At 69.0% G+C, this 56825-nt stretch carries 50 protein-coding genes and 1 pseudogene (2 of these 51 running past the window's edge); 37 read left to right on the top strand and 14 right to left on the bottom strand.

The window, feature by feature from the left end; genetic code table 11:
* Positions 1 to 774: the 3' portion of an alpha/beta hydrolase family protein gene (locus tag AB0L60_RS01765; RefSeq protein ID WP_364606708.1), read on the top strand. It extends 219 nt beyond the left edge of the window; only the last 774 of its 993 coding nucleotides appear in the window; the start codon falls outside the window, past its left edge; it ends in the stop codon at positions 772 to 774.
* Between the two features lie 131 nt (positions 775 to 905).
* Entirely contained in the window at positions 906 to 2156 is a 1251-nt protein-coding gene (locus AB0L60_RS01760; RefSeq protein WP_364605704.1) for an Nramp family divalent metal transporter, read from the top strand.
* A gap of 9 nt (positions 2157 to 2165) precedes the next feature.
* On the opposite strand, the gene AB0L60_RS01755 is transcribed toward AB0L60_RS01760, so the two are convergent.
* Complete coding sequence (locus tag AB0L60_RS01755) at positions 2166 to 2960, bottom strand: enoyl-CoA hydratase-related protein (RefSeq protein WP_364605702.1); 795 nt, start codon at positions 2958 to 2960, stop codon at positions 2166 to 2168.
* 129 nt (positions 2961 to 3089) lie between these two features.
* On the opposite strand from AB0L60_RS01755, the gene AB0L60_RS01750 reads away from it, so the two are divergent.
* Positions 3090 to 4340: a TetR/AcrR family transcriptional regulator gene (locus AB0L60_RS01750; protein WP_364605700.1), complete on the top strand. Its 1251-nt coding sequence runs from the start codon at positions 3090 to 3092 to the stop codon at positions 4338 to 4340.
* A 25-nt stretch (positions 4341 to 4365) separates the two neighbouring features.
* On the opposite strand, the gene AB0L60_RS01745 is transcribed toward AB0L60_RS01750, so the two are convergent.
* Entirely contained in the window at positions 4366 to 5847 is a 1482-nt protein-coding gene (locus AB0L60_RS01745) for an aldehyde dehydrogenase family protein (RefSeq protein ID WP_364605698.1), read from the bottom strand.
* Between the two features lie 332 nt (positions 5848 to 6179).
* On the opposite strand from AB0L60_RS01745, the gene AB0L60_RS01740 reads away from it, so the two are divergent.
* From AB0L60_RS01740 to AB0L60_RS01725, 4 genes are all read left to right on the top strand, one after another.
* The gene (locus AB0L60_RS01740) at positions 6180 to 7178 is read left to right on the top strand and encodes an ATP-binding cassette domain-containing protein (protein ID WP_364605696.1); all 999 of its coding nucleotides are present in this window, start codon (positions 6180 to 6182) and stop codon (positions 7176 to 7178) included.
* On the top strand, positions 7175 to 7987 hold the full coding sequence (locus AB0L60_RS01735; RefSeq protein ID WP_364605694.1) for an ABC transporter permease: 813 nt from the start codon (positions 7175 to 7177) through the stop codon (positions 7985 to 7987). Before AB0L60_RS01740 ends, AB0L60_RS01735 begins: the two co-directional genes overlap by 4 nt.
* On the top strand, positions 7984 to 8847 hold the full coding sequence (locus AB0L60_RS01730) for an ABC transporter permease (protein ID WP_364605692.1): 864 nt from the start codon (positions 7984 to 7986) through the stop codon (positions 8845 to 8847). The genes AB0L60_RS01735 and AB0L60_RS01730 overlap by 4 nt, the downstream gene beginning before the upstream one ends.
* Positions 8848 to 8916: 69 nt before the next feature.
* Positions 8917 to 9945 (top strand): SDR family oxidoreductase, encoded by a 1029-nt coding sequence (locus AB0L60_RS01725; RefSeq protein ID WP_364605690.1) that lies wholly within the window; start codon positions 8917 to 8919, stop codon positions 9943 to 9945.
* Between the two features lie 21 nt (positions 9946 to 9966).
* Here the strand turns inward: AB0L60_RS01725 and AB0L60_RS01720 are convergent, their stop codons facing one another.
* The gene (locus tag AB0L60_RS01720) at positions 9967 to 11220 is read right to left on the bottom strand and encodes a lycopene cyclase family protein (RefSeq protein WP_364605688.1); all 1254 of its coding nucleotides are present in this window, start codon (positions 11218 to 11220) and stop codon (positions 9967 to 9969) included.
* A 171-nt stretch (positions 11221 to 11391) separates the two neighbouring features.
* On the opposite strand from AB0L60_RS01720, the gene AB0L60_RS01715 reads away from it, so the two are divergent.
* Positions 11392 to 11715 carry a hypothetical protein gene (locus AB0L60_RS01715; protein WP_364605686.1) on the top strand — a complete coding sequence of 108 codons (324 nt, stop codon included), beginning with the start codon at positions 11392 to 11394 and terminating at the stop codon, positions 11713 to 11715.
* Between the two features lie 61 nt (positions 11716 to 11776).
* Here AB0L60_RS01715 and AB0L60_RS01710 read toward each other — a convergent pair whose 3' ends face one another.
* Positions 11777 to 12253, bottom strand: coding sequence for a hotdog fold domain-containing protein (locus AB0L60_RS01710; RefSeq protein WP_364605684.1), 477 nt, complete (start codon positions 12251 to 12253; stop codon positions 11777 to 11779).
* 212 nt (positions 12254 to 12465) lie between these two features.
* On the opposite strand from AB0L60_RS01710, the gene AB0L60_RS01705 reads away from it, so the two are divergent.
* From AB0L60_RS01705 to AB0L60_RS01645, 13 genes are all read left to right on the top strand, one after another.
* Positions 12466 to 12897, top strand: coding sequence for a hypothetical protein (locus AB0L60_RS01705; protein WP_364605682.1), 432 nt, complete (start codon positions 12466 to 12468; stop codon positions 12895 to 12897).
* Positions 12898 to 13391: 494 nt separating this feature from the next.
* Positions 13392 to 13697, top strand: coding sequence for a 30S ribosomal protein S10 (rpsJ, locus tag AB0L60_RS01700; protein ID WP_003938093.1), 306 nt, complete (start codon positions 13392 to 13394; stop codon positions 13695 to 13697).
* A gap of 14 nt (positions 13698 to 13711) precedes the next feature.
* Positions 13712 to 14377: a 50S ribosomal protein L3 gene (gene rplC, locus AB0L60_RS01695; protein ID WP_354830589.1), complete on the top strand. Its 666-nt coding sequence runs from the start codon at positions 13712 to 13714 to the stop codon at positions 14375 to 14377.
* Positions 14374 to 15045, top strand: a complete 672-nt coding sequence (gene rplD, locus AB0L60_RS01690; protein WP_354830586.1) for a 50S ribosomal protein L4 — start codon at positions 14374 to 14376, stop codon at positions 15043 to 15045. The genes rplC and rplD overlap by 4 nt, the downstream gene beginning before the upstream one ends.
* Positions 15042 to 15347, top strand: a complete 306-nt coding sequence (gene rplW / locus AB0L60_RS01685; RefSeq protein ID WP_014981657.1) for a 50S ribosomal protein L23 — start codon at positions 15042 to 15044, stop codon at positions 15345 to 15347. Before rplD ends, rplW begins: the two co-directional genes overlap by 4 nt.
* Positions 15348 to 15380: 33 nt before the next feature.
* Entirely contained in the window at positions 15381 to 16211 is an 831-nt protein-coding gene (rplB, locus tag AB0L60_RS01680; protein WP_354830583.1) for a 50S ribosomal protein L2, read from the top strand.
* Positions 16212 to 16225: 14 nt separating this feature from the next.
* Positions 16226 to 16507 (top strand): 30S ribosomal protein S19, encoded by a 282-nt coding sequence (gene rpsS / locus AB0L60_RS01675; protein WP_019931198.1) that lies wholly within the window; start codon positions 16226 to 16228, stop codon positions 16505 to 16507.
* Positions 16504 to 16905 carry a 50S ribosomal protein L22 gene (gene rplV / locus AB0L60_RS01670; protein ID WP_040855202.1) on the top strand — a complete coding sequence of 134 codons (402 nt, stop codon included), beginning with the start codon at positions 16504 to 16506 and terminating at the stop codon, positions 16903 to 16905. The genes rpsS and rplV overlap by 4 nt, the downstream gene beginning before the upstream one ends.
* The gene (gene rpsC, locus AB0L60_RS01665) at positions 16906 to 17712 is read left to right on the top strand and encodes a 30S ribosomal protein S3 (RefSeq protein WP_354830580.1); all 807 of its coding nucleotides are present in this window, start codon (positions 16906 to 16908) and stop codon (positions 17710 to 17712) included.
* A gap of 3 nt (positions 17713 to 17715) precedes the next feature.
* A complete protein-coding gene (gene rplP, locus AB0L60_RS01660) occupies positions 17716 to 18132 on the top strand; it encodes a 50S ribosomal protein L16 (RefSeq protein ID WP_040804212.1) in 417 nt (138 codons plus the stop codon).
* A complete protein-coding gene (gene rpmC / locus AB0L60_RS01655; protein ID WP_040855205.1) occupies positions 18132 to 18371 on the top strand; it encodes a 50S ribosomal protein L29 in 240 nt (79 codons plus the stop codon). Before rplP ends, rpmC begins: the two co-directional genes overlap by 1 nt.
* The gene (gene rpsQ / locus AB0L60_RS01650) at positions 18368 to 18664 is read left to right on the top strand and encodes a 30S ribosomal protein S17 (protein ID WP_364605676.1); all 297 of its coding nucleotides are present in this window, start codon (positions 18368 to 18370) and stop codon (positions 18662 to 18664) included. Before rpmC ends, rpsQ begins: the two co-directional genes overlap by 4 nt.
* Positions 18665 to 18929: 265 nt before the next feature.
* A complete protein-coding gene (locus AB0L60_RS01645) occupies positions 18930 to 19520 on the top strand; it encodes a hypothetical protein (RefSeq protein WP_354830576.1) in 591 nt (196 codons plus the stop codon).
* 66 nt (positions 19521 to 19586) lie between these two features.
* On the opposite strand, the gene AB0L60_RS01640 is transcribed toward AB0L60_RS01645, so the two are convergent.
* From AB0L60_RS01640 to AB0L60_RS01625, 4 genes are all read right to left on the bottom strand, one after another.
* A complete protein-coding gene (locus AB0L60_RS01640; protein WP_364605673.1) occupies positions 19587 to 19982 on the bottom strand; it encodes a VOC family protein in 396 nt (131 codons plus the stop codon).
* 102 nt (positions 19983 to 20084) lie between these two features.
* Positions 20085 to 22343, bottom strand: a complete 2259-nt coding sequence (locus tag AB0L60_RS01635) for a caspase family protein (protein ID WP_364605671.1) — start codon at positions 22341 to 22343, stop codon at positions 20085 to 20087.
* 5 nt (positions 22344 to 22348) lie between these two features.
* The gene (locus tag AB0L60_RS01630; protein ID WP_364605669.1) at positions 22349 to 22765 is read right to left on the bottom strand and encodes a hypothetical protein; all 417 of its coding nucleotides are present in this window, start codon (positions 22763 to 22765) and stop codon (positions 22349 to 22351) included.
* 311 nt (positions 22766 to 23076) lie between these two features.
* Positions 23077 to 23535, bottom strand: coding sequence for a MarR family transcriptional regulator (locus AB0L60_RS01625; protein WP_364605667.1), 459 nt, complete (start codon positions 23533 to 23535; stop codon positions 23077 to 23079).
* 140 nt (positions 23536 to 23675) lie between these two features.
* Here AB0L60_RS01625 and AB0L60_RS01620 point away from each other — a divergent pair, with 140 nt between their 5' ends.
* Both AB0L60_RS01620 and AB0L60_RS01615 read left to right on the top strand, forming a co-directional pair.
* A complete protein-coding gene (locus AB0L60_RS01620; protein WP_364605664.1) occupies positions 23676 to 24875 on the top strand; it encodes an MFS transporter in 1200 nt (399 codons plus the stop codon).
* 79 nt (positions 24876 to 24954) lie between these two features.
* Complete coding sequence (locus AB0L60_RS01615; protein WP_364605659.1) at positions 24955 to 28329, top strand: 3-carboxy-cis,cis-muconate cycloisomerase family FAD/NAD(P)-binding protein; 3375 nt, start codon at positions 24955 to 24957, stop codon at positions 28327 to 28329.
* 59 nt (positions 28330 to 28388) lie between these two features.
* Here the strand turns inward: AB0L60_RS01615 and AB0L60_RS01610 are convergent, their stop codons facing one another.
* Positions 28389 to 28808 (bottom strand): DUF5997 family protein, encoded by a 420-nt coding sequence (locus tag AB0L60_RS01610; RefSeq protein ID WP_354830563.1) that lies wholly within the window; start codon positions 28806 to 28808, stop codon positions 28389 to 28391.
* Between the two features lie 60 nt (positions 28809 to 28868).
* Here AB0L60_RS01610 and AB0L60_RS01605 point away from each other — a divergent pair, with 60 nt between their 5' ends.
* The 5 genes from AB0L60_RS01605 to AB0L60_RS01585 all read left to right on the top strand — a co-directional run bounded on the left by AB0L60_RS01605 (position 28869) and on the right by AB0L60_RS01585 (position 34573).
* A complete protein-coding gene (locus tag AB0L60_RS01605) occupies positions 28869 to 29855 on the top strand; it encodes a LysR family transcriptional regulator (protein ID WP_364605656.1) in 987 nt (328 codons plus the stop codon).
* Positions 29856 to 30112: 257 nt separating this feature from the next.
* The gene (locus AB0L60_RS01600) at positions 30113 to 30676 is read left to right on the top strand and encodes an EXLDI protein (protein ID WP_364605654.1); all 564 of its coding nucleotides are present in this window, start codon (positions 30113 to 30115) and stop codon (positions 30674 to 30676) included.
* Between the two features lie 35 nt (positions 30677 to 30711).
* Positions 30712 to 32877, top strand: coding sequence for an MMPL family transporter (locus tag AB0L60_RS01595; protein ID WP_364605652.1), 2166 nt, complete (start codon positions 30712 to 30714; stop codon positions 32875 to 32877).
* A 128-nt stretch (positions 32878 to 33005) separates the two neighbouring features.
* Positions 33006 to 34001 carry a sulfotransferase domain-containing protein gene (locus AB0L60_RS01590; RefSeq protein ID WP_364605650.1) on the top strand — a complete coding sequence of 332 codons (996 nt, stop codon included), beginning with the start codon at positions 33006 to 33008 and terminating at the stop codon, positions 33999 to 34001.
* 161 nt (positions 34002 to 34162) lie between these two features.
* Positions 34163 to 34573 carry a hypothetical protein gene (locus AB0L60_RS01585; protein ID WP_364605648.1) on the top strand — a complete coding sequence of 137 codons (411 nt, stop codon included), beginning with the start codon at positions 34163 to 34165 and terminating at the stop codon, positions 34571 to 34573.
* A 132-nt stretch (positions 34574 to 34705) separates the two neighbouring features.
* On the opposite strand, the gene AB0L60_RS01580 is transcribed toward AB0L60_RS01585, so the two are convergent.
* Both AB0L60_RS01580 and AB0L60_RS01575 read right to left on the bottom strand, forming a co-directional pair.
* Positions 34706 to 35470, bottom strand: coding sequence for a CPBP family intramembrane glutamic endopeptidase (locus AB0L60_RS01580; protein ID WP_364605646.1), 765 nt, complete (start codon positions 35468 to 35470; stop codon positions 34706 to 34708).
* Between the two features lie 46 nt (positions 35471 to 35516).
* Positions 35517 to 36485: an RluA family pseudouridine synthase gene (locus AB0L60_RS01575; protein WP_364605644.1), complete on the bottom strand. Its 969-nt coding sequence runs from the start codon at positions 36483 to 36485 to the stop codon at positions 35517 to 35519.
* A gap of 94 nt (positions 36486 to 36579) precedes the next feature.
* Here AB0L60_RS01575 and AB0L60_RS01570 point away from each other — a divergent pair, with 94 nt between their 5' ends.
* The 3 genes and pseudogenes from AB0L60_RS01570 to AB0L60_RS01560 form a co-directional block, all read left to right on the top strand.
* On the top strand, positions 36580 to 37437 hold the full coding sequence (locus AB0L60_RS01570) for a DUF4190 domain-containing protein (RefSeq protein ID WP_364605642.1): 858 nt from the start codon (positions 36580 to 36582) through the stop codon (positions 37435 to 37437).
* 93 nt (positions 37438 to 37530) lie between these two features.
* The gene (locus AB0L60_RS01565) at positions 37531 to 37671 is read left to right on the top strand and encodes a hypothetical protein (RefSeq protein ID WP_364606809.1); all 141 of its coding nucleotides are present in this window, start codon (positions 37531 to 37533) and stop codon (positions 37669 to 37671) included.
* Positions 37605 to 38330 (top strand): annotated as a pseudogene (locus tag AB0L60_RS01560) (ATP-binding cassette domain-containing protein); the annotation flags it as partial. The gene AB0L60_RS01565 and the pseudogene AB0L60_RS01560, both read left to right, overlap by 67 nt.
* A gap of 81 nt (positions 38331 to 38411) precedes the next feature.
* Here the strand turns inward: AB0L60_RS01560 and AB0L60_RS01555 are convergent.
* Positions 38412 to 38876: a hypothetical protein gene (locus AB0L60_RS01555; RefSeq protein WP_364605640.1), complete on the bottom strand. Its 465-nt coding sequence runs from the start codon at positions 38874 to 38876 to the stop codon at positions 38412 to 38414.
* Between the two features lie 136 nt (positions 38877 to 39012).
* Here AB0L60_RS01555 and AB0L60_RS01550 point away from each other — a divergent pair, with 136 nt between their 5' ends.
* Positions 39013 to 40329, top strand: a complete 1317-nt coding sequence (locus AB0L60_RS01550; protein WP_364605638.1) for a SidA/IucD/PvdA family monooxygenase — start codon at positions 39013 to 39015, stop codon at positions 40327 to 40329.
* Here the strand turns inward: AB0L60_RS01550 and AB0L60_RS01545 are convergent.
* A complete protein-coding gene (locus AB0L60_RS01545) occupies positions 40284 to 40940 on the bottom strand; it encodes a GNAT family N-acetyltransferase (RefSeq protein ID WP_364605636.1) in 657 nt (218 codons plus the stop codon). The two genes, AB0L60_RS01550 and AB0L60_RS01545, sit on opposite strands and share 46 nt — an antisense overlap.
* A 158-nt stretch (positions 40941 to 41098) precedes the next feature.
* On the opposite strand from AB0L60_RS01545, the gene AB0L60_RS01540 reads away from it, so the two are divergent.
* Genes AB0L60_RS01540 through AB0L60_RS01520 form a run of 5 tightly spaced genes read left to right on the top strand, consistent with a single transcriptional unit; the run spans position 41099 to position 56130 of the window.
* Positions 41099 to 41854 (top strand): alpha/beta fold hydrolase, encoded by a 756-nt coding sequence (locus tag AB0L60_RS01540; protein WP_364605634.1) that lies wholly within the window; start codon positions 41099 to 41101, stop codon positions 41852 to 41854.
* On the top strand, positions 41851 to 43167 hold the full coding sequence (locus AB0L60_RS01535) for a polyketide synthase (protein WP_364605632.1): 1317 nt from the start codon (positions 41851 to 41853) through the stop codon (positions 43165 to 43167). Before AB0L60_RS01540 ends, AB0L60_RS01535 begins: the two co-directional genes overlap by 4 nt.
* Entirely contained in the window at positions 43160 to 46489 is a 3330-nt protein-coding gene (locus AB0L60_RS01530) for an SDR family NAD(P)-dependent oxidoreductase (RefSeq protein WP_364605630.1), read from the top strand. The genes AB0L60_RS01535 and AB0L60_RS01530 overlap by 8 nt, the downstream gene beginning before the upstream one ends.
* 18 nt (positions 46490 to 46507) lie before the next feature.
* Positions 46508 to 51568: an amino acid adenylation domain-containing protein gene (locus tag AB0L60_RS01525; protein WP_364605628.1), complete on the top strand. Its 5061-nt coding sequence runs from the start codon at positions 46508 to 46510 to the stop codon at positions 51566 to 51568.
* Positions 51569 to 51573: 5 nt separating this feature from the next.
* On the top strand, positions 51574 to 56130 hold the full coding sequence (locus AB0L60_RS01520; RefSeq protein ID WP_364605626.1) for an amino acid adenylation domain-containing protein: 4557 nt from the start codon (positions 51574 to 51576) through the stop codon (positions 56128 to 56130).
* Positions 56131 to 56230: 100 nt separating this feature from the next.
* Here the strand turns inward: AB0L60_RS01520 and AB0L60_RS01515 are convergent, their stop codons facing one another.
* Positions 56231 to 56825 carry the 3' portion of an AMP-binding protein gene (locus AB0L60_RS01515; protein WP_364605624.1) on the bottom strand. Its footprint extends 500 nt past the window's final position, so the window shows 595 of its 1095 coding nt (coding positions 501-1095); its start codon lies off the right edge, out of view; the stop codon is at positions 56231 to 56233.

Here is a 56825-nt window from a genome sequence, read left to right as displayed (position 1 = left end):
TACCTGCTCAATGGCGCGGGCGGCGGTCAGGACGACGCCTCCTGGGTCAAGAAGACCAATATCGTCAACGGCTTCCTGGGCGACAAGAACGTCAATGTCGTGCAGCCCATCGGCGGCAAGTGGTCCTACTACCAGGACTGGGACAACGACGATCCGGTCCTCGGCCGCAACAAGTGGACCACCTTCTTCAGCGAGGAACTGCCCCCGCTGATCGACGCGGCCCTCGGCACCAACGGCGTCAACGCCATCGCCGGCATCTCCACCTCCGGCACCACCGTGCTCACCCTGGCCGAGGCCAAGCCGGACCTCTACAAGTCCGTCGCCGCCTACTCCGGCTGCGCCCAGATGGCCGACCCGCAGGGCCAGGAGTTCATGCGCCTGACCGTCGAGACCTGGGGCGGCGGCAAGCTCGAGAACATGTACGGCCCGGCGGATTCGCCCGAGTGGGCGGCGCACGATCCGGTCATCAACGCCGACAAGCTGCGCGGCATCAACCTCTACATCTCCTCCGGTAGCGGTCTGCCCGGCGTGTACGACACCCTCAACGGCCCGTACGCGCTGCCCGGCGCCTACGGTCTGGCCAACCAGATCATCATCGGTGGCGTGATCGAGGCCGGCACCAACTTCTGCAGCCACAACCTGGCGAACAAGCTGAACTCGCTGGGCATCCCAGCCACCTACAACTTCCGGGCCACCGGCACCCACTCGTGGGGTTACTGGAACGACGAGTTCATCAACTCGTGGCCGGTCCTCGCCCAGGGCCTCGGTATCTGACCGAAAGTCCACGCGGACAACGCAGGACAGCCCGGCACCGGTACGGTGCCGGGCTGTTGCGCGTTATGGCTGTGGTCACAGCTTGGCAGGAGGGGCTAAACAAAAAGTTCGGGTAACCGTAAACTCGGTATGTGAGTACCAGCCTGGCCTATCAGCGCAGCCCGTTCCAACGAGCGCGGTCTGCCGTGGTGCTACTCGGCCCGGCTTTCGTCGCCGCCATCGCGTACGTCGATCCGGGCAATGTCGCCTCGAATATCAGCGCCGGTGCGCAGTACGGCTACCTGCTGGTGTGGGTGGTGGTCATGGCCAATGTGATGGCCGGGCTGGTCCAGTTCCTGTCCGCGAAACTCGGCCTGGTGACCGGCAAGTCGCTGCCGGAGGTGGTGCGGGAGAAGTCCGGCCGTCCGGTGCGGCTCGCGTACTGGGCGCAGGCCGAGACCGTGGCGGTGGCCACCGATCTCGCCGAGGTGGTGGGCGGGGCGATCGCGCTGAACCTGCTGTTCGGACTGCCGCTCATACTCGGCGGCATCATCACCGGCAGCGTGTCGATGATCCTGCTGCTGATCCAGAATCTCCGCGGGCAGCAGCCCTTCGAGCGCGTCATCATCGGCCTGCTCGGCATCATCGCGATCGGATTCCTTGCCTCCCTGGTGTTCTCGCCGCCGTCGGCCTCGGAAACCGTGGGCGGCCTGGTGCCCCGCTTCGACGGCTCCGGCAGCGTGCTGCTGGCCGCGGCCATGATCGGTGCGACCGTCATGCCGCACGTGGTCTACCTGCACTCCGGCATGGCCCGCGACCGGCACGGGCATCCGGAGGTGGGCGCCTCACGAAACCGGTTGCTGCGCGTCACCCGGTACGACGTCGGCCTGGCCATGCTGCTGGCGGGCACGGTGAACCTGGCCATGCTGCTGATGGCGGCAAGCACGCTGCGCGGCCGCGACGGGGTGGACACCATCGAGGGCGCGCACGCCGCGGTCCAGCAGGTGCTCGGCCCGGCGGCCGGGCTGTTGCTCGCGGTCGGCCTGCTCGCCTCGGGCCTGGCGTCCACGTCGGTAGGGGCCTATGCGGGGGCCATGATCATGCAGGGCCTGCTGGACCGGCACATTCCCCTGGCCGTGCGCCGCGTGATCACGCTGATTCCCGCCCTGGTGGTGCTCGCGCTGGGCGTCGATCCCACTCGCGCCCTGATCATTTCGCAGGTGGTGCTGTCGTTCGGCATCCCGTTCGCGCTCGTCCCGCTGGTGCGCTTCACCAGCGATGCCGGGCTCATGGGCGCGAACGTCAACCACCGTGTCACCACCGGCCTGGCCTGGCTGGTGGCCGCGGTCATCACCGCCCTGAACGTGGTGCTGATCTACCTGACCGTCGCCGGAAAGGGCTGACGCGCCACGCTATTCGGCGAAGACCGCCCGGCGCTTCTGCAGCATGGCGGCCGCGCCCTCGGCGAAATCGGCCGAGCCGAGCAGCTCGCACTGGCCGGCCTTCTCGGCGGCCAGCGCGGCGTCGAGCGAGGTCAGCGCCGCCGCATTGAGGGCGCGCTTGGTGAGCTCCAGGGCGCGGCGCGGGCCGTGCGCGAGCTTGGCGACGGCCGCCTCCACCTTGGCGTCGAGCTCCTCGTCGCCGTACACACCCGCGATCAGGCTGTGCTCCATGGCCTTTCGCGCCGGGAGCCGCTCGCCGAGCAGTGCCATCTCCGCGGCCAGCGGGCGGCCGGCCGCGGCCGCCACCAGGGCCGCCGCGCCGCCGTCGGGCATCAGGCCGATATTGATGAAGGCCAGCAACAGGTAGGCGTCCTCGGACGCGTAGGCCAGATCGGCGGCCAGCGCGAAGGCCACGCCCACCCCGGCCGCCGCGCCCTTGACCCGGGCGACGACCGGAACGGGGGAGTCGACGATCGCTTTGATCATCCGGTTGGCCACGTCCATGGTCATCTCGGGCGTGATGCCGCGTTCCTTCTCGCCCGGGGCGGCGGCCAGATCCGCGCCGGTGCAGAAGTCGCCGCCCGCTCCGGTCAGTACGATGACCCGCACGGCCGGATTCTGCGAAGCCGCGAGCACGGCATCGCCCAGCCCGGCCATGGTGTCGTAGCTGAGCGCGTTCTTACGCTTGGGATTGGTGATGGTGATACGCAGTACCCGCCCGTCCTGAACCGCTGTGTACCCCGGCGTGGTCGCGATGTTGGTCATCGGGCGCTCCCCAGATATATATGCGGCAGCGATGCCGCAGACTGTGTTCGGCTTTGCGAATTGTGGTTAACTTAGGGGGGTTCGTCCGGCACTGTCAACAGCCGGTGTTCGTCGAGAAGGAGAAACTGTATGGTCGCCGATCGCAGCGAGGCAACCCTCGCTTCCGCGCGACCGGACAGTAACTCCGGGCCATCCGACAGCGAACCCGGTCCCCGCCGCCGCCCCAAGAACCGCAAGGCCCAGATCGTGCGGGTAGCGGCCCGGGCGTTCGCCGAACGCGGCTACCACCCGGTCGGCGTGGACGAGATCGCGGCCGAGGTCGGCATCTCCGGTCCGGCGCTGTACCGCCACTTCACCAATAAATACGCGCTGCTGGTGGCCGCCGCGGAAATGGGCGCACAGCAATTGCTGGACGCCGCCAAGGCCGCCGACCATCCCGAGCTGGGACCGGAACCGCGACTCACCGCGCTGATCCGCGGCATCGCCGAGTACACCATCGACGTGCGCCGCGAGGGCGGGCTGTACCGGTGGGAGCGCCGCTACCTGGAACGCGCCGACCGCGACCGCATCCGCGTCGTCTACAACGAACTGCGCGCCACCCTGGCCGCCGCGATCGCCGGGCTGTACCCCGACGCGGACACCGCCGACATCGAGCTGCGCGCGGCCGCGGTACTGAGCGCCATCGGCTCCATCACCGCGCACCGCACCGCGCTGTCCACCACCCGCCTGGTCAACCTGATCACCGAGATCTGCTGGGACCTGTTGCGCTGCGACCTGCCGCCCGCGCCCGCCCCGGCCACCGGCGACCCGCTGGTGCGCGGCCTGCCCGTCATCTCCAAGCGCGAGCAGCTGCTCACCGAGGCCATCCGCATCTTCGGACGGCAGGGCTACCACGAGGCCAGCATCGAGGAGATCGGCGCCGCCGCCGGCATCAACGCCTCCAGCGTCTACCGCTACTTCGCCAGCAAGGCCGACCTGCTGGCCGCCGCCTTCCACCGCACCGGCGAACGGGTCGCCATCGGTAACAACGAGGCGCTGGCCGAGGCCACCAGCCGCGCCGACGCGGCCGTGCGGATCGCCGACCGATTCTCCCGCATGACCTTCGCCATGCCCGAGATCCTGCCGGTCTACTTCTCCGAATTCTCGAATCTGCCCGCCTCCGAACAGCATCGGCTGCGCTCGGTGCAGCGGCAGAACGTGCTCGAATGGGCCAACCTGCTCGAGGGCGACCAGGTCGAGGCGCGCTTCCGGGTGCACGCGGCCATCGCCCAGGTCATCGATGTGGGCCGGCGCATCCGCTTCGACGGGCGACCCGAGAACCTGGCCCGGGTGAGCGCGCTCATGCGCGCCGTGCTGCTGGGCGTGCCCGCCGCCGAATAGCCTCCGGCGGCAGCCACTTCCACCGTCAGACCCGGTGCCGCATCCGGAACAGCGCGCGGGCCACCCGCAGACGGCGCGGATGCTTCTCGAAGGTGCCCGAGGTGATCTGGTCCGGCGGATGCTTCTCGGTGATCGTCTGCGGCCGCGCGAATTCCCGCAGCGTGCGTGGATCGCGAATGCGGCCCGGCCCGTTGACCCCGTAGACCGGGGCCGCGTTGACCGTGATGAGTTCGCTGCGCAGCCGGGCCGCGAACTCCGGGACGCTGCGGGTGTCACGCGTGAAAACCGAGACGGCGCGCGGCCTTTCGGCGGCATTCACCCGATCGGCGGCCTCGTCCATGGTGGCCACCCGATTCACCACCAGCACCGGCCCGACCGCGTCCCCGGTGACCGCGGTGCTCACCTCGGGCACCTCGGTGAGCACGATCGGCTCGATGTACGGTTCGCGGATCGACTCCAGGCTCCCGACCACCAGCCGTGCGCCCCGGGTGACGGCGTCGCGCACCTGGCGGCGCACCACGTCGATCTGGGCGTCCAGGATCATCGGGCCGTAGGAGGCGCGCCGATCCGCGCCGGGGCGCAGCCGCCGGGCCTGATCGGCCACCAGCTCCAGGAACGGTTCGTACACCGAGTCCGCCACGTACACGCACTGCACGCCCGCGGGCTGCTGACCGGAATTGGCCATGGCGCCGTACACCGCGGCCGCGGCGGCGGTATCGAGCTTGGCGTCGACCTGGACCACCATCGACCCGCGTCCCCCCTGCTCGACGAGCAGGGGGGTGGACGCCTGCGCGGCCAGCGTGGCCACCTCCCGGGCCCCCGCGCCGGATCCGGCGTAGGCCAGCTTGTCCACGCGGGCGCGGCACAGGGCGGCGGCGGTGCCGCTGTCACCGGTGACCACCTGCAGCACAGGCTGATTCGGGGCCAGATGGTTCCAGGTGTCGGCCAGCCAGGCGCCCACGCCGGGGGTCAGCTCACTGGGTTTGAACACCACCGCATTGCCCGACGCCATCGCACCGGCGATCGAATTCATCGGTGTCAGAACGGGATTCTGCCAGGGACCGAGCACGCCGACCACGCCCAGCGGCAGGTAGCCGACGGTGCCGGCCGCCTCGCGGCGCAGTGCCGCGCCCAGCCGGGTGGTGCGGCCCAGCGTCTTCTCCGCATGCCGCGCAACCCAATCCAGATGTTCCACCGCCAGCGTCACCTCGATGGCCGCGTCGATGCGCGGCTTGCCGGTCTCGCTGCTGATCAGCTCGACCAGATCGCGGGTGCCGCGGGCCAGGCTGCGTTTCCAGTCCAGCAGCCAGCGTTTGCGCGCGTCGAATCCCAGTGCCGCCCACCATTGTTCGGCACTGCGTGCCGAGCGGACGGTCCGGGTGAGCTCGCCCGCGCCCATACTGGCGTATTCGCCGACGACCTCCCCGGTCCGTGGGTCGAAGGACGTCAGCACCTTGGATCGGCGCGCACCGGCGCGCCCTGTTGCCGGCTGCGCCGACTCGGCCATGGGTCAACCTCTCGTGGCCTGTGAATGTCTCTCCCCGCCAACGCCAGACTATGGTTCGAGTCGCAGATGCGACAAGGTAGCGAAATTGCCGCATACCGGCCGGTCTGCGCCTGGATCAGCAGCTATGCCGGAACCCTCCGGTTTGTGATCAAGCACACAGTTTGAAGAATGCTGCTTCGACAAAGAAACGGCCTTGTTTGGGATGCGCCGGTAACATCACGCCCGGCGGTGTGGATCATCCCGGCGGGCGGTAACGACCTATCCTCGCGGGATGTGGGATCCGCCGCACGGGGCGACATCGTTCAGCCCGACCAGCCGATAGTGGAGAGTTGATGCCCAGCTTGGACAGACCGCAACCCGGAGCACCCGATGATCCGGCCGTTTTCGTCGAAGACGTCCGTAAGTCCTTCGGCGAGGTGCACGCGCTGCAGGGGATCAGCTTCACCGCCGCCCGCGGACAGGTTCTCGGCATTCTCGGCCCCAACGGGGCGGGCAAGACCACCACGGTCAAGATCCTGTCGACCCTGCTGCGTCCCGACTCCGGCATCGCCCGCATCGCCGGGCACGACGTGCGCTCGGACCCCGCCGCGGTACGCCGATCGATCATGATGACCGGCCAGTACGCGGCCCTCGACGAGAACCTCTCCGGTCGCGAGAACCTCGAGCTCTTCGGCCGCCTGATGGGCCTGCCCCGCAAGGCCGCCCGGCAGCGCGCCGACAATCTGCTCGAGGAATTCGACCTCACGGGCGCGGGCCGCCGCGCGGTGCGCCACTACTCCGGCGGCATGCGCCGCCGCGTCGACATCGCCTGCGGCCTGGTGGTCCGGCCCGAGGTGGTGTTTCTCGACGAACCCACCACCGGCCTGGATCCGCGCAGCCGCCAGGGCGTCTGGGATCTCGTCACCGCCCTCAAGAACCAGGGCATCACCGTCCTGCTGACCACGCAGTACCTCGAAGAGGCCGACGTGCTCAGCGACAACATCATCGTGATCGACAAGGGCACGGTCATCGCCGAGGGCACCGCCGACGCTCTCAAGGAGAAGACCGGCGGCAGCTACTGCGAGGTCGTGCCACTGGATCCCAAACAGCTCACCACCGCCGCCGACGCGCTCGGGGACCTGGTGCCCGAGGCGGTGCGCGCGGAACTCGATGGCGGCGACCGGCTTTCGATCCCGGCCCCGGACGGCGCGGACACCCTGTCGGAGGCGCTGCGCCGGCTCGACAGCGCAGGGGTGCGACTTGCCGACATCGGGCTGCGCCGCCCCTCGCTCGACGACGTGTTCCTCACCCTCACCGGGCACTCCGGGACCAAGGAGGCGGGGGAATCGTGACGGCAGTGGAAAGCGAACGCGCCGCCGACCTCTTCGCCGGCGTACCCCCGGCCCGGCCCAACAGCTTCGCGCAGTGGCGGGCGCTGACCGGACGCATCGTGTGGGTGATGGCCACCAAGGGCGAACTGATCGTCGCGGTGATCATCCCGCTGGTCTTCACCCTCGGCTTCTACCTGCCGCTGAAATTCGTCATGCAGGTCAAGGGCATTCACTACGAGCAGTTCGTGATGCCGATCATCGTGCTGCAGACCATGTCCTTCACCATGATGTCGAACGCGCAGCTGGCCGCGTTCGAGGCCATGACCGGACTCAACACCCGCATGCAGACCATGCCCATCGGCAAGATGGTGCCGCTGGTGTCGCGGCAGTCCGCGGGCTTCGTGCGGTCGGTGGTGTCGCTCGTCGCGGCGCTGGGCTGGGGTCACATGATCGGCTTCCGGTTCGTCGCCGGGTGGGGTCAGGCCCTGCTGTTCTGCGTGTTCTCGCTCGCGGTCGGCACCGTACTGGCCATCGGCGCGGACGGGCTCGGGTCGCTGACCAAGAGTCCCGAATCCCTCAGCCAGGCGCTGACTTTGCCGACGCTCATCTTCGGCATGCTGTCCTGCGGCTTCGTGCCCGAGACCGGATTCCCGGCGTGGGTGCGGCCGTTCGTGCGCAATCAGCCCATCTCGCAGTTCTCCTTCGCCCTGCGGGACATGGCCGACCACGGGGTGACGTGGCAGGTGTTCTGGGTGCCACTGGTGTGGCTGGTCGGCGCGGCGGTCGTCTTCACGCCGTTCGCGGTCTGGGCGAGTGTGAGGCGGTCATGAGTACGACGACCACGGCAGAAGTGGCGGAACAGGATTCGTGGGCGGGGCATCAGCCGCTGCCGACGGTGGAACCGCGCTCCGAGCGCACGCTCGCGATCTGGGTGGAACAGAGCTTCATCCAGTGCAAGCGGTTGCTCATCGGCTGGATGCGTGATCCCTCCACCACCATTCAGACGCTCGTGTTCCCCGCGGCCACGCTGATCATGTTTCGGATCGTGCTGGGCGACTCCATCGAACAGGCCACCGGCATGCCCGCCATCTACGGCTTCGTGCCGATGGTCATGCTGGTGGCGGCCATGTCCGGATCCATCGTGAGCGCGCTCGGCTTCAAGGCGGAGAAGGCCACCGGACTGCTCGGGCGGTTCTACACCATGCCGGTCCACCGCGCCGCCGGACTCACCGGACGGCTGCTGGCCGAGGCCGTGCGGGTGCTGATCACCTCGCTGTTCGTGCTGGCGGTCGGCCTCGCGCTGGGCTTCCGGTTCTGGTACGGGCCCGCGGCTTCGATTGCCATGCTTGCCATTCCGATCCTGTTCGCCATCGGGTTCGCGGTCCTGGTGACGGCGCTGGCCACGCTCACCGAGGGCGTCATGCTGGTGGCGGTGGTCGGCATCGTGCAGACGCTGCTGATGTTCTTCAACTCCGGCTTCGTGCCGGTGTTCGCCTACCCGGTGTGGCTGCAGAAGACGGTCGAGAACCAGCCCATGAGCACCGCCATCGACGCCATGCGCGGACTGTCCTACGACGGTCCGATCGCGACACCGCTGTGGAAGACCGTGGCGTGGTCGGTCGGCATGATCGTGGTGTTCGCCTACCCCGCGATCCGCGGGTACCGGCGGGCGGCCGAGACCGGAGCCTAGACACGCCCGACCGTTTCCCCGGGGCTGCACCGGAGTTCGAGTGACGTACGTCACGTTAAGGTGAGCGCCATGAATTACCTGGTTACCGGGGCAACTGGGTTCATCGGTCGATTTCTGCTTCCCGAACTCCTGAAACGCGGCGCGGACGTCCACGTCCTGGTGCGCCCGGGCGAAGATTCCGTGCTGCGTTTCAATCGCTGCCTACGAGACTGGGGCGCCGCCGACCGGGTGCGCCCGGTACGCGGCGACCTCGGCGCGCCCGGGCTCGGCATCGACACGGGCTGGATTGCGGCGCACCGCGGTTCGATCGACCACGTCTTCCACCTGGCCGCCGGCTTCGACACCCGCGGTGCGGGCGGCGGCACCCGGCGGGTCGCCGAAATCGCGGCGGCGCTGGAAGCCGGACGGCTGCATCATGTTTCGACGGTGCGCGTCGCCGGGGCCTGGGAGGGCCTGTTCACCGAGGACATGACCGATGTCGGGCAGCTGCTGCCCACCCCCTCTCAGCGGGCCATGCTGCGGGCCGAACAGGACGTGCGCGAGCAGACCGCGGTGCCGTGGCGGATCTACCGGCCCGCCATCGTGATCGGCCATTCCCGCACCGGCGAGATCGACCGCATCGACGGCCCCTACTACTTCTTCCGGCTGCTGCGGATGGCCGCGCAGCTGCCCCGCATCCTGCCCGTGATCGCGCCCGAACTCGGCGAAACCAATCTGGTGCCGGTCGATTTCGTGGCCCGCGCCCTCGACCACATCGCGCACCGGCCCGGCGACACACCCGCCACCTACCACCTGGCGGATCCGCGCGAGCAGAGCGTCGCCGATGTCTTCAACCTCTTCGCCGACGAGGCCGGGGCGCCGCACCTCATCCAGGTCATGCCCAAGCAGACCCTCGACCTCACCCTGCGCGTGCCCGGTATGGGCTGGGTGTTGCGCCAGGTCGGCATCCCCATGGACGTCATCGAGGACACCGAACTGTCCTGCCGCTTCGACTCCCGCCGCACCGCGGCCGCGCTCGCCGGCACCGATATCAAGGTGCCGCCACTGGCCGCCTACGCCGCGATCGTCTGGAAGTACTGGATCGAGAACTGGGTCTGAGGCACACCTCGGTCCGGCGTGCTACTGCGCGGTGTCCCCGGGTAGCAGATCCTCCCGGGGTGGCAGCAGATCCTCCCGGGGTAGCAGCAGGTCGTCCAGGGGGCGCGGGCGGCCGTAATCCCAACCCACCCAGCGGTTCCGGTTCCGCCAGCCGACCAGGTCGTAGCGCCAGCGGAACGGCCGGGTGGTGCCGACCGTCATGAACAGCGCCGTGCCCAGCGCCGAGTAGTCGGCGTGCGCCGACAGCAGCGCGCGCTGCTGCCGGGGCGGGCGGGTGAAGAACGCGTCGAACATGGCGATGGACTGGGCGGTCGTCAGACGGCCCAGGCCGTACACGCCCCGCATGCGCATCCAATAGACCAGGCGCGCCTGCCACGGCCACAGCGCCTCGACAGGATCGTCGCCGCGGCGCACCGCGGCCAGGGCGGTGTCCACCAGCGCCAGCGAATCCGCCACGCAGTAACCGGTGATCGGATGCATCATGCCGCCGCGCGAGCCGAACGGAATCACCCGGCCGCGACCGGCTTTCGGGGGCAGCTCGTCGAGCGGATAGTGGGCGGCCTCGCTCGGCTCGTCGCCGCGCAGCCGAATCCCGTGCGCCGCCAGCCGATTCAGCGTGCGCCGCCGCAGTTCGTGCTGCGGCATGCCGCCGCGCAGACCCAGGCTGGTCTCCTCGAAGATCACCGTGCCGTCGCCGAGCGGCACCGAGTACAGGAACGACGGCGGCTCGTCCGGGCCCGCGCCGTTCTCGTCGCGCCAGTCCAGCAGCAGGCCCTCGCCGGCGGTCACCATCGGGGCCGCGGTGTCCTCGTCCACGAAGATGCCGTGCGCGCTGGCGGTGCGCCGAGCGCCCGGCGCGGCCTGGCCGCGGGTGTCGAACACGGTGGCGGCGCGCACCTCGGTACCGTCGGCCAGCTCCACCCGGTGCGCCTCCACCGTGCGCGCGCGGCCCGCGATGACCGTCGCGTCGTCCAGCGGCAGCGCGTCGAACAGGCCCTGCTTGGACAGCACGCAATAGGGCCGGGGAATCCGGTGCTCGGTGGTGGTCCATACCGCGGGCGCCTCGATGCGGCTGGCAATCGCGCCGTGCCCCAGCCACTCCGGCAGCTCGTCCACCCAGCACGAGAAGGTCGGCGCCCACAGCCGTGCCGGCCGCGGATCCACCGCGACCACCCGCATACCCGCCGCCATGGCGCGATGCGCCAGCGCCCGGCCTGTGGGACCGAGCCCCACCACGCACACGTCGGCCGCCCCGCCGACCTCACGGCCACTCATACCCGCATTCAAACAGTCGCGTACTGGCCACGTCAGGCCGACTCCGACTTCGCACCCCGCGCTGTGCGGCCGAATCCTCGCCGCGCGCGCCACCCTTCGGTGGTTATTGCCGCTTGCTATCGTGCGTGCCGTGAGCGACCGGCGGATGCGATGCGGTGAGGGAGGGGCGGAATGAACAGCGGCAAGCGGTACTGGTGGGTGCCGCCGACCGCATCGTCGGTGTTGTTCGGGTTCGGCCTGCCCGTCTACTTCGCGCTCTTCGTGCTCAGCGGGTTCGCCACCGACTCGTGCAACGGCCGCGACTCCTGCCCGAATACCTTCGGCCACCTCGACGACGCGCAGCAACTGCTGCTGTTCGGGCTGCTCGCAGTGACCGCGCAATGGGTCGTCGCCTACTGGGCGCCGTGGGCGGTGCGCATCGTGCTGGCGGTGGTGCCGATCGGGCTGGGTTTCGCGGCCCTGGTCATGCTGATGAGTATCCCGGTCGGTGAATAACTGACCGGGCAGGGGCGGCAAGTCCATTGCGGCACAACGGACTTGCCGGCGTCGGGTGTGACTACTTCGGCGTCACCCAGGTGGTGATGTCGGCGTGCACGACCTCCAGGCCCGCCCGGTCGAAGATCGACACCGGCACCACTAGATCCCGCCCCTCGGTGATCTGCGAGAAATCCGGAACCTCCGGCAACTTCGCGACCGCCCGCAGTCCCGAGTTCGCCTTCGCCAGATACCGCACGTTCATCGCCTTGGGGATCCACCGATGCGTCTCCGGCACCGTCGCCTCCGACAGCATGCCCATCGCCACCTCGGCGAGGTTGCACGCCGCGATCGCGTGGAACGTCCCCAGATGATTGTGAATCCCGAACCACTTGGGTGCGGTCACCTCGCACAGCCCCGGTTCCAGCCGCACCACGTTCGGCAGCACGGTCCCGAAATACGGCACCCGCGCCACCATCCCGAGCGAGAACAACGTGTGCCCGATCCGATTGTCGGGAAGCTTCTTCCACCCGCGATATGTAGCGGTCTCCTTGGCCATGCCCTTATCTTACTCAAAAGTAAGTTCTGTGACAGCGTCCCTCCCGTCCAGCCCTCGGACTCCTGTGGATAGGTCATCGAATCGGTAGGCGGGTTGCCTCGACGCGCGAAACCAACTGGTTGCTTGTTATCTGGATTGGCCGTGCCGGAGGTGCGGCTGGGAGCCGACGCCACACGGGTCGGCTATCGGGGAAATCAGGAGTTCTCGAAATCATGCGTATTCGCACCGCGGTGGCCACCGTTGGCATCGCACTGGCGGGGGCGGCCCTCGCCGCCACCGCATCCGCCGGTTCGGCCGCGGCCTTCACGCCGTACCTCAATCCGGGCGGCGGCATCTACGTGGCCGTGGACCTCAACCACGACGAGACCGTCGCCCTGTCCAACACCTGGATCCCGGCGGCGATCGACCAGATCAACATGACCCACAACCGGGTCGCCGTCGACCCGTACTTCTCGGATATTCCGTCCGTCGACGGGAAGGTGTACGGCAACCTGACCCAGATCGTCGGCGAGGCCGCGAACACTCCCGGCGGGCAGATCAGCGTGGCCCTGGTCGACCCCGCCGTGCATCACGGCGGCAACTTCTTCTTGGTCGAGGACCTCGGCGGCTGGGACTACTACCTCCAGAACCTCCGCGATCGCTGAGGTGTGAAATGGCCGGTGCGGGAGCCGAGTTCCGCACCGGCCATCGCGCTCTCCGGGCCGGGCGGCTCGACCCGGTGTGACCAGGGCCATCGAGTCCGGGGTGGGGGAGGGGGCGATTTGAAGTGGGCTGGGGACTCGAGGCATACTGTTCGGGTTGCCCACACCGGGTTGCGTCTTTTCCGTTGGATCGGCGCTGGTCGTGGGTGAGCAAGACCCAATTTTGCACCCCGCTGGATTGCGGCGTGGGTGCGTCCGGAACAATGTTCCGAGGCTTACAGGATTTTGATCCGGGCCGAGGAATGGGCGGCGGAGCGACACGCCCGACCGCGTGGACCGGATGAACCATGACAGATGAACAGCGGCGATGGATCGGGCCCAGGTGGCCGGTCGTGTGGTGGCTGATGCGTCTTCGTGTGTTCGGGCTGTGCAAATGAGGGTGGTGTGAGAGCGAAAGCTCTTGGACCACAACGTAAGCGGAGAAAAGGACACTCAGCGTGGCGGGACAGAAGATCCGCATCAGGCTCAAGGCCTACGACCATGAGGCGATCGACGCGTCTGCGCGCAAGATCGTCGAGACGGTGACCCGTACCGGTGCCCGCGTCGTCGGCCCGGTGCCGTTGCCCACCGAGAAGAACGTGTACTGCGTCATCCGTTCGCCGCACAAGTACAAGGACTCGCGCGAGCACTTCGAGATGCGTACGCACAAGCGGCTGATCGACATCCTCGACCCGACGCCGAAGACGGTTGACGCCCTGATGCGTATCGACCTGCCGGCCAGCGTCGACGTCAACATTCAGTGACGGGGACTTCGAATATGACTGACAACAAGAGCCGTCCGGCCGCGGGCATCCTGGGCACCAAGCTCGGCATGACCCAGGTCTTCGACGAGAAGAACCGCGTCGTTCCCGTGACCGTCGTCAAGGCGGGCCCGAACGTCGTTACCCAGATCCGCACCGTGGAGCGCGACGGCTACTCCGCCGTCCAGGTCGCCTACGGCGCGATCGACCCGCGCAAGGTGAACAAGCCGGTCTCCGGCCAGTTCTCCAAGGCCGGTGTCACCCCCCGCCGCCACATCGCCGAGCTGCGCGTCGCCGACGCGTCGGCCTTCGAGGTCGGCCAGGAGATCAACGCCGATGTCTTCGAGGCGGGCTCCTACGTCGACGTGACCGGCACCTCCAAGGGCAAGGGCTTCGCGGGCACCATGAAGCGCCACGGTTTCCGTGGCCAGGGCGCCTCGCACGGTGCGCAGGCCGTGCACCGTCGTCCGGGTTCCATCGGTGGTTGCTCCACCCCGGGCCGCGTGTTCAAGGGCATGCGCATGTCCGGCCGGATGGGTAACGACCGCGTCACCACGCAGAACCTCTCGGTCCACAAGGTGGATGCCGAGAACGGTCTGCTGCTGATCAAGGGCGCGATCCCGGGCCGCACCGGCGGCGTCGTGATCGTCAAGAGTGCAGTGAAGGGTGGTGCCCGGGCATGAGCACCGAGACCAAGACCAACCTGACGCTCACGGTCAAGGCCGCGGGCGGCAAGACCGAGGGCACCGTCGAGCTCCCCGCGGAGATCTTCGACGTGACCGCGAACATCGCGCTGATGCACCAGGTCGTCGTGGCCCAGCAGGCCGCGGCTCGCCAGGGCACGCACGCCACCAAGACCCGCGGCATGGTTCGCGGTGGTGGCAAGAAGCCGTACCGCCAGAAGGGCACCGGCCGTGCGCGCCAGGGTTCGACCCGTGCGCCGCAGTTCGCCGGCGGTGGCACCGTCCACGGCCCGCAGCCGCGTGACTACACCCAGCGCCTGCCCAAGAAGATGAAGGTCGCCGCGCTGCGTGGCGCTCTGTCGGACCGGGCTCGCAACGAGCGCATCCACGTGATCACCGAACTGGTTGCGGGACAGACCCCGTCGACCAAGTCGGCCAAGTCCTTCCTCGCCGAGCTGTCGGACCGGAAGAACATCCTGGTCGTCGTCGGCCGTGAAGATGTCACCGCGTGGAAGAGCGTGGCGAACCTGCAGGGCGTGCACCCGATCGCCCCGGACCAGCTGAACACCTACGACGTTCTCAAGAGCGACGAAATCGTGTTCTCGGTCGAGGCGCTCAACGCCTTCGTGCACGGCCCCGCCGAAGCTGCACAGGAGGAGAGCAAGTGACCACCATCGCCGATCCCCGCGACATCCTGCTCGCGCCGGTGATCTCCGAGAAGTCCTACGGACTGATCGAAGAGGGCACCTACACCTTCCTGGTGCACCCGGATTCGAACAAGACGCAGATCAAGATCGCCGTTGAGAAGGTTTTCGGTGTGAAGGTCACGAGCGTCAACACCGCCAACCGTCAGGGCAAGCGCAAGCGGACCCGCTTCGGTTACGGCAAGCGCAAGGACACCAAGCGCGCGCTCGTGACCATCTCGGCCGACAGCAAGCCCATCGAGATCTTCGGAGGCCCGGTCGCGTAAGCGGCTGGAGCTCCAGAAAGCAGAGAAGAACTCATGGCAATCCGTAAGTACAAGCCGACAACCCCGGGTCGCCGCGGTGCCTCGGTCTCGGACTTCGCCGAGATCACCCGCTCGACCCCCGAGAAGTCGCTGCTGCGTCCGCTCACCAAGACCGGTGGCCGTAACGCGCAGGGCCGCATCACCACTCGTCACAAGGGTGGCGGCCACAAGCGCGCCTACCGTCTGATCGACTTCCGTCGACTGGACAAGGACGGCATCCCGGCCAAGGTCGCGCACATCGAGTACGACCCCAACCGCACCGCCAACATCGCGCTGCTGCACTTCGCCGACGGCGAGAAGCGCTACATCATCGCGCCCAAGGGCATCGCCCAGGGTACGAAGATCGAGTCGGGTGCCGGCGCGGACATCAAGCCGGGCAACAACCTGCCGCTGCGCTCCATCCCGACCGGTACCACCGTCCACGCGGTGGAGCTGCGTCCGGGCGGCGGCGCCAAGCTGGCTCGTGCCGCGGGCATGTCCATCCAGCTGCTGGGTAAGGAAGGCGCCTACGCCGTCCTGCGTATGCCCTCCGGTGAGATCCGTCGCGTCGACGTGCGCTGCCGCGCCACCATCGGCGAGGTCGGCAACGCCGAGCAGTCGAACATCAACTGGGGTAAGGCCGGCCGTATGCGGTGGAAGGGCGTTCGCCCGACCGTCCGTGGTGTGGTCATGAACCCGGTCGACCACCCGCACGGTGGTGGTGAGGGCAAGACCTCCGGTGGTCGCCACCCGGTCTCTCCGTGGGGCAAGCCCGAGGGCCGCACCCGTAAGCCCAACCGTCCCAGCGACAAGCTCATCGTCCGCCGCCGCGGCAAGAAGCGTTAAGGAGGAGGTTAGACATGCCACGCAGCCTGAAGAAGGGCCCGTTCGTCGACGAACACCTCCTCAAGAAGGTGGACGTCCAGAACGAGAAGGGCACGAAGCAGGTCATCAAGACCTGGTCGCGTCGTTCCACCATCATCCCGGATTTCATCGGCCACACGTTCTCGGTCCACGACGGCCGCAAGCACGTGCCGGTGTTCGTGTCCGAGAACATGGTTGGACACAAGCTCGGTGAATTCGCGCCGACTCGCACGTTCAAGAGCCACGTCAAGGAAGATCGGAAGAGCAAGCGGCGATGAGCACTGAAACTCAGAACCCGACCGCGCGCGCGACCGCCAAGCACGTTCGCGTGACGCCGATGAAGGCCCGCCGAGTCGTGGACCTGGTCCGTGGCCGCCGTGTCGAGGATGCGCTGAACATCCTGAAGTTCGCGCCGCAGGCGGCGAGCGAGCCGGTCGCCAAGGTGGTGGCCTCGGCCGCCGCCAACGCGGAGAACAACCTCGGCCTGAACCCGGCCACGCTGGTCATCTCGACCGCGTACGTCGACGAGGGCGCGACCATGAAGCGTTTCCAGCCGCGTGCCCAGGGCCGCGCGTTCCGGATCCGCAAGCGCACCAGCCACATCACCATCGAGGTCGAGAGCGTGCCCACCGCCGGCGCTGCCACTCGTAGCCGCCGGAAGGGAGGGGCAAAGTAAATGGGACAGAAGATCAATCCCCATGGCTTCCGCCTCGGTATCACCACCGACTGGAAGTCGCGTTGGTACGCGGACAAGCAGTACGCGGACTACGTGAAGGAAGACGTCGCGATCCGCAAGCTCCTCGCCACCGGCATGGAGCGGGCCGGCATCTCGAAGGTCGAGATCGAGCGCACCCGTGACCGCGTGCGTGTGGACATCCACACCGCGCGTCCGGGCATCGTGATCGGCCGTCGTGGCGCCGAGGCCGACCGCATTCGCGCCGAGCTGGAGAAGCTCACCAAGAAGCAGGTTCAGCTGAACATCCTCGAGGTCAAGAACCCCGAGTCGGATGCGCAGCTGGTTGCTCAGGGTGTGGCCGAGCAGCTCTCGAACCGTGTGGCGTTCCGTCGCGCGATGCGCAAGGCCATCCAGTCGGCCATGCGTTCGCCGAACGTCAAGGGCATCCGTGTGCAGTGCTCCGGCCGTCTCGGCGGCGCGGAAATGTCGCGCTCGGAGTTCTACCGTGAGGGTCGGGTGCCGCTGCACACGCTGCGCGCCGACATCGACTACGGCCTGTACGAGGCGAAGACCACCTTCGGGCGCATCGGCGTGAAGGTCTGGATCTACAAGGGCGACATCGTCGGCGGCAAGCGTGAGGTCACCGCGGTGGCCCCGTCCGGCCGCGAGCGTGACGACCGCCCGCGTCGCGAGCGTCCGAGCCGTCCCCGTCGCAGCGGTGCCCAGGGCACCACCGCGACCAGCACTGAGGCCGGGCGTGCCGCGACTGCTGTCGCGGAGGCTCCGGCAGAGAACCAGGAGGGCTGACCTATGTTGATGCCCCGCAAGGTCAAGCACCGTAAGCAGCACCACCCGAAGCGCTCCGGTATGGCCAAGGGCGGCACCGCGGTTTCGTTCGGCGAGTTCGGCATCCAGGCTCTGGAGCCCGCCTACGTGACCAACCGTCAGATCGAGTCCGCTCGTATCGCGATGACCCGCCACATCAAGCGTGGCGGCAAGGTCTGGATCAACATCTACCCGGACCGCCCGCTCACCAAGAAGCCGGCCGAAACCCGAATGGGTTCCGGTAAGGGTTCGCCGGAGTGGTGGATCGCGAACGTGAAGCCCGGTCGGGTCATGTTCGAGCTTTCTTACCCGAACGAGGAGACCGCTCGTGAGGCCCTGCGCCGCGCGATGCACAAGCTCCCGATGAAGTGCAGGATCGTGACCCGAGAGGAGCAGTTCTGATGGCTACTGCCAATCCGGCCGCAGAGCTCCGCGAGCTCGACAATGACGCGCTCGTCGCGAAACTGCGCGAATCCAAGGAAGAGCTGTTCAACCTGCGCTTCCAGATGGCGACCGGCCAGTTGCAGAACAACCGGCGCCTGCGTGTGGTCCGCCACGAGATCGCGCGTATCTACACGGTCATGCGTGAGCGCGAGCTCGGCCTGGCCTCCGGTCCTGAAGGCAAGGGAGACGCGGCATGAGTGACGCCAAGGGCCCGGCCAAGACGCCGGCCAAGCAGGAGGAGCGGGGCCAGCGCAAGGTGCGCATCGGCTACGTCGTCTCCGACAAGATGAACAAGACCATCGTGGTCGAGCTGGAAGATCGCGTGAAGCACCCGCTTTACGGCAAGATCATCCGCACCACCTCGAAGGTGAAGGCCCACGACGAGAACGAGATCGCCGGTGTCGGCGACCGCGTGCAGCTGATGGAGACCCGTCCGCTGTCCGCCACCAAGCGGTGGCGTCTGGTCGAGGTCCTGGAGAAGGCCAAGTAAGCCTGCTCCATGACTTTGAACAAGTCATAGAACATTGGCCCGCTTCCCGAAAGGGAAGCGGGCCAATGTGTTTTTACGGGTATGGGCGGACTCCGCTGCCCTTTGGGGCCACGTGGTTCGAGCAATACGTCGCATATGTGTGGTTGTTTTTCTGTGGGTCGATAGGTTCTATGCGTGCCCCCGCTCGAGTGTGATCAAACCGAAACCCGGTATATCCGAAGGGAATTGGCGTGTCGCCCCGGTGAGGCGCTAGTTTTGTCTGGCTATGAGGGATGCTGCAACAACTTCCGGGGCTTGGCGGATCGACGACCGGACCGCGGTGACATTCCGCGATGCGGCGGTGGGCTGGGCTCTGGCCGCCCACGAGGTGCTGGCCGAATGCGCCTCCGGCTACGGCCATTTCGTGACCATCAATGAGCTGGCCGAGCGGGTGCAGGAGATGTCGGGCATCCGTACCGACGCCCCCACCCGCACCTGGATGGACGCCATCCTGCGCAAGGTCGCCCGCCGCTGCCACAATGCCGGCGAGCCGCCGCTGACGGCATTGTGCGTCAAGCAGAACCACAAGGTCAGCGACAGCTACAAGTACGTGCTGGAGCTGGCCCACCTGCCCGTCCCGGCCGACCTCGAGGTGCATGCCGCCTACGCCCGCTGGCAGTGCTACGCGGCCTACGGCGCGGACATCCCCTCCGACGGCGGCATCCCGCCCCTGATTCCGCGCAATGGCGGCGCGCCCCGCCGGGTCACGCCCGCCGGCCCGGTCTCCACCCCGAAGCCGGAACCCGAGGCCCGCAAGGCGGTCTGCAACTCCTGCTTCACCGAACTCCCCGCCAACGGCGTCTGCTACTACTGCTGACGCGCGGTCGAGCCGGAACTCGAAGGCCCGCTTCCCCCGGAGCGGGTCTTCGCGTCTCCAGAGCCCTCACGCGTCCTTGTGGCAGACCGCCTCCAGCATGATCCCGTCGAAGCCGGTCCAGAAGGTCGCGTAATAGGGCGGCGGGTACTGTGGGAATTCCTGTGGCGCATGCAGGATTTCGTTCCCGCGGTCCACTGCCCACGTGTGTACCCGCCGGACCGCGTCCCGGGTGGGCACCATGAACGCGAGATGCTGCAGTCCCGGCAGCGCGCGTGAGTACCCGGCCGTTTCCGCCGGGTAGAAGAACAGGTAGGTCCCGATCTTCCGCCCCGCGGGCCAGTACGCGAACTGCGTCTCGTCCGCCAGCAGCGGCTCGTAGTCCAGCAGCGGCATCAGCTCGTCGTAGTACTGCCGTGCGCCGGCCAGATCGCTGACATTGATCCCGAGATGTCCAAGAGGCATCCCCCGAACCTACGTCCGGAACTCGTTGCGGGCGTCCGGAATTGGTCGCACTTCCGCCACTTCGGATACCGAGTCGTGTGAGTCCCGAGTGTCGTCGCGGTACTAGCCGGCCTCTTTCTGGAACCAGGCGAGCAGGTCTGGCTCGGTGGTGATTGCGGTCGGGGGTGCTCCCGCTGCCTTGGCGCAGTACACGCCCACGACGGGGTGGCCGTCGAGGGCCGCGAGCAGACAGGGCTGGTGGTCGTCGGGGTGGATCGGATCGCCGGGGAACGGATAACAGGTAAACCGGCCGATCGGTTGATTGTTTCGGGTCCAGATGCTGTCCTGTCCCGGCCGACCGTCACAGGCGTGCCCCGAGTGCACGTTGATAATGGTTTGGTAGATCATTTTCGCTGTGTCGGTGGTGGGATAGCTCAAGAACCCTGCTGTGGGGTAGTTCACCGGTGTGTCACAGTCGATTTCCGCATTCGCGGGTTGTGATGGGTCTGCGTGTCGGCAGTTCGTGGGGGTGAAGTCTTGTCCGAGAAGCGACAGGAGGTTTCTGTCGGCGGCGGTGAATACGTCCGGGTCGTTCGCCACGTCCGGCGCCAGGAACTGTCGGTAGCCCCGTGCCGCGTCGTAGTTGCGTAGTTGTTCAGCGAGAGGTGACGTCCAGTCGGTGGGCAGGTAGGCGAAACTGGCGATCGCGAGGTCGGGTTCGTCGGTCACGGTCAGCACTGACGCGGCCGGGCTGACCGAAGCATCGAGGCCGCAGGTCTTGCGCCCCACCAGTTTGTGCAGATTGTCGAAGACGGGTGCGTCTGGTCCTGGCGGGTCGCCCGGGCAGTTGCCGGTGTGCAATGTCCGACCGATGGTTTGGAAGAAGTCGGTGAGTTTGTCGACGCTGGAGAATCGGTAGAACTGCGAAAAGGGCGCGCCCGCTGCCTTGGTGGTTTCACAGACAATGTGGGCGATCTGGCCCGGGTCGGGGTCGGAGTGGTAGCAGTTGCTGCGGTGACTGCCGTTCGAGTTGATCAGCTCGAGCAAGTCGATGTCGGCCCCTCGAAGTGCTGTTTCGCCGGCGATGGGGTGCCCGGCTACGCCGGTACGGGCGAGGTGCCAGCCCCCCACCGCGACTACGCAAGCGATCGTCACAGCGGCGGCTGTCACTGGTATGGCCCATTTCCGGGATATGGCCCATTTCCGGTCTCGGAGTCTGCGTCGGAAACTCTTGTCGCGGTGTTCGATTGTCCGGTGTTCCGGTGAGAGAGGCGGCTCGGGTTCACTGAACACCCGGGCGATGGTCGGCGTGTCTTCGTGTTGCGCGGCGTCGGTGTCGCGCACCGGCGACATTGTCGGGACGTTCTCGCCGACCGGGTGGTGATCGGGCTTCATGGCTGTGTCGGTGCCGTCACCGGCCGGCGGCGTTGCCGTGCCGGTGGGGTTGGCGTCGAGCCAGTGGGCGGCCGCGGCGGCGATGGCGCGGCTGTCGTCGTCCAGGAGTCGGGTGATGGCGTCGCGGACGCGGGACCGGACAATGGCGCCGCCGGTGCGGTGCAGCTGGTCCAGGTCATCGAGCGCGTTGCGCCGATCGCGGACGGCCGGGCTCTCGAGTGCGGTTCGAATATGTTGCGGTACTTGCCAATTGCGGTTGCGGGCCAGGAGGGTGCGGCCTTCGATATTGTCTTGTTTCTTGGGTCGCTGGCGGGGGCGTTCGGCGACGACATGGTCGTGTACGTAGCTGTAGAGCTCATCGACGGTGATGTCGCCGTCCTGGTCGAGGTCGGCGCCGCCGTCGCGCAGACCGGCGACGAGGTGCCGGGTGAACACCGACTGCGTCGCCTGCCCGTGCGGAGTGTTGCCTTCGAAGGCGAACTGGGTGGCGTCGGAGGCGGTGAGCACGGTCCGGCCACGGCCGCTGAAGGTCTCCAGGGCATGGACCTGGTCGTCGGCCTTGGCGATGGTGCCGACCGGGAAGGCGCCGCTGTAGCAGCAGTCCAGGATCAGCACCTGACGGTTGGAATCGCATCCGGTCATGGCGTAGTCGATCTGATCGGCCGGGACCGAGGTGAACAGCGGGTTGAGCGGGCGGGTGTCGGTCATCGCGAGGTAGAGCTTGCCGGCGTCGTCCTTGAGTCCGTGCCCGCTGAAGTACAGCAGTGTCAGATCATCGCGCCGCCGGTCCGAGAAGAAGTCGCCGATCGCCGCACCGACCACGTGGTGCGGCTGGTTGATCAGGGTGGTGACCTCGAATCCGCCGATCGTGGGGTCGGCCAGCACCTCGGCGAGTGCCTCGGCATCGTGCGCGGGTGCGGTCAACTGCCGCAATCCGGGATCGTGGAACGTGTAGGTCGCCACTACCAGGGCGAATCGGCCGGTCATTGCCATCACCCCGCCACGACGCCGCCGTGGCGGCGAAGATAGGCGTCGACCAGTGCGCGCTGCTGGTCGCCGCTCGCGGCCTCGAGTTCGATGCTCTCGCCGTCGATCGTGACCGTCACCCGGTGGGTGCCCGGGTGGCGGCCCAGCCAGTCTCGCACCGTCTCGATCAGGGTGGTGAACACTCCGCCGGAAGCACTCAGCGCCAGCACGATCGCGCCGATCGTGACGGGGTCGGCCACCTTCGTACCCGGTGCCGTTCCGGCGCTGTCCCGTGCCAGCGCCGCCGATTCGACGCCGTCCACCGCGGCCAGCTCCGCCCGCAGCATCCGGGTCTGCCGGTCCAAGCGCTCGTCGTCGATCTCCGTGGCGGCCATCGATACTCGAACTGTCACGCCGCGGTGGTCGTTCTGCGCGATACCCATCGGAAACCTCTTTCCCGCCTGGGCGGCCGACGCCGACCAGGATGCGAATCGACAAGACCGATTCTCATCGCTCGTATCCGGGGTCTCACGGGTACGCGACTACCCGAACCTGGCAAAACGCGCAATGCGGCTCGCGCAATGCCGTCGCCCGCAGCGGGATGGGGCCGGCCGTCGCCGCCGCGGCGCACCGAGTCCGTTGTGGCACAACAAGATCGACAAACTACGAGTCGACGCTTCGCTACGTGATGTAGGTAGCCGACTACTTGCGGACAGCTACCGCAGGGCTTCGCGACGCGGGTCGGTCCTGGGAATCAGGCTGGGGTGCGGAGGGATTCGACGGTGTGGACGAGCGGTGCCAGTTCGGGATTGCGGGAGGCCGCGGTGAGCGCCTCCCGGAGGGCGGTGGCATTGGTGGGGCGGGCCGCCTCCAGGAGCTCGTGGCCGGCGTCGGTGACCTTGGTGTAGATGCCGCGGCGGTCGTGGGGGCAGAGGTAGCGCGCGAGGAGGCCGCGGTCCTCGAGCCGGGTGACCAAGCGGGTGGTGGCGGATTGGGAGAGGACGACGGCGTCGGCCACCTGTTTCATCTGGAGCATGCCGCCGTCGCCGTCGTGCTGGCGGGAGAGGACGTCGAGCAGGGAGTACTCGCGGACGCTGAGGTCGTGAGCCGACTGGAGGGCGCGTTCGATGTGGGCCTCGATGGTGCCGTGCAGCAGGGAGAGGGCGCACCAGCCCTGGGCCAGGGCGGTCATGGCGGGATCGGTGGCTGTCATCGCGTTTCCTCGGGTCGGAGGGATTCCCACCAGGATAGACCAACTCTGCAATAGCCAGCGCTTGCAAATAATCAGCGTGTGCAACTATTGTTGGCGCACGTAAAGCGCTCTTGCAACTCTTTTGCTCGGAGGTTTTATCCATGCCACTCGCGCTGCTAGCCCTCGCCATCGGGGCCTTCGGGATCGGCACCACGGAATTCGTGATCATGGGCCTGCTGCCCGAGGTCGCCGGGGACTTCGGCGTCTCCATCCCGACCGCCGGCTGGCTGGTCACCGGCTACGCGCTGGGCGTCATGCTCGGTGCGCCGGTGATGACCGCGCTCGGCACCAAGATCTCCCGCAAGCGCATGCTCATGCTGCTGATGGGATTGTTCATCGCCGGAAATCTGTTGTCCGCCATCGCCCCGGTCTTCGGGGTCATGCTGCTGGGCCGGGTGGTCGCCTCGCTGGCGCACGGCGCGTTCTTCGGCATCGGCTCGGTGGTGGCCGCCGATCTGGTGGCGCCGGACAAGAAGGCCGGGGCCATCGCCCTGATGTTCACCGGCCTTACCGTCGCCAATGTGGTGGGCGTGCCGCTGGGCACCCTGGTGGGCCAGACCGTAGGCTGGCGCAGCACGTTCATGGTGGTCGCCGCGCTGGGCGTGGCCGGGCTGGTGGGCGTGGCCAAGCTGGTGCCGGAACTGCCCAGGCCGGAGGGCGTGCACCTGCGGCACGAACTGGCTGCCTTCAGGAACATTCAGGTGCTGCTGGCCATGGCCATGACGGTGCTGGGTTTCGGCGGCGTGTTCGCGGCCATCACCTATATCGCCCCGATGATGACCGAGGTGACCGGTTTCGCCGACGGGTCGGTGACCTGGCTCCTGGTGCTGTTCGGCCTCGGCATGTTCGCCGGAAACCTGGTGGGCGGCAGGTTCGCCGATCGGGCGCCGATGCTCATGCTGGTCGCGCCGCTGGCGGGGCTCGCGGTGGCGCTGGGTCTGTTCACGGTGACCGCGCACGACCGGATCGGGGCCGCCGTGACGATCTTCGTGATCGGCGTGCTCGGCTTCGCGACGGTGCCGTCGTTGCAGAAACGGGTCCTGGATCAGGCGCACGCGGCGCCGACGCTGGCCTCGGCCATGAATATCGGCGCGTTCAATCTGGGCAATGCCATCTCGGCGTGGCTGGGCGGGCTGGTGATCGCGGCCGGATTCGGTTACACGGCCCCGAACTGGGTCGGTGCCGCGCTGGCGGTTTCGGCGCTGCTGCTGGCCTGCCTGTCGGAGGCGCTGGAGCGCCGTGCCGCACAGGAGTTTTCGACATTTCAGACGAACCAGGCGTACCGTACCGTCCATTCTTGAGCGCCTGTCCGCGCCGCGCTAACCTCGCCGACGTGCCCGGATTCGGTCACGGCTAATCGAGCGCGATCGGTGAGTTTGCATGCTCGACAATGTTTTACGGATCGCCATCGTCGGAGTGGGACCGCGGGGTCTGAATGTCTTCGAACGCATTTGCGCCAACGCTCGCCAGCTAGGCATCTCGGCCGGCGTCGAACTGGTGCTCATCGATTCGACGCGGGTCGGTACCGGCGCCGTCTGGCGCACCGACCAGCCCGCGCACCTGCTCATGAACACGGTCGCCGAGCAGGTCACCATATTCACCGATGACACCGTCGAGATGGCGGGCCCGGTGGAACGCGGCCCCAGTCTCTACGAATGGTCGAACTTTCTGGCGAAGATCGGCAATTTCGCGAGCCTGCCCAGCGATGCTTACGGTGCGGCCCTGCGGATTTCCCCGGAGAGCTATCCACCACGGGCCTTCTACGGCCATTACCTGCGCTGGGCCTTCGAGCGCACCCGCGACAGATACGCCGATTGGGTGCGGGTGCGCGAAATCGTGTCAACCGTGGTGGATATGCGCGACGGCCCCGGCGGATTCCAGGAGCTGGAACTCGATACCGGTGAACGCGTGCGCGGATTGCACGCGGTGGTGCTCACCCAGGGCCACCTGGCCGAAGCGCCGCCCGGCATGTCCGGTTCGCTCGCCGACACCGCGGATCGCCTGGGCCTCACCTACATTCCGCCCGGCAATGCCGCCGATGTGGATCTCGACCGCATTCCCGAGGGCGACCCGGTCATCATCCGCGGCCTGGGCCTCACCTTCTTCGACTACCTCGCCCTGCTGACGGCGGGCCGCGGCGGCCGGTACAAGGAGTCCGAGGCCGGGCTGGAGTACGTCGCCTCGGGCCGGGAGCCGCTCATCGTCACCGGCTGCCGCCGCGGCGTCCCGCATCACGCGCGCGGCGAGCATCAGAAGGGGGTGGCCGGGCGCTACGAGCCGTTGCTGCTCAACGCCGACCGCATCGCCCGATTACGCTACCGCGCACGGAAATTCGGCGACGTTTCCTTCCGCCGCGACGTCTGGCCGCATATCGCGCGCGAGGTCGAATCGGTCTACTACACCCGCCTGATCGCGGACCGGGTGAGCCCGCACCGCCTGGCCTCCTTCCGCGACCGCTACCTGATCGCCCAGACCGCCGAGGACGCCGAGGAACTGCTGAACCGCTTCGGCGTGCCCCCGCAGGACCGCTGGGACTGGAGCACACTCGCAGATCCCACCGGCGGCCGCTGCTTCACCGATCCCGGGGATTTCCACGCCTGGCTGCTGGCCTACCTCGACGCCGATGTGCAGCAGGCGCGCCTGGGCAATGTGCGCGGCCCGATGAAGGCGGCCCTGGATGTCCTGCGCGACCTGCGCAATGAGGTCCGGCTGGTGGTCGACCACGGCGGCATCGCGGGCTCCTCCTACCGCGACGACCTGGATCGCTGGTACACACCGATGAACGCCTTCCTGTCCATCGGACCACCGGCGCACCGGATTTCGGAACTGGCGGCACTGATTCGCGCGGGTGTGGTGCGAGTCGCCGGTCCCGGCATGCGGGTCCGGGCGGACACCGGGCACGAGTGCTTCGTCGCCGATTCACCCCTGGTGGGTGATTCGGTGGCGTCGGCACGGACTCTCATCGATGCCTGGATGCCCGCACCGGACCTGCATCGCACCGCGGATCCGTTGCTGCGCAACCTGTTGCTCCGCGAGGAGGTGCGCGGCTACGTCATCGCCTCCCCGGACGGCAGCCGCTACCGCACCGGCGGCCTGGCGCTCGCGCCGGGTTCGTTCCATCCGGTGGACACGATCGGGCGAATCCACCCGCGCCGCTACGCCTTCGGAGTGCCGACCGAGGCGGTGCGCTGGGTGACGGCGGCGGGCGCGCGCCCCGGGGTCAATTCGGTGACACTGGCCGACGGCGATGCCATCGCCCGCGAGATCCTCACCGCCCACCGGTACGAGGGCCCGGCGAGCCCGCCGAATCAGCATGGGGCGCAGCGGTATTCCGAACGCCGGCACGACAGTGAAAGGCACGATGACGTGGCGCTGGAATGTGGTCTGCTGGCCCCCGTCGGGGTGGGCACGCCGGTGGAGTCCCTGTTGAGCGACGACGCCTGGATCGAGGCCATGCTGGAGGTGGAGCTGGCGCTGGCACGCGCCGAGGCCCGACTGGGCATGGTGCCCGACACCGTCACCGATCATCTGGCGGCGGCGGTGCGCGAGCACGCGTTCGACGCCCGCGAGATCGCGCAGGCCTCGCGCGGCGCCGCGAATCCGGTGGTGACCTTCGTGGAGCGCCTGCACGACGCGGTGGCGGACGTGGATCCGGTGAGCGCGAACTACGTGCACTACGGCTCCACCAGCCAGGACATTCTCGATACCGCGACCATGGTGATCGCCGCCCGGGTGCTGGCCGTGCTGATCGCGGACCTGGACGCCATCGTCGGCTCCCTGGCCGAGCTGGCCCGCCGCCACCGCACCACCCCGATCGCCGGCCGCACCCTCGCCATGCACGCGGTGCCGACGACCTTCGGCGCGAAGGTGGCGGTGTGGATGCAGGGCCTGCTCGACGCCCGCGAACGCCTGGACCGCGTGCGGGGCGCGCTGCCGGTCCAATTGGGCGGCGCGGCGGGCACTTTGGCGTCCTATATCGAATGCGCGCGCTGCGCGGATTCGGAACTGTCGCGGGCGCCCGCCGGTGAGATCATGGAGCGCCTCACCCGCGAGTTCGCCGCGGAACTCTCCCTCACCGTGAGCGCCACCCCCTGGCACACCGTGCGCACCCCGATCGCCGATCTGGCCGCGGCGCTGGCCCTGGCCTCCGGGACCCTGGGCAAGCTGGCCGTGGACGTGATCTCCCAGTCCCGCACCGAGACCGCCGAACTGCTCGAGCCCGCCGCCCCGGGCCGCGGCGAATCCTCGGCCATGCCGCAGAAGCGAAACCCGGTGCTGAGCACCATGATTCACGCGGCGGCGCTGCAGGTCCCCGCGCTGGCCTCGACGCTGTTCGGCGCGCTGCTGGCCGAGGACGAGCGTCCCGCCGGCGCCTGGCACGCCGAGTGGCAGCCGCTGCGCGAATGCCTGCTCCTGGTCGGCGGCGCCGCCCACACCGCGGTCGAACTCGCCGCGGGCCTGATGGCCGATGCCGACCGCATGACCGAGAACCTCTCGCTCACCGAGGGGCAGATCGTCGCCGAACGCCTCTCGATCCGCCTGGCCCCCTTGCTCGGCAAGCCGATCGCCAAGAAGGCCCTGCAGGCGGCCTCTTTCGAGGCCCGGACCACTACCCGGCCGCTGGCCGACATCCTCGCCGAATGCCCCGATATCGCCCTGCACCTGACCAAACCCGAACTGGCTGAACTCCTCCGCCCCGAGAACTATCTCGGCGCGGCCCCCGACCTGGTCGACCGGGTGCTGCGGCGGATCTGATCCGATTCGGCGGTGGCGGAGGGGAGTTCAACGCAGCTGGCCGGGCCGGGTGGTCGCGTTCAGTTGCCGAAGCGGTTCTTGGGCGGGCGGTTGGAGGCGGCGCGGCGGGCGGCCTCCTTCTCCTTGACGCGCTCGGCTTCCTTGCGGACCGCGACCAGATTCTCCCGTTCGCGGAGCAGCCATTCGGGCGGGTCGGCGAGCAGGGCCGCGATCTCGTCCGCGGTGAGGGCGTCGGCGACGCCGGCGCGGGCCAGACCGGAGTTGGAGATGCCCAGCTTGCGGGCCACCACATCGCGCGGGAAGGGACCGTTGGCCCGTAGCTCGAGCAGCCACTGCGGGGGATCGGTGCGCAGTTCCTCGAGCTGGGCGCGGGTGACGGGTGAGTTCCGGAACTCCGCGGGGGTTGCCGGGAGGTAGATGCCGAGTTTGTTCGCCGCGGTGAGCGGCTTCATGGTCTGGGGGTTCTTGTCCGGGCTCACCGATCAAGGGTATCGGGCGGGTGGGGTGAACCTGCTGGCCGGTGCAATACCGTGGACGCCATGAGCCGGTTGGAGTCCATCGATCTGACGCGCCTGCGCTGGTTCGTCGCGGTTGCCGAGGAATTGCATTTCGCCCGGGCGGCGCGTGGCCTCGGTATTTCGCGGCAGCGCTTGAGCGGGACGGTCATCGAGCTGGAGGAAGAGCTCGAAACCAGACTGTTCGTGCCGGGCGCGCAGCCCACCCAGCTGAGCGAGGACGGGCGGGTGCTGCTGGACGAGGCCCGCGCCCTCATCGCGGCCGCCGCGGCCGCGGAGCCGGAGCCGGCACCGGCCGCGGCGGACCGCCTGCGCGTCGGCTTCGTCCCGGGCGTGACCGTCACCAAATGGGAGCGCATCTGGCGCGAGCGGTTCCCCGAGGTCGCGCTGGAGCTGACGCCGATCCCGATGAAGGAGCAGGAGCAGGCCCTGCGCACGGACACGGTCGACATGTGTTTCGTGCGGCTGCCCGTCGAACGCGATGGGGTGAGCGCGATTCCGCTCTACCGCGAGGTCCCGGTCGTGGTCGTCCCCAAGGATCATCCGATCGCCCTGTTCGATCAGGTCGCCACGGCCGATCTGGCCGATGAGCGCATGCAGGACGCCGCCGACCTGGACGATGCCGCCATGACCATGGAGCTGGTGGCCGCGGTGAGCGGGGCGGCCATCGTGCCGCACTCGATCGCCCGCCTGCATCACCGCAAGGACCTGGTCTACCGGACCGTCACCGATGTGCCCGAGACCGAGATCGCGCTGGCCTGGCCCGCCGACCGCACCACCGAGCTGGTGGAGGAGTTCGTGGGCGTGGTGCGCGGCCGCTCCCAGCGCAGTTCCCGTTCGCCGTCCGGTCAGCAGCCGGACAAGCCGGCGCGGCAACAGAATTCGCCCAAGCGGACGGGTGCCGCCAAGGCGGGCGGGGCGCGCGGTCAGGCCGGGGGGAAGAAGCCACAGACCGCCGCGAAGTCGAAGCAGGGCGGTGCGAAGAAGCCGGGCAAGCGGCGCGGGCGCTAGCGCGGACGACCTACGAGGGCCCGCCTTCCGTTCGGGAGGCGGGCCCTTTCGTGTCCGGATGCTCGGGGAAGCATCTGGAGAAAGTTCAGGGTCGAGTCAGGGTTGCGCTATACGTATACGTCTACTTATAGTGACTGAAGACGGGGAATGACCGTCCGGAACCCTGAGAAGTGCAGCGGCACAGCGGGTATCGACCCACAGCGCCGTGCTGTACACGCATGCCCATATGCGCATTCACCGATGATTTGGAGCACCCCATGGCCCTCGATATGGACAAGTCCAACGACGTCGACCCGCAGGACGCCGCGGCGCCGGCGGCCCCGGCGGCGACCGGCGCCGATCTGGTGCCGGATCCGCTGCCCGAGGGCATGCGCGAGATCACGCTGCGCGTCGGCCCCGGCGGTGGCCGCACCCAGCGCTTCGTCGGCCGGCTGCTGGCCGAGGCCCAGCACGTGACCAAGGAGGGCAGCGAGTCCGTGCAGGTCTTCCTGAGCCGCAAGGGCAAGCTGGTCGTCCACCGGCATTATGTCGAGTGGTCGGATTTCGCCCAGGCGTCCAAGAACGCCGCGCGCGAGCGGAAGGAGGAGTTCCTCACCGCCCGAAACAGTTCCGACCAGTCGGACCTTGCGGTATTCACGAACTGGGCCAGAGGATTTAAGAACTGGCGCGAATTCCTCGGCCTGGGCGAGGATGGCTACGGCGACTTCACATTGGAGATCGTGGACTCGCTCACGGAACTGCGCGACCGCATTCCGGCGAAGGTCTATCGTATCGTCGCCGACGTGGTGGAGAACCCCTCCTCGCAGGTCCTCGACATCTGAATAACGCGGCCGAACCCGGAAAGGACTTCTCCCGCATGTTCTCCCGCTTGGGGCGCTTCGTCGTCCGATTCCCGTGGCTGGTGATCGCCGCGTGGGCGATCGCCATTGTCGCGGTCGTCGCCACCGCGCCGAAACTCACCGCCACCACCGACCAATCCGACTTCCTGCCTTCGCATTACGAATCCATCCAGGCAGCGAAGTTGCAGCAGCAGGCATTTCCCAACAGCAATACCCCCGCTGCGCTCATCGTCTTCGAACGCTCCGACGGCGCCCCGATGACCGATGCCGACTCGACCGCGGTGGCCGCCGCGGCGGCCAAGCTGTCGGAGCGGAACATCAAGGATGTCACCGCAATCCAGGCGGTGCCTCCGGCGGAGAACCGGGCGATCGAGGTGGTCGCGGTGCAGATGACCAAGGTCACCAGCGCCAATGACACCCACCAGTCCGACGCGGTGAAGTCCCTCCGGGACGCGCTGAAGGAACAGGTGAACGGCACCGACCTGAAGGCCGGTATCACCGGCACCGCCGCCCAGACCCTGGATCAGCAGGATTCCAGTACCAAGGGCCTGATCATCATCGGTGTGGCGACCGTGGTGCTGATCCTGGTGTTGCTGCTGCTCATCTTCCGCAGCCCGATCATCGCGCTGCTGCCCATCCTGGTCATCTTCATCGCGGTGTCCCCGCTGGCCAGCGGTCTGATCGCGATCGCCAGCAACACCTTCGACCTCAAGATCGACAGCTCGGTGCAGTCACTGCTGGTCGTGGTGCTCTTCGGCGTCGGTACCGACTACATCCTCTTCCTGATGTTCCGCTTCCGGGAGCGTCTGCGCGCCGGTGAGGACGCCAAGACGGCCGTGGTCAGCGCGGTCACCCGGGTCGGTGAGGCCATCACCTCGGCGGCCGCGGCGGTGATCATCGCCTTCGGCGCGCTGGCGCTGTCCACCCTGGGCATGTTCCGGTCCATGGGTATCGCCCTGGCCATTGCGGTCGCGGTGGCGCTGCTGGCCGGGCTCACGCTCATCCCCGCGATCGTTTCCCTGTTGGGCACCAAGGTTTTCTGGCCCTCGAAGGCTTGGCAGGTGGAGCCGACGGGTGCGCGGTTCGCGGCCGTGGGCGGCGCGCTGGGCAAGCGGCCGGGCCTGTTCGCCGTGGCGTCCGGTGGTGTCCTGATCGCCCTGGGCGTCTTCGCCTTCGGCTTCAATCCGACCTTCGACCTGAGCTCGGGTTCGACCTCGGGCAGTTCCGAATCCGTGGTCTACGGCAAGGAATTGCTCAAGGGCATGCCCGCGGGCAGCACCCAGCCCTCGCAGGTGTATCTGCGCAGCGAGCACGGCGCGCTGAGCGCCGACGAGCTGAACGCCTTCGGCGCGGCACTGCGCGGCGTTCACGGTGTGGGCGAGGTGGGTCCGCAGCCGGCACTGTCGGCCGACAAGACGGTCGCCGAATATCAGGTGACGTTGTCCGACAAGCCGGAATCCGATACGGCCCTGAAGACCGTGAAGGGTCCGCTCCGGGATGCCGCGCATGCGGCGGCCCCGGTCGGTACCTCGGCGGTGGTGGGCGGCATGACCTCGGTGTTCGTCGACTTCCAGCACGCCATGAACCGGGACTACACGGTGGTGTTCCCGGTGGCGGCCATCCTGATCATGATCGTGCTGGCCCTGCTGCTGCGCAGCGTGGTGGCGCCCTGGTACCTGATGGCCTCGGTGTTCCTCGGCTTCGCCGCGACGCTGGGTTCGGCGGTGCTGGTCTTCCAGCATCTGCAGGGGGATTCGGGTCTGATCTTCACGTTGCCACTGATCATGTACCTGTTCGTGGTCGCCCTCGGGACGGACTACAACATCCTCATGGTCGCCCGGTTGCGGGAGGAGGCGCGAGAGGGCAACGACCCGCACCGCGCGGCCGCCCTGGCCCTGCGCCACACCGGCCCGACGGTGGCGGCGGCCGGTGTCATCCTGGCGGGCACCTTCGCCTCGATGATGCTGGCGGGCAACGACACCCTGTCGCAGATGGGCTTCGCCATCTCGGTCGGTATCGCCATCGCCGCGTTCGTCATGGCGATGTTCTTCACCCCCGCGGTGACCGCGCTGATCGGCCGCCGCGCCTGGTGGCCGGGCCACGGCGGTGATGCGGAACAGCAGCAGCCGCAGTGGGATACGGAATGGACGCCGTCCGATGTGGTGAGTGACCTACGCCGCTGAGGTTTCGAATCGGTTTCCGAATCGGTTGGCCCGCTTCTCCTTTGGGGAAGCGGGCCAACTTTGTTGTTACGGTGTCCGGCAGTCGATCCCGGTGGCAGAGGGATCGGGGTGAGGGGTAAGAAAATATGATGAAGTCGATCCCTGCTGTTCAGGAGGGTTCCTGTAGCAGCGGCGACCGGTACACCGAGGGTTTTCAGGTCTTCGAGCAGTGGCAGCTGCAGCGATACCGCGATGAAAGCCATCTCGCGCGTCCTTGGCGAAATCTCCGCCTGGGCTGGCGTTATCTGACGCTCGACCACTATTTCGGCGCCGTGCCGCCGGTTCGATTGTGGTGGCGGGCACGATTCGGTGGTCCGCGCGCTTTACCGGATTTCACCTGTGTGGGCGCGCTCAAGAGCGGAACCACCGATCTGGCAGCGTATCTCCTGCAGCATCCGAGCATTGTCGCGCCGCTCACCAAGGAGATCGGTCACGGTTTTCCGGCGGGCTGGGGCCCGTACCTGCCGACCGAGCGGAAGAAGGCAGCGGTAGCGGCGCGCACGGGCCGGGCGCTGGTGGGTCATTTCGATCCGCTGCTGCACGATGTGCCGCTGATCGACAATCTCCGCGAGTCCAATCCGCGGGCGAAAGTCGTTCTCATGCTGCGTGATCCGGTGCGCCGCGCGTATTCGCACTACAAGTGGGATCTGTTCCTCAGCGGTCGGAACGGTTTGCGCGCCGGGCGATACGGCGAGAGCTTCGCCGACTACGTGTCGCTGGCGCTGGGGGCCTTTCCGGGTCCGCCGCCGCCGACCATGCTGCCGACCATGCCGATGCTGGCGGCCGGCATCTACGTCAATTCGGTGCGCCGCTGGCTGGACACCTACGGCCGCGAGAACGTGCACCTGGTCGCGGCCGAGGACTTCTTCGCCGACGTGCCCGCGACCGTGTGCGGGATCCACGAGTTCCTGGGCCTGCCCGCGATCGAGCCGGAGTTGCATGCGGAGGTGCTGAATCGCAATCCGCTGGAGTTCCCGCCGGCCGAGGCCGGGTCGCTGGCGCGCCTGCGCGAGTTCTACCGCCCCTACAACGACCGGTTGTTCGAGTTGCTGGACCGCGATCTGGGCTGGAACGACCCCGCCTGATCGCCGCCGGAGTCGCTCCCTGTGCGGCGCTGACCTGCCCGGGAGCGGGTCTGACAGAAACACGTTTCAGTATTTTCTCAAAAGTGCCACGCAATGAACTGGACAACCGATACAGTTCGCCGGACCGCAATGAAGCGGGTTGGCACCAAGGAGTTGAAGACATGACAGTGTCCCTGAGCAAGCGCATCGCCCGGCGGGCCGGCGTCGGCCTCACCGCCGTCGCCGCGATGGCCTGTTCCGTGGGCCTGACCGCCTCCACCGCCTCGGCCGTACCCACCAGCCTGTCGGTGAACGCCCGCAACGTCTACATGGGCTGCGTGTACCAGATCACCGCGACCTACGACAGCTGGATCCAGGCCTGGTTCTACGACAATGGCGCGATCATCTCGGGCAGCCCGATCACCCCGAGCAACGGGCAGGCCACCATTCAGTGGACCCCGCACAGCGCGGGCACCCACACCCTGTCGACCCTGCAGGGTTCGGCCTGGGAGCTGAAGGTGAACGTCCTCGAGCCCACCCTGACCGGCAGCGCCACCTGCGGCGCGGGCCCGCTGGGTTTCTTGGGCTCGTAGCAGAGCTTCCCGAGCTCGTAGAAGACTCGGTTCGGTGTGGGCCCGACCCGCCGAACCGTCCCCGGGCCGGCTGACCATAATCCTCTGTTCCCAGGTCAGTCGGCCCCTCTGCGTTCGCGCGCCCGGCCGCGGTCAGTGCACGGTCACGTGCCAGACCACGGCCGCGGCCAGCGCGCCCGCGCCGTTCACCGCCCAGTGCAATGCGATGGGCGCGAGCAGGCTGCCGCTGCGTCGCCGCAGCCAGGTGAAGACCACGCCCGCCCCGGCGGTCGCGAGGACCGCGAGCCCGATGCCGAGCAGCTGTCCGGCCGGGCCGCCGCCGAGGAATCCGGTCAGTCCCTTGTTCCCGCTGGTCAAACCCAGCGATGAGGCAATGTGCCAGAGCCCGAACAGCATTGATCCCGCCGCGAACACCCCGCGCGACCCGGCCACCCGGTCCAGGGTGCCGTGCAGCACGCCGCGGAAGGCGAGCTCCTCCGGTATCGCGGTCTGCAGCGGGATCACGATCATGGACGCGATGAGCGCGCCCGAGACCGCGGCGTAGCGGTCGTTCAGGAAGAAGGGCCGGGTGATCGGCAGCGCCGCGCCGATGACGACGGCCGCGAGCACCACGCCGACCGCCGCCAGCGCCCACAGCGACCCGCGCCGCCACTGTCGCGGCGACAGGCCGAGGTCCTCCCAGCCCAGCCCGCGGCGGCGCACCAGGGCGACCAGCACCAGTGCGGCAATCGGCACCGTGAAGATGCTGGCCCACCGGTTGGTGAAGTGCGCGATGAGATTCGTGCAGATCAGGACCGCAACGACGACGGCCACATCCACGTAGGCGTGCAGCTTGTGGCCGGGCAGCGGGGGCGGGTCGGGGAGCACCGCGACCGCGCCGTTATCGTTTCGCGACATCCCGGCCAGTCTACGAGCGGATTCTTGGAACGGCCTTCGATTGTGGTTAATCCCGCTGTGCGGAATACCCGGCGGCCGGCGCTCGTCCGCTCGCCCAGCCCTCGGGATCGTCCCAGGCCTGCAGCGTGCGCGCGGTGTCGAAGCGGCGCGGTTCCCGGGTGATCGGATCGATGAACTCCAGTGCCGAGGCCAGCAGTTGCAGTGGCCGGGTGTAGTCGTCGACCGGCTTGTCGGTGAGTTCGGGATAGAAGTCGTCACCGAGGATCGGGACCCCGAGGCTGTTCATGTGCAGCCGGATCTGATGCGTCCGCCCGGTCCGCGGCCGGAGCCGGTAGCGCCCCAATCCGTCCCGCTGCTCGGTCAATTCGACGAGGGTCTCCGCATTCGGTTCGCCCGCGGTCTCGTAGGCGCGCAGCACCTGCCGCTCCTTGACGATCCGGCTGATGATCGTGCGCGGCAGCGCGAGCTCCGGATCGAAGCGCGCGACGGCCTCGTATTCCTTGTGCACCAGCCGCTTGTGGAACATGGTTTGATACGCCCCGCGCACGGCCGGATTCACGATGAACAGCACCAGCCCGGCGGTGACCCGGTCGAGCCGGTGCGCGGGCACCAGATCGGGCAGCTCCAGGTCGCGGCGCAGTTTCACCAGGGCGGTCTGCAGAATGTGCTGCCCGCGCGGGATGGTCGAGAGGAAGTGCGGCTTGTCCGCGACGAGGATGTCGTCGTCGCGGTAGACGATGCCGATCGGGAACGGAACCTCGGTCTCGTCCGGCAGATCGCGGTGGAACCACACCGCGCCGCCGGGCGCGTAGGGCGTGTCGAGGTTGATCGGGCCGTCCAGATCCACGATTCCGCCGGTGGACAGCAATTCGTCGATGCGTTCGGGGCGCACCCGCGGCAATCGCTCCACGAGGTGGTCGCGAATGGTCGCCCAGTGGCCGTCCTCGGGTAGCCGCAACCGGGCCGGGTCCAGCCCGTGCCGCTTGGGTAGCGGTGGTTGCTGCCTGCGTCTCACTCGCCAAACCCTAGTCCCCGAGTTTGTCCGGACCAGGGGGTACGGTTGGCCAACGCCCGGAATGTCCGGGTCGAAACGAGTGATCGGGGGTCTCGTGTACCCGAATGACCAACAGCCGCAAGGGTACCCGGGCCAGCCCGGTCAGCCGGACTACGGCCAGATTCCACAACCCCCGCAACCGGACTACGGCCAGCCGCAGCCCGGATACGCCCAGCCCGCCTACGGCCAGCCGGGTCAGTGGGATTACAGCCAAGGCGGTCAGCCCGGCTACCCGCCCGGGTACCAGCCGATGCCACCGGGCTATCCGATGGCACCGCCGCCTCCACAGGGCACCAATGGCCTGGCCATCGCCGCCCTGATCCTCGGCGTGCTCGGCGCGTGTCTGCTCGCCGTCCCGTTCGGCATCATCGCGCTGACCCAGATCAAGCAGCGCAATCAGAATGGCAAGGGGCTGGCCATCGGCGGCCTGATCGCCTCCGGCGTGTGGGCCCTGATCGCCGTGATCCTGTTCGCCGTGGGCGCGGTGAACGGCTCGGATACCTCTGCGTCACAGGACAATACGACCCGCACCTCGGCCCTGCCGGATTCGCCCACCTCCATCTCGGTCGACGAGGTGAAGGTCGGCGACTGCCTGCAGACCGTCGAGGAGAACAACCACATTCGCAAGGTGACCGTGCTGCCCTGTGATTCCGCGCACGATGCCGAGGTGATCACCCAGGTGCATCTGACCGGTTCCTGGCCGGGTTCGCTGGATGCCTCGTTCCAGCAGGCCAATGACGCCTGCCTGGACGAGATCGACAAACAGCTGAGCAAGAGCTCGATGTACGACCAGCTGGAGACCTTCATCCTCTACCCGGCGAACGAGACCCAGTGGAACAAGCTCAATGGCCGCGCGACGTGCATGGTCCACGACGCGAGCGGCAAGAAGCTGACCGGAAAGGTGCCGCGTTGACCGACGGTATGGTCGTTCAGTAGAAGTTAGCCTAACCTATCTTCTCGCTGGTGTTCGTGGGAGCGCCGGACCGAGGAAGGTTCCTCCACCGAGGTGAAGAAGTACCTCCAGGGCGATGTCGAGGCGCTGCACTATCTGGTGGCGCATGCGCGGCTGGACTTCATCGGTTCGGCTACCGCGCCGACCATCAGGTGCTGCGCGACCTCGACCTCGGCCCGGCCCCCGGCACCATGACCGCCCTGGTGGGCCCCAGCGGTTCCGGCAAGTCGACGCTGGCCGAGCTGGTGCCGCGCTTCTACGATGTGGATGCGGGCCGGATCACCCTCGATGGCCGCGATATTCGCGACTTCCCGAGCGAAGAGCTCTATCGCACGGTCGGATTCGTCTTCCAGGACGTCCGCCTGATCCGCGGCACCATCGCCGACAATCTGCGCCTGGCCCGCCCCGGCGCCGATGCCGCGGCCCTGGAGCGCGCGGCCCGCGCGGCCCGCATCCACGACCACATCCTGGCGCTGCCCCGCGGCTACGACTCCGAGATCGGGGTGGACGCCGTGCTGTCCGGTCGTGAGGCGCAACGGCTTTCGATCGCCCGCACCCTGCTGGCCGACACCCCGATCGTGCTGCTGGACGAGGCCACGAGCGCCCTCGACCCGCACAACGAGGCGGCGGTGGTGCGCGGTATGCACGAACTAACCCGTGGCAGAACCGTTCTCGTGGTGGCGCATCGTCTCGCGACCATCGCGCACGCCGATCAGATCCTGTTCATGGACGGCGGTCGCATCGTCGAGCGCGGTACGCACGCCGAGCTGCTCGTGCTCGGCGGCCGCTACGCCGCCTTCTGGACCGAGCGCACCCGTGCCTCCGGCTGGCGTCTGGAACCGGTACCCGCGTAGCCGGACGGCCCCGGATTCCGCTCGAGTCCGGGGCCGTCCGGGGTGGGTCACTCTCGAATTGTCAGAGTCATTGCCGACGGGTCAGAGGCTGCAGGGCAGCATCGCGACGCTGGCGACGGTGCACTCGCCTTCGCGGGACAGCTTCCAGTCGCCGTCGACGAGCTTCCAGGTCAGCGGGAAGGTGAACGGATCGAAGCCGTCCACGGCTGTCTGCAGGGTGGCCGAGAGGGTGTCGCCGTTCTCGGTGACCGGGCCCAGGATAGTCCAGCGGAAGCTCGGCGGGGCGGCGTTCATGGCGGTGCCGATCTGGTCCAGCAGCGGCAGTCCGGCTTCGCCGGCCTCGAGCTCGGCGGCCCGGGTGGCGGCCGGGGCGCCGGTGTCGAGGGCCGTCTGCAGCTTGGCCTTCAGGTCGCCGGTGCTCGGGGCGGCGGTGCGCACGGGAGCGAAACCCGGTGCGGCCGTTGCGGTGACCGCGCTGACGCCGGTTCCGGCGAGCAGGGCGGCGGTGGCGAGGGCGGCACCGAGGAGGCGCGAGGTACGGGGCATGGTTTCCAGTCCAATCGTTTTCGTCACGAGCGCTTCGCAAGCGCCGCCAAGCAATATAAGGTAAGGCTATGCAAACCTAAAGTTGTTGATGGGTTGTGCGAGGCGGACAACAGTGAGCAACTGGGACGGAGAAGCGGTGGAGACACTTCTGGTGGTCGGTGCGGGGCCGAAAGCCCTGGCGGTAGCGGCCAAGTCGCATGTGCTGCGGGAACTCGGCCTGCCCGCACCACGGGTGACCGTGATCGAGGCGCAGACGGTCGGCGGCAACTGGCTACCCACCGGCGGCTGGACCGACGGCCGGCACCGCCTGGGCACCAGCCCCGAGAAGGACGTCGGCTTCCCCTACCATTCGACCTGGGCGCGCGGCCACAACCGCGAGATCGACGCGGCCATGCGGGCTTTCAGCTGGACCGCCTTCCTGGTCGAGCACGGCACCTACGCCGAGTGGATCGACCGCGGCCGGCCCAGCCCGCAGCATCATGTATGGGCCAAATACCTGCAGTGGGTGGCCCGGCGCATCGACCTGGATCTGGTCCAGGGCACGGTGACCGGCATCGCCGCCGCGGCCGACGGCTGGCTGGTGTCGGTCGCCGACACTGCCGGCCGCGCTGACGACACCGCCGGCCACGTGGACGAGATCGATTGCGACGCGGTCATGATCACCGGACCCGGCCGCAGCGACCGGGCCCTGGCCGAGCACCCGAAGGTACTCAGCATCTCCGAATTCTGGGAGCTGGCGGGCCGCCGTGAACTGCCCCCGTCCTCGCGGGTGGCGGTGATCGGCGGCGGCGAGACCGCGGGTTCGGCGCTGGACGAACTGGTTCGCCACGAGATGCTCACCGTCTCGGTGATCTCGCCCAAGGCGACGCTGTACACGCGCGGTGAAAGCTATTTCGAGAACTCGCTCTACAGTGATCCGACCAAGTGGGCGGGCCTGGGCATGGCCGAGCGCCGCGATGTCATCCGCCGCACCGATCGCGGGGTGTTCTCGGTGCGGGTGCAGGAAAGCCTGCTGGGAGACAACCGGGTTCACCATCTGCAGGGCCGGGTGGTGAACCTCGCCGACCAGGACGACCGGGTCGCCCTCACCCTGCGCAACGACCTGCGCGCCGATCAGGTGCACACCTTCGATCTGGTGGTGGACGCCACCGGCGGTCAGCCGCTGTGGTTCCTGGATCTGTTCGATTCGGCCGCAACCGATCTGCTCGAACTGGCGGTGGGCGGCCCGTTGGAGACCGCGCGCATCGAGGCGGCCATCGGCTTCGACCTGGCGGTGTCCGGGCTGGACGCCAAGCTGTACCTGCCGAACCTGGCCGCCATGGCGCAGGGGCCGGGATTCCCGAATCTCAGCTGCCTGGGCGAGCTTTCGGACCGGATCCTGCAACCCTCGGTGAATCCCGCTCCGCGCTACCGGATCTCGGGGAGGTCGGCGGCGCTGCGCGGCAGCGCGTAGAGCGAGATGCGCCGATCCGGCCGGATGTCGAAGTCGCCCAGGTGCTGCCACCCGATCTTCTCCAACGCCTTCCGCATGGGGGTGTTGCGATGATCGGGTTCGCACAGCAGCCGGCGGCATTCGGGTTCGGCCGCCAGGATCGCCTGCCCCAGCAGGCGCATCCAGCCCGACATGACCCCGCGGCCCAGCAGCGTCGTATCCGCGGTAGCGATGTGGAAGCCCACGTCGCGGGCGTCGGCGTCGTAGAGGCGCGCGATCTCGTCCTTGGCGGGGCGGTACAACTCCACATAGGCCACCTCGCGGTTGCCCAGGTCGGGGCGGTCCAGGGCGGCGAAGTCGTATTCGAGAATGCATGGGCGGGAGAAGGTTCCGGCGAGCTGGGCCGCGCAGTCGGTGCGGCGGCGATCGGCGTTCCAGGTCTGTTCCCAGGTCTCGAGCAGGTGCGGCCGGTGCATCCACTCGGTGATGGTCTCCGGATCGCGGGAGTCGATGTCCACCGGCCGCAGCGTGAAGGGTGCGGCGAACTCGGGCAGCACCGGTGCGGGCGCGCGGCGGATGTGGTCGGGAAGGTCCGTGAGTTCGCGCGCGAGGACGTAGGTCGTCCGGTTCATCGCTGTGGCGCTCCGTTCGTCGGTTAGCTTGATCACCCCGTTTAGTAAGGCTAGCCTATACTAAGTAGGTGGTGTTACGGTTGCCCGGACATTGCAAGGGGGACAAGCGGAACCGACGCCGAATGCGGTCGGGCAGTTGCGTAGGAGAGATGCGGGAAATGCCACGGGAACTCGGCTGGATCAGGCAATTTCAGGCCCCGAGTGCGGAATCCGCGCCACCGCTGCTGATCTTCCCGCATGCCGGTGCGGGCGCCTCCGCCTATCGGGTTTTCGCCAAGACGCTGGCTGCCGAATTCGATGTCGTGGTGTTCCAGTACCCGGGCCGTCAGGACCGGGCCCGCGAGGCGGCACTGGAAACGCTGCCCGACATCGCGGCCGGGGCCTTCGCCGAATTCCGGGAATCCGCGCATGAAACCGGTGTTCCCCTCACGATTTTCGGGCACAGCATGGGCGCGGTGATCGCGTTCGAATTCGCCCGCCTGGCCGAGGCCGCGGGGCTGAGCGTGCGGCTGCTGGTCGCCTCCTCGGCCGCCGCACCCGCCCGGGTCGCCGCGCTGCCGGGACATCCCACCGAGGACGAGGCCCTGCTCGACCACATGTCCGCACTCAATGGCACCGGTGCGGAGGTGCTGGGCAGTCGCGAGGTACTGCGTATGGCGCTGCCGGTCATGAAGGCCGACTACCGCGCCTTCGACGCGTATTCGTGCGGGCAGGATATTGCCGTGGACGCGCCGATTCTGGTGCTGGGCGGCGACGAGGACGAATTCGTCGCGCCGCGTGATCTGTACGCGTGGGAAAGTCACAGCCGCGGCGGAATTCGGGTGACCCTGTTCGCGGGCGGGCATTTCTATCTCAACGACCATGTCGACGGCATCGCCGAACTGCTGCTAGCCGAGAAGAGCGTCGTCGCGTGAGCGCACTGGATTCCGGCGATCCCATTGTGATCGTCGGCATGGGTATCGAGGCGCCCGGTGGCATCGACACCCTGCCGGAATTCTGGGCGGCCCTGGCCTCCGGGCGGGAATTGCTCGGCCCCTTTCCTCGTGATCGGGAATGGCCGCTGGCGGAATTGCTGACCCTGGACCGGCACGAGGGCTGGGGCGCGGTGCCGGACGCCGGCGGGTTCCTCACCGGCGCCACCGACTTCGATGCGCTGTTCTTCGGCATCACGCCGCGCGAGGCCGTGGCCATGGATCCGCAGCAGCGGGTCGGCCTGCGGGTGGCCTGGCGGGCGCTCGAGCAGGCCGGGATCAATCCCGGTGCGGTGGACGGTGATTCGGCCGGATGCTGGATGGGCGCCTCGGTCATGGAATACGGGCCGCGGGTGGCCTCGGTCAACGAGTACAGCGGGTACCGGGCCACCGGCACCGCGCTGGGCGCGGTGGCCGGGCGGATCTCGCACGGGCTGGGCCTGATCGGGCCGTCGGTCACCGTCGACACCGCGTGCGCGTCCGCGCTCACGGCCGTGCATCAGGCGGCCGCCGCCATCCGGGCGGGGGAGTGCGAGTGGGCGCTGGCGGGCGGGGTGTGCGTCATGGGTTCGCCGGGCGCGTTCTACGAGTTCTCCAAGAACAACGCGCTGGCCGCGGACGGCCACTGCCGGTCCTACTCCGCCGATGCCACCGGCACGCTGTGGGGCGAGGGAGCGGGAGTCGTTGTACTGGAACGGGAGTCGCGGGCGCATGCCCTCGGGCATCGGGTGTACGGAGGGCTGCTGGGTTCGCGCGTGAACCACAATGGCAAGGGCGCGCCGATCGCGGTGCCGAGCGCCGCGGCGCAGGAGCGGCTCATCCGCGACACCCTGGCCGTGTCCGGGATTTCCGCCGGACAGGTCGGGCTCATCGAGGGTCACGGCACCGGCACTCCGGTGGGCGATCCGCTCGAATTGGCCGCGCTCGCAGCCACTTACGGTCGCCCGTCCGCCGCGGGGGCGCGGCTGGGCTCGGTGAAGTCCAATGCCGGTCACGCGCAGGCCGCCTCCGGGATCCTGGGCCTGATCAAGGTGCTGCTGGCAGGCGTGCACGGGCAGATCCCGCCCACCCTGCACGCCGACCGGCCGACCGCCGAAATCGATTGGGCCGAGACCACTCTGCGGCTCGCCACCGAACTCGAACCCTGGCCGGCCGTGGACGGCATGCGATACGCGGCCGTGTCCTCGTTCGGTGTCGCGGGCACCAATGCCCATGCCCTCGTGAGCCTGCCCGAGCTGGAGGAAAGCGATGTGTAGCCACCGGCTGCCCGATGGCAGCATCCCCGTCCTGCTCTCGTCCGACACCGCCGACGGCATGCGCGCGGAGGCCGCGGGCATCCTGGCCTACCTGGAGCAGCGGCCCGCCGTCGCCCCGGATCGGTTGGCGGACATGCTGTTCCGCACCCGCACGGCCCGCCGCTACCGGGCGCTGGCCATGGTCACCGGGCGTGCGGACCTGCTCGATGCCCTGCGCGCCGTCGCCGCCGGGACCTCGCATTCCGCGGTGGTGCTGGGTGACGGTCCCGCCACCGCGCGCCGGATCGGCTTCGTGTTCCCCGGTCAGGGCAGTCAGCGTCCCGGCATGGGCGCGCTGTACTACGACCTGTCCCCGCACTATCGGGCCGCCGTCGGCGAGTGCGCGGCCGTACACGCCGAGCGCTTCGGCCACGATCAGCCGCTGCACTATCTGCTCGGCACCGCGGGCGCGTACCAGGACACCGTGTGGGAGGTGCAGCCCGCCTTGATGTTCCACATGGCCGGTCTGGCCGCCATGTGGCAGGCCGCCGGCGTGCGCCCGGCCGCCACCATCGGCCACAGCCAGGGCGAGCTGGCCGCGGGCGCGGTCTCGCGGGTCATGTCGGTGCGCGATGCCGTGCTGGTGGTGACCCACCGTGCGCGCCTGGTGGAACGCCTCTCGCCGCGCGGCTACGCCATGGCCGTGCTGGCCATGAACCGTGAGGACTGCGAGGCGCTGCTGGCCCGCCACTCGGGCTGGGCCGAGCTGTCGGTGGTGAACGCCCCGCACATCATGGCCATCTCCGGCGACCGCGACACCATCGCCGACATGGTCGCCGCCGCCACCGAGCGGGGCCATTTCGCCCGCGAGATCGGCGTCGCCTACCCCGCGCACACCTCGATCGTGGCGGAGCTGCGCACCGAATTCGAAGGCTTCCTCGGCGGCGAGCTGACCGACCCGACCTTCACGGACACCGACATCCCTTGCTACGGAGCGACCCTCGGTGCCCCCATCACCGCAGACCTGATCCAGGAACAGTACTGGTACTGGAACCTGCGCAACCGGGTCCGCTTCGACCGCGCCGTGGTCGCCGCCGCCACCGACGGCATCGACACCCTCATCGAGGTCGTCGAACACCCCGTCCTGCAACTGGCCCTCCAGGAGAACCTCTCCCTGGTCCCGCGCGACCCGTCCCGCGGCCCCCGCGAGTTCAAGGTCCTCGGCACCTCCCTGCGCACCGCCACCTCCCTGCGCGAATTCACCCGCAACCTGGCCGTCATCGCCGTCCACGACCTCGCCTACGACTGGACCGCCCTGCGCACCGACGCGCCCCCGGCCCTCCCACTGCCCGACTTCCCCCACACGGTCATGAACCCCAAGCGCCTGTGGGCCACCCCTGGCTACGCCCCCGAAGCCGTGCACCCGCCGACCCCGGCCGTCCCCGAACCCCAACGCCTGGTGGAGAAGTGGACCCTCTGGGAGCGCCGCTCCCTGACCCCGCCCCGCCGCCTGGCCTTCGTCGATCCGACCGGCCGTTGCGCGGAACAGGTGGCCGCCCTGCTCGCCGCGGCAGACCGCTACGGCGCCACGGCCATTGCCCTCGAGCCGGCCGCGCTCGCCGCGACCTCCGGTAGCGCCGAGTGGGAACCCCCGGGCCGCACAGCGGTCGGCCGCTTCGATATCGGCACGCTGCTGGATCTGGCCGAAATGGCGGCGGTCGCCGCGGAGAACGCCGGTCCGGGTGCGCTCGGCGAGTCGCTGGCCGCCGAAGCCGCCGCGACGCTGTCCAGCTCGGGTCTCGGCACCGGAAAGGAATCACCGCAGCAGGCGGACTTCGACAGCGTGGTGATTCTGTGGCCCGCGCTGCCCGAGTCGACCGCTGTGGAGGCGGTAATGGAGCTGACGGAGTTCTTCGCCGGGCGCACCTGGCTGTCCGCGATGTCGGATGTGCGTGCGGGCGGTGAGGTCTGGCTGGTGACGGTCGGGGGTGAGGTCGTGGTGCCGGAGGATGCGGTGCCGCAGTTGTTCCACGGGGCCGTGGCGTCCGGGTTCCGGTGTGTCGGCGTGGAGAAGACCGGGGTGTTGTTCCGGCATCTGGATCTCGCGGCCGATGCCGGGGCCGGAGAGGCGAATCGGGTTGTCGCGGCGCTGCATACGGCGGGTGAGCCGGAGGTGGCGCTGCGTGGTGGAAAGGTGTTCGTCAAGCGGTTGGTGGCGGACGAGTCTGTGCAGGGGGAGGCCGCTGAGCTCGATCATGTGCTGATCGTGGGTGGCACCGGCAAGCTCGGGCTGTTGTTCGCCGAGCATTTCGCGCGGCAGGGCGCGGGGCGGATCACGCTGGTGAGCCGGTCCGGCGAATCCGGTTCGGCCGCTGCGGAAGTGGCGCGACTGCGTGCGCTCGGTGCCACCGAGATCGTGGTCGTGGCCTGTGATGTCAGCGATGCGGACGCCGTCGCACGCCTGGCGGCAGGGCTGGGGGAGCGGCCGGTGAGCCTGCTCGTCCATGCGGCGGTCAACTATGTGGACGCCGGGATCGAGGAGATCACCGCCGAGATGGTCGCCACCGCCGCGGCGTCGAAGGTGCTGGGCCTGGAGGCGGTGCTCGACGCGGTGCCGTTGCGTCCGAATGGCCGGGTGCTGCTGTGCTCGTCCATGGCCGCGACACTCGGTGGGCGCGGACAGATTCTGTATGCCGTCACCAACCGGATGCTGGATATTCTCGCCCGCCGCCGGCGCGAGCGCGGGATCGATTGCGCCGCGCTGGAGTGGGGCCTGTGGAGTGTCGCGGGTCCGCTCGACGCGGCGGGTATGGCGCGGGTCGAGGGCGCCGGGGTGTACCCCATGAATCCGGCCGACGCCATCGCCGCGGGATTCACCGGGCAGCCGACCGACGCGGTGGTGATCTCCGCCGACTGGCCGTTCCTGCGTGACGTGATGGGAGCCTTCGGCCAGGCTGCTGTGCTGTCGGAGGTGCCTGAGCCCGAGACGATTACGCCATCGCGCATCGCGGATACGGCAGCTACCGATGTGAGCGCGAATCAGCCTGTCGTAGAAACGAATCCGCTGGCGCCATCCGCTGATCACCAGCCGGTGGCGTCCGCACCGGACCGCCCGCTGGCGGACCGGGTGCTCGCCGAACTAGAGCGGGTGATGGGCATCGATGCCGGCGACACCATCGATCGCTCCACGCCGCTGGTCGCACTGGGCCTGGATTCGTTGCAGGCCTTGGACTTCCGCAAGCGAGTCCAGGCGTCGCTGGATCGGGAGCTGCCGGTCGCGGCCATCCTGGGCGGCGCGTCGCTGGACGATGTCGTGCTGCTGATGGCAGAGAACACCAACTAGGGCTAGGGGCCAGATTTCATGTCAGACACCGATGCCACCGTGACCGTGGCCGGAACCTCCGTCGCCGACCGCCGCCGGAAACTGCTGCAACGCAGGCTCGCCGAGCAGGGCCTCGCCGCCGCCCCCACCGCGCCGGTGCGCCGCACCCGGGCCGGGGAGCGGCGTCCGCTGTCGGCCGGGCAGCGCCGCATGTGGTTCCTGCAGACGCGCGACCCCGAGGACGCCACACTGAATATCTGTGTGGCGTACCGGCTCACCGGCGCGCTCGACGAGCACCGCCTGCGGACCGCGGTGGCGGCGGTGTTCGCCCGGCACGACGTGCTGCGCACCACCTTCGGTACGGACGCGGACGGGGAGCCGTTCCAGGTGTTCGCCGACGACATCACGCTGCCGTGGCAATCGCATGATCTGACCGACCTGGCCGAGTCCGCCCGTCCGGTGCGGGTGGAGGTGCTGGCCCGCCGGGAATTCGGCCGCCCCTTCGACCTCGCCACCGAGCTGCCCCTGCGAATCACGCTGGTGCGCACCGGAACAGCGGAGTGGGTGCTGCTGCTGGCCGCACACCACAGCTGCTGGGACGACGACGCCTGGGGTGTGTTCTTCACCGACCTCAACGCCGCCTACAACGGAGCCCGGACCGCCGCCCCGGCCGCGCAGTTCGTCGATCTCGAGGTCCTGGACGCCCCGGTCGAGGACGAGGCGGACATCGCCTACTGGCGGAACACCCTGCGCTCCTTGCCGGAACCCCTCGAACTGCCCGGCTCGGCCGTGGTCGCGCCGTCGAAGCGTGCCGACCGCTGCACCGTCGCGCTGCCGGCCGATCTGCTGAACCGGGTGGACGTCTTCGCCCGCGAGCGGGCGGCCAGCCCGTTCATGGTGCTGCTCGCCGGCTACGCCGCCCTGATCCAGCGCTACACCGCCGCCGACGATTTCCTGGTCTCCATCCCGGTCACCGATCGCCGGTCGGCGGCTGCCGAACAGCTCATCGGCTACTTCGGCAACACCCTGCTGGTGCGCGAAACCTTCGACCGCGCCGAGACTTTCGCCGGCCTGGTCGCGGCTACCAAGCGGACCTGCCTGGACGCCTTCGCCCATCAGGGCGTCGGTATCGACCGCGTGGTGCGCGAGGTGAACCCGGAGCGCGTCGCCGGACGGGACGGCATGGATCAGCTGGTGCGCCTGGGCTTCAGCGTCCGCAAGAGCGCCGACGGTTTCGCACTGGACGGCGTCACCTCGACCCAGCTGGACGAACTGGGCGCCCCTACGGCGCAGGTCCCGTTGGCCGTCGCGGTCGTGACCGAGAGCGCGCACGGCGCGATGCTCGAGGCCGAATACCAGGTGGACGTGCTGCCCCGGCCGCTGGTGCAGCGCATGCTGGAACACTGTGTGCGGCTGCTGGATCGGGCGCTGAGCACCCCGGACAGCCGGCTCGCCGACCTCGACATGCTGGGCGGCGACGATCGCCTCGCCATCCTGAAGCAGTCGCGCGGTGCGGATGTGCCGGCCGACCCGGCCACCATGGTCGACCTGTTCGAGGCCAGTGTCGCCGCCGGACCCGGCATCCTGGCCGTGGTCTCCGACGACCTCGAACTCACCTACGCCGATCTGAACCGCCGCGCGAACCGCCTGGCGCACTGGCTGATTCGCGAGGGCGTCGGCAGCGAGGACATCGTCGCCCTGCGCATGGGCAACTCGGTCGAGTTCATCGTGGCCGTCTACGGCGTGCTCAAGGCGGGCGCGGCCTACCTGCCCATCGACCCGGCCTACCCGGACGACCGTATCGACTACCTGATCGCCGACGCGGGCCCGCGCCTGGTGCTGGGCCGCGTCGAACTCGACGCCGCCGAGGACGCGGCCGCCGCGCTGCCGGACACCGATCCCGCCGACACCGACCGTGTCCGCCCGCTGCTCCCGGCGAATCTGGCCTACGTCATCTACACCTCGGGTTCGACCGGCAAGCCCAAGGGCGTCCCGGTCTCGCACGCCGCCATCGCCGAGCACGTGGTGAGCTTCACCGCCGAATGGGGCATGACCGCCGACGACCGGCTGCTGCAATCGTCCTCGGTGAGCTTCGACGCCTCCCTGCTGGACATCTTCGTCACCCTGGCGCTGGGCGCGCGGTTGATCGTGCCGAAACCCGATGCCTTCCGCGACATCCGCTATGTCGCCGACCTGATCACCCGCCGCGGCGTGACCGTGCTGCACATGGTGCCCTCCATGCTCGGCACCTTCCTGCTGCTGCCCGAGGTGAGCGAATGGCGTGCGCTGCGCCATGTCCCGGTGGGCGGCGAGGCGCTGCCGGGCGAGGTGGCCGACCGGTTCGCCGCCGTCTTCGACGCCGAACTGCGCAATCACTACGGGCCGACCGAGGCCGTGGTGTGTGCGACCCATCAGCCGGTGGCGGGCCCGCAGGGCACCGGGATCGTGCCCATCGGCGTACCCAATCAGAACGTGCACGCCTATGTGCTCGACGAGGCCCTGCAGCTGGTGCCCGCCGGGGTGGTCGGCGAGATCTACCTGGGTGGTGCGCAATTGGCGCGCGGCTACCTGGGCCGGCCCGCGCTCACCGCGAGCCGCTTCGTCGCCGACCCCTTCACCGCCGGCGCCCGGCTCTACCGCACCGGAGATCTCGCCCGCCGCAACGAGTTCGGGGAGCTGGACTTCGTCGGCCGCGCCGACGAGCAGGTCAAGGTACGCGGCTTCCGCATCGAGCTCGGCGAGGTGGAGTCGGCGCTGACCGCACACCCGAGCGTCGGGCACTGCGTGGTGATCGTGACCGAGGATCCTGCCGTGGGTGCACAGCTCGCCGCCTACCTGGTGCCGGCGGCCGGTGCGACGGTCGAGGTGGACCAGGTGCGCGCCCACGCCGCCGCCGCGCTGCCGGAGTACATGGTGCCCAGCGCTTTCGCCGTCATCGACGAGATCCCGCTGACCGTCAACGGCAAGCTGGACAGGCGGGCGCTGCCCGGCCCGGCGCCCGCGGTGGAGCGGGTGCACCGCGCGCCCGCCACCGCCACCGAGCGCCGCCTGTGTGCCATCTACACCCAGCTGTTCGGGATTCCGACGGCGGGCGCGGATGATTCGTTCTTCGATCTGGGTGGGCATTCGCTGCTGGCCGCGCGCCTGGTCGCGCAGATCCGCGCCGAATTCGGTGTGGAGCTGGATGTGCGGATCGTGTTCGACACCCCGACCCCGGCCGGGCTGGCCGCCGGTCTGGTCGCGCGATTCCGCGACGAGTTCGGCATCGACCTGGATGTCATGGACGACGACGTCGAGACGGCCGAGACAGCCTGTGCCGCACCGTCTTCCGGGCGTCCGACCGTCACCGCGCGCCCGCGTCCGGACCGGCTGCCGCTGTCCTACTCGCAGCTGGCCATGTGGTTCCAGTACCGCATGGAGGGCCCGAGCGCGGTCGGCAATCTGCCCTTCGCCGTGCGCTTCGACGGCGGCATCGATATCGCCGCGCTGCGGGCCGCGCTCGCCGATGTGGTGGCTCGGCACGAGGCGCTGCGCACCGGTTTCGGTGAGCAGGACGGCGTTCCGTACCAGGTGGTGCGAGCCGCCGGGGCGGTCGAGCTCGAGGTCGCCGGCATCGATGCCGGCCGGTTGGCGGACGAGCTCGCCGAGATCGGCCGCTACCCCTTCACGGTCGAATCCGAGCCGCTGCTGCGGGCCCGCCTGCTGGTCCTCGACCCGGGCACGCACGTGCTGTCGCTGCTGGTCCACCACATCGTGGCCGACCACGCGTCGCTGGGCATCCTGCTCGAGGACCTGATCGCCGCCTACCGTGCGCGGGTCGAGGGCGGGCGGGCGCCGCAGTGGACCCCGCTGGCCGTGCAGTACCCGGATTACGTGCTGTGGCAGCACGATGCGTTCGCCTCCGGTGCGGATGGCCTGCCCGGCGACTACGGCCGGGCGCAGCTGTACTTCTGGCGCGCCGCCCTCGCCGGTGTGCCGGACCAGATCGATGTCGCCCCTGATCGGCCGCGGCCCGCGGTCCTCGGCAAGCGCGGCGAGGTCGCCACCTTCGCGGCGCCCGCCGCCCTGCGCTCCGGGCTGGCCGCGCTCGCCGAAGCTTGCGGCGCAACGGAATTCATGGTGTACGAAGCCGTCGTCGCGACCCTGCTGCACAAGCTGGGCGGCGGCACGGACATCACCCTCGGTACCCCGGTGGCCTGCCGCGTCGACGACGCGACCGCACCACTCGTCGGTCTGTTCGCCAACATGGCGGTGCTGCGCAACGATCTGTCGGGCACCCCGACCCTGCGCGACACCGTGCTGCGCGGCCGCGACGTGGTCCTGGATGCCCAGGCGCACCAGGAACTTCCGATCGAACGCCTGGTGGAGGCGCTCAACCCGCCGCGTTCGCGCTCCCGGAACCCGCTGTTCCAGAGCATGCTGCACTTCCGCGGCGCGGACTGGGCGCCCGCCAGCCTGGCCGTGACGGGCACGACCACCGCCACCGTGCTGCCGGTCGACTTCGACGTCTCCTTCCTGGACCTCAATGTCTCCGTGAACGTCACCGGCGACGGCGGCCTGGCCGTGCGTCTGGTCGCCAATGCCGACCTGTACGACCCGGAGACCGTGCAGCACATCGCGACCGCGCTGGCCACCACCCTGGAGGCGTACGCCACCGCGCCCGACCGCACCGTAGCCGAGCTCGAGGTGCTGCCCGGCGACCGGCTGGAGCGACTGCTCGCCCCGCCCGCGCCCGCCGCGGCGACCCGCGCCGCCACCACCGGCGACCAGGCCCGCACCGAACGCGCGCTCATCGAACTGCTCGAAGAGCTGCTGGATATCAGCGAGGTCGAGGCCGACGACAACTTCTTCGCCCTCGGCGGCGACAGCGTCATCTCCATCCAGTGGTCGGCCCGCGCCACCGCGCTCGGCCTGCCGCTCAGCCCGCAGCTGGTGTTCGAGCACCTCACCATCGCCGAACTCGCCGCCGCGGTCGACGTCGCCGAACCCGTTGCCGCGCAAGCCGAGTCGACCCCGCAGGAGGAATCCGCCCCCATGAGCGCCTCCGGCCTCGACGCCGCCGCCCTCGCCGCCCTCACCTCGTCCTGGCAGGCCCGATGACCCCGATGACCACTACCGAAAACCGCACCGCGCCACCGCAGATCGAGGACGTGCTGGCGCTGAGCCCGCTGCAGGAGGGGCTGTTCTCGCTGTCGCGCCTCAGCGGCGACAGCCTCGACCTGTACACCATGCAGTTCGTGGTCGACATCGACGGACCGCTCGACACCGAGCTGCTGCGGCGCAGCGCGCAGGCCATGCTGGACCGGCATCCCAACCTGCGCGCCGCCTTCTGGGACGAGAACCTGCCGCGACCGGTGCAGATCGTGCCCGCACAGGCCGAACTGCCCTGGACCGAAAAGCAAGCGCGGACGGTGGAATTCGACTCGATCGCGGCGGCCGAACGACACGCGCCGTTCGACCTGAGCCGCGGCCCGGCCCTGCGCGTCCTGCTGCTCACCGTGCCGGACACCGGCACCCGGCGCATGATCCTCACCGCCCACCACATCCTGATGGACGGCTGGGCGGTGGCGGTGTTCTTCACCGAACTGCTCGCCGTCTACCGGTCCGGCGGATCCGTGGCGGCGCTGCCGAAACCGCGCCCCTACCGCGACTACATCGCGTGGCTCGGCGCACAGGACACCGCCGCGGTCACCCAGCGCTGGGTCGACTACCTGGCGGGGGTGAGCGGTCCGCTCATGCTGGCGGACGGCGCGCCGGCCGGCCCGGACGCCGTGCCGCAGAAGACCCGCCTGCTGCTGTCCGCTGCCGACACCGACCGGGTCCGTACCTGGGCCGGTGCGCACGGGCTGACCCTCAACACCGCCGTGCAATTCGCCTGGACGGTATTGCTCGGCCGGCTCACCGATCGCCGCGACATCGTGTACGGCACCACCATCTCCGGTCGGCCCGACCAGCTTCCGGGCGTGGAGGGCATGGTCGGGCTGTTCATCAACACCGTGCCCGTCGCCCACCATCTGGACTCCGGCGCCTCCATCGCCGACCAGTGCGCCCGCCTGCAGCGCGAGTGCGCCGCCATGCGCGGCATCGGCTTCCTGAGCCTGTCGGCCGTGCAGCGCGCCGCCGGGCACGGCACCCTCTTCGACACGCTGTTCGTCTTCGAGAACGCCCCCATCGACGACGCCGTCCGCACCGTCACTGCCCCCGACGGCGCCTGCTTCCGTCCGATCGAGATGGAGAGCCTCGCGCACTACCCGCTCACGGTGGTCGCGCACATGAGCGGCGACGAGCTGCTGGTCCAGCTCGAGGTGATGCCCGACGCGCTGCCCTACTTCCCGGCCGCCGACCTGGGCGAGCGGCTGCTCGCGCTGCTGCGGCAACTACCGGAAACCGGTGCGGCCACACCCGATTCGCTCAGCGTGCTCACCGCGTCGGAGCGGGAGATGTCCGCAGCGCCGCATTCCACGACCGCGGTCGCCGCCGCCTCGGTCTGGGAGCTGTTCGAGCGGCAGGTGGCCGCCACGCCGGAAGCCGTCGCACTCCAGGACAGCTCCGGCTCCCGGTACACCTACCGCGCCCTGCATGACGCGGCCGTCCGGCGCGGCGCCGAGTTCGCCGCGCAGGGTGTCGGCCCGGAAACCGTTGTAGCGCTGGTGCTTCCACGCACCGTGCGATCGATTGTCGCGGTGCTCGCGGCCTTCGCCGCAGGCGGAGCCTATGTGCCGGTGGATATCACGCTGCCCGCCGCACGCATCGAGTCGATCCTCCGGCAGGCGCGGCCGACGCTGGTGGTCACCGACGACAACACCCGCGATCTGCTCGAAACCGCCGAATCCCCGGGGTCCGGCGAAGGTGTCGTAGCCGCCGGCGAGCAGCGGGTGCCGATGCTGCTCCTCGGCGATTGCCTTGCCGCCGAACAGCCCTCCGCCGGCCCCGTTGAACTCCCGCGCGTCGTCCGCCACCCGGACCAGCTCGCGTACCTCGTCTTCACCTCCGGCTCGACGGGTGAACCCAAGGGCGTCGCCGGGACCAATGCCGCCCTCATGGCCTACTTCGCCGACCATCGCGACCGGGTCTACCGGCCCGCCACGGCCCGCCTGGGCCGGCCACTGCGCATTGCGCACGCCTGGTCGCTGAGCTTCGACGCCTCCTGGCAGCCCATGGTGGGCCTGTTCGCCGGGCAGACCATCCACCTGTTCGACGCCACGGAAATGCGTGACGCGCAGCGCTTGTGCGCGGGCATGATCGCCCACGACATCGACATGATCGACACCACCCCGTCGATGTTCGCGCAGCTCAACGCCGCGGGACTGGTGGACCGGGAGCTGCCGGTGCTGGCGCTGGGCGGTGAGGCCATCGACGCCGCGCTGTGGTCGCGGCTGCGCGCGCTGGCCCCGTCCGAAGACCGGTCCGGCACCACGGTCTACAACTGCTACGGACCCACCGAGACCACCGTCGAGGCCGTGGTGGCCCCGGTCGCCGACTTCGGCACCCCGACCATCGGCACCGCGAACGCCGGAATGTCCGGCTACGTCCTGGATTCCAGGCTGCGCCCGGTACCCGGCGGCGTTGTCGGCGAGCTGTACCTGTCCGGGCCGCAGCTGGCCCGCGGTTATATCGGCCGCGCCGCAACCACATCCGACCGCTTCGTCGCCGACCCCTTCCGGCCCGGCCGCCGCATGTACCGCACCGGCGATCTGGTCCGCCGCCTGCCCCACGGCGGCTTCGGCTACCTGGGCCGCGCCGACGCGCAGGTGAAGGTGCGCGGCTACCGCATCGAGATCGGCGAGATCGAGACCGCCCTGCGGCGGCTGCCCGGCGTGGACACCGCAGCCGTCACCGTGGTGCGCCGTGCGGGCGGGGTGATCCTGATCGGATTCGTCGTGGGGGAGCGGGGCGAGTCCGTCGATCCCGCGCGCACCCGCGCCGCGCTCACGGAACGCCTGCCCGCCTACATGATTCCGGCCCGTGTGCTCGCCCTGCCGCGGCTGCCGGTGAACGCCAACGGCAAACTCGACGGCCCCGAGCTGACGCGGCTCGCCGAAGCCGCCCTCGCCGACACCGGGTCGGGCGCCGCGCCCCGCACCGCCACCGAGAAGGAGCTCGCCGAGGTCCTCGCCGAACTCTTCGACGGCCGCACCCCCGGCCTCGACGACGACTTCTTCGCCCTCGGCGTGGACAGCATCGTCGCCATCTCCCTGGTCAACAAGGCCCGCCGCCGCGGCCTCACCCTCACCCCGCGCATGGTGCTGGCCACCCCGACCCTGCGTGAACTCGCCGCCGCCCTCGACGCCGCGGACTCGACCGTCGCGGAGCGGGTGACGGATTACGGTGCGGTGCAGCCGCTTCCGGTCGTCTCGTGGATGTACGAGTACGGCAAATACCGCCGCTTCACCCAGTCCGCCCTGCTCCGGCTGCCCGACGGCATCGATCGCGACACCCTCGAGACTTCGCTGCAGGCCGTCCTCGACGGCTACGACACCCTGCGCTCACGCCTCGTCGGCACCGGCGACGGTCCGCGCCTGGTCACCGCCGCGCCGGGCACCGTCCGCGCGGCCGACATCCTCACGCACACAGCCGATCCCGCCGACACCGCCGCCGCCGTCCACGCCGCGGCCCGGACGGTCATGGACCAGATCGACCCGCGCACCGGCGATATGGTGCGCGCCGTCTGGTTCTCCGGCACCGAGCACGGCGATGTCCTGCTGCTCACCATCCACCACCTGGCGGTGGACGTGGTCTCCTGGCACCTGCTCATCGCCGCCCTGAACGCGGGCGCCGCCCTCCCCGAATCCACCCCGTACCGCGAGTTCTCCCGCCGCATGGCGGAGCGGGCCGAGTCCGCGGAAGTCCGCGCACAGCAGGACTATTGGCGCGAACAGCTCGCCGCCCCCGACCCCGCCATCGGCCGCCGCGTCCCCTACCCGCACACCGACACCTGGTCCTCCCTCCGGGTCGCCACCGCCGTGACCCCGGTCGAGGTCACCGCCCGCCTGCTCGCCGCGCTCACCCGCGACGAGGGTGTGCGCGAACTGCTGCTCACCGCCCTCACCATCGCGCTGGCGAGCTGGCGGCGCGAGCGCGGCCAGGATCCTTCCCACGGCGCCCTGCTCGCCCTGGAGGGCCACGGCCGCGCCGACGACCTGCTCGGCACCGACACCAGCAATACCCTCGGCTGGTTCACCATCGTGTTCCCGATCCGCCTCGGCGCGGGCGAGACGGTGGATGCCGAACGGGCGGAACAGGATCCGGCCGCGGCCCGTGCCCTCCTGGAATCGGTGACCGCGCACCTGTCCGCCATCCCCGGCCAGGGCCTGGGCTACGGCCTGCTGCGCTACACCGCCCGCGTCCCCGAACTGGCCACCGCACGGCACCCCCAGATCGAGTTCAACTACCTCGGCCGAGTCGACCTCAGCGGGCAGGACACCCGATCCTGGTCCCTGCTCACCGGCCCGCTCAACGAGGCACTGCCCCTGGACCCCGAACCCGACCTACCCCTGCGCTACGCGCTGGATGTCATCGCGGGCATCGGTTCGACCCCGGAGGGCCCGCAGCTCACCACCAATTGGCGCTGGAGCGAAACCCTGTTCACCGCAGCGGAAGCCGACCGCCTGACCGAACTCTGGCAGCGCAGCCTGGCCGCCCTGGCAGTCGCCGTGTCCTGATCAGCCGGGCGGCAAGGGCCGTCCGCCGCGGGAGGGCAGGCGGGCGGCCGGTACCGCAGGAGAGAAGCCGCGCGCGCAGCCGAGGATACGTGCGGGGTCGTCAGGCCGCGGCGTAGCCGGTGGTGTCGTCCCGGCCCGGCGCGGGGATCGGCTCGGTGGCCGAAGGCATTGCGGGAGACACGGATTCGATCATGTCCAGCAGCAGCCAGCCGTCGGCGGTCCAGCCGCCGTGCGTGTCGGTGCGTACGAGCCGGCCGCCGGGCACGAAGGGGTCGTCCACGAAACCCTCGGCGGCACCGTCCAATTCCAGCGCCAGCGCGGAACCGCCCACGTACACCCGCCCGGAGCGCCCCGGCGGCACCAGCCGCAGCGACTCGTCCAGCACCAGCAACCGCGCGCCCGGGATCGGCCGCACCCGGCCGGAGCCGTCCAGCGGTCCGCGCGCCGCGACGCCCGCGTATTCCGGTGTGGTGTAGGCGAATCCGGCGCACGACCCGGGGGCCAGTTCGCGCAGCAAGGCGGGAAGCGCGGCCGGGCAGTCGTTTCCGAACACGTCCCAGCGCCGTACGGTCGGCAGCGCGAGGGAGGGCAGGAAGGCCAGGTTCGCGAGGGTCCCGGCGTCGGCCACCACATGGGTCGATGCGCTCAGGGCGATCAGCTCGGCCAGGGCGGCCGCGTCCGCGCGCTGAGCGGTG

The sequence above is a fragment of the Nocardia sp. NPDC051981 genome (assembly GCF_040680715.1).
Taxonomy (GTDB): domain Bacteria; phylum Actinomycetota; class Actinomycetes; order Mycobacteriales; family Mycobacteriaceae; genus Nocardia.
This window is presented reverse-complemented; position numbering and strand designations above follow the sequence as displayed.

What these genes read in the sequence shown, in the direction of transcription:
- AB0L60_RS01755 (WP_364605702.1), bottom strand. Translation starts at nt 2,960, where the DNA reads ATGACCAACATCGCGACCACGCCGGGGTACACAGCGGTTCAGGACGGG.
- AB0L60_RS01750 (WP_364605700.1), top strand. Translation starts at nt 3,090, where the DNA reads ATGGTCGCCGATCGCAGCGAGGCAACCCTCGCTTCCGCGCGACCGGAC.
- AB0L60_RS01745 (WP_364605698.1), bottom strand. Translation starts at nt 5,847, where the DNA reads ATGGCCGAGTCGGCGCAGCCGGCAACAGGGCGCGCCGGTGCGCGCCGA.
- AB0L60_RS01740 (WP_364605696.1), top strand. Translation starts at nt 6,180, where the DNA reads ATGCCCAGCTTGGACAGACCGCAACCCGGAGCACCCGATGATCCGGCC.
- AB0L60_RS01730 (WP_364605692.1), top strand. Translation starts at nt 7,984, where the DNA reads ATGAGTACGACGACCACGGCAGAAGTGGCGGAACAGGATTCGTGGGCG.
- AB0L60_RS01725 (WP_364605690.1), top strand. Translation starts at nt 8,917, where the DNA reads ATGAATTACCTGGTTACCGGGGCAACTGGGTTCATCGGTCGATTTCTG.
- AB0L60_RS01720 (WP_364605688.1), bottom strand. Translation starts at nt 11,220, where the DNA reads ATGAGTGGCCGTGAGGTCGGCGGGGCGGCCGACGTGTGCGTGGTGGGG.
- AB0L60_RS01715 (WP_364605686.1), top strand. Translation starts at nt 11,392, where the DNA reads ATGAACAGCGGCAAGCGGTACTGGTGGGTGCCGCCGACCGCATCGTCG.
- AB0L60_RS01710 (WP_364605684.1), bottom strand. Translation starts at nt 12,253, where the DNA reads ATGGCCAAGGAGACCGCTACATATCGCGGGTGGAAGAAGCTTCCCGAC.
- AB0L60_RS01705 (WP_364605682.1), top strand. Translation starts at nt 12,466, where the DNA reads ATGCGTATTCGCACCGCGGTGGCCACCGTTGGCATCGCACTGGCGGGG.
- rplC (WP_354830589.1), top strand. Translation starts at nt 13,712, where the DNA reads ATGACTGACAACAAGAGCCGTCCGGCCGCGGGCATCCTGGGCACCAAG.
- rplD (WP_354830586.1), top strand. Translation starts at nt 14,374, where the DNA reads ATGAGCACCGAGACCAAGACCAACCTGACGCTCACGGTCAAGGCCGCG.
- rplB (WP_354830583.1), top strand. Translation starts at nt 15,381, where the DNA reads ATGGCAATCCGTAAGTACAAGCCGACAACCCCGGGTCGCCGCGGTGCC.
- rpsS (WP_019931198.1), top strand. Translation starts at nt 16,226, where the DNA reads ATGCCACGCAGCCTGAAGAAGGGCCCGTTCGTCGACGAACACCTCCTC.
- rplV (WP_040855202.1), top strand. Translation starts at nt 16,504, where the DNA reads ATGAGCACTGAAACTCAGAACCCGACCGCGCGCGCGACCGCCAAGCAC.
- rpsC (WP_354830580.1), top strand. Translation starts at nt 16,906, where the DNA reads ATGGGACAGAAGATCAATCCCCATGGCTTCCGCCTCGGTATCACCACC.
- rplP (WP_040804212.1), top strand. Translation starts at nt 17,716, where the DNA reads ATGTTGATGCCCCGCAAGGTCAAGCACCGTAAGCAGCACCACCCGAAG.
- rpmC (WP_040855205.1), top strand. Translation starts at nt 18,132, where the DNA reads ATGGCTACTGCCAATCCGGCCGCAGAGCTCCGCGAGCTCGACAATGAC.
- rpsQ (WP_364605676.1), top strand. Translation starts at nt 18,368, where the DNA reads ATGAGTGACGCCAAGGGCCCGGCCAAGACGCCGGCCAAGCAGGAGGAG.
- AB0L60_RS01645 (WP_354830576.1), top strand. Translation starts at nt 18,930, where the DNA reads ATGAGGGATGCTGCAACAACTTCCGGGGCTTGGCGGATCGACGACCGG.
- AB0L60_RS01640 (WP_364605673.1), bottom strand. Translation starts at nt 19,982, where the DNA reads ATGCCTCTTGGACATCTCGGGATCAATGTCAGCGATCTGGCCGGCGCA.
- AB0L60_RS01635 (WP_364605671.1), bottom strand. Translation starts at nt 22,343, where the DNA reads ATGACCGGCCGATTCGCCCTGGTAGTGGCGACCTACACGTTCCACGAT.
- AB0L60_RS01630 (WP_364605669.1), bottom strand. Translation starts at nt 22,765, where the DNA reads ATGGGTATCGCGCAGAACGACCACCGCGGCGTGACAGTTCGAGTATCG.
- AB0L60_RS01625 (WP_364605667.1), bottom strand. Translation starts at nt 23,535, where the DNA reads ATGACAGCCACCGATCCCGCCATGACCGCCCTGGCCCAGGGCTGGTGC.
- AB0L60_RS01620 (WP_364605664.1), top strand. Translation starts at nt 23,676, where the DNA reads ATGCCACTCGCGCTGCTAGCCCTCGCCATCGGGGCCTTCGGGATCGGC.
- AB0L60_RS01615 (WP_364605659.1), top strand. Translation starts at nt 24,955, where the DNA reads ATGCTCGACAATGTTTTACGGATCGCCATCGTCGGAGTGGGACCGCGG.
- AB0L60_RS01605 (WP_364605656.1), top strand. Translation starts at nt 28,869, where the DNA reads ATGAGCCGGTTGGAGTCCATCGATCTGACGCGCCTGCGCTGGTTCGTC.
- AB0L60_RS01600 (WP_364605654.1), top strand. Translation starts at nt 30,113, where the DNA reads ATGGCCCTCGATATGGACAAGTCCAACGACGTCGACCCGCAGGACGCC.
- AB0L60_RS01595 (WP_364605652.1), top strand. Translation starts at nt 30,712, where the DNA reads ATGTTCTCCCGCTTGGGGCGCTTCGTCGTCCGATTCCCGTGGCTGGTG.
- AB0L60_RS01590 (WP_364605650.1), top strand. Translation starts at nt 33,006, where the DNA reads ATGAAGTCGATCCCTGCTGTTCAGGAGGGTTCCTGTAGCAGCGGCGAC.
- AB0L60_RS01585 (WP_364605648.1), top strand. Translation starts at nt 34,163, where the DNA reads ATGACAGTGTCCCTGAGCAAGCGCATCGCCCGGCGGGCCGGCGTCGGC.
- AB0L60_RS01580 (WP_364605646.1), bottom strand. Translation starts at nt 35,470, where the DNA reads ATGTCGCGAAACGATAACGGCGCGGTCGCGGTGCTCCCCGACCCGCCC.
- AB0L60_RS01555 (WP_364605640.1), bottom strand. Translation starts at nt 38,876, where the DNA reads ATGCCCCGTACCTCGCGCCTCCTCGGTGCCGCCCTCGCCACCGCCGCC.
- AB0L60_RS01545 (WP_364605636.1), bottom strand. Translation starts at nt 40,940, where the DNA reads ATGAACCGGACGACCTACGTCCTCGCGCGCGAACTCACGGACCTTCCC.
- AB0L60_RS01540 (WP_364605634.1), top strand. Translation starts at nt 41,099, where the DNA reads ATGCCACGGGAACTCGGCTGGATCAGGCAATTTCAGGCCCCGAGTGCG.
- AB0L60_RS01530 (WP_364605630.1), top strand. Translation starts at nt 43,160, where the DNA reads ATGTGTAGCCACCGGCTGCCCGATGGCAGCATCCCCGTCCTGCTCTCG.
- AB0L60_RS01525 (WP_364605628.1), top strand. Translation starts at nt 46,508, where the DNA reads ATGTCAGACACCGATGCCACCGTGACCGTGGCCGGAACCTCCGTCGCC.
- AB0L60_RS01520 (WP_364605626.1), top strand. Translation starts at nt 51,574, where the DNA reads ATGACCACTACCGAAAACCGCACCGCGCCACCGCAGATCGAGGACGTG.